Raw genomic sequence first — 56,674 nt, 5'->3', positions numbered from 1 at the left:
TTTTCTTCTTTAAAAGGATTAAAATCCCTGTCAACTTCTATTTCTGGAAGTTTTACAGGATTTTTATGTTGACGATATGAGGTTTCAAAACTTGAATCTTTTTCAAAATCAAGACTTGGCGCAATATTGAATTGACCTAAACTGTGTTTGATAGCACTTTGCAAAATCGAATAAATCGCATGCTGGTCATCAAATTTTATTTCAGTTTTAGTTGGATGAATATTGATGTCAATACGTTCTGAATCAATTTCTAAATAGAGAAAATAGGAGGGGTGCGTTTTGTCTTTCAACAAACCTTCATAAGCCATTGTAATGGCATGATTCAAATAATTATTTTTGATAAATCTATTATTGACAAAGAAGAATTGTTCACCGCGAGAGCGCTTTGCAAATTCAGGTTTACCAATAAAGCCTCTTATTTTTATGAGATCAGTATCTTCATTAACAGGAACAAGCTTTTCGTTGCTTTTGCTTCCCATAATTCCGACGATACGCTGTCTTAAATTTGATTGTGGCAAGTTGAAAAGTTCATTGCCGTTATGAATCATTTTAAAACTAATATCAGGATGCGCTAATGCAACTCTCTGAAATTCATCAATAATATGTTTGAGTTCAACACTATCAGATTTCAGGAAATTACGGCGAGCAGGAATATTAAAGAATAAATTTTTAACAGCAATTGAGGTTCCTGTTGGCGTCACCGTTGGAATTTGCTGACTTACTTCACTGCCTTCAACATTGATTTGAACACCGATGTCACTGTCATCAGTTTTTGATTTCATCTCCAAATGCGCAATCGCTGCGATAGATGCAAGCGCTTCGCCACGGAAACCTTTGGTATGAATTTTAAATAAATCTTCGGCTTTTGAAATTTTTGAAGTCGCATGTCTTTCAAGTGATAGTCGGGCATCAGTATCTGTCATGCCATCACCATCATCAATCACTTGCACAAGAGTTTTACCTGCATCTTTTACCAACAAATTGATGTGTTGTGCATTGGCATCAACAGCATTTTCTATGAGTTCCTTAACAACAGAAGCAGGACGCTGGACGACTTCACCAGCAGCGATTTGGTTCGCGACATGATCTGGCAGTAACTGAATTCTCCTTTTCATAAACTATTGACTGAATATTGACAAATCAAAATCAATGATCCATAAGAAAATAAAAACTAAAACAAGAGCGATAAGAATCACTCTTTTATTGATGGAACGATTACCTCTTGTTCTGCTATTTTTTCGTACATCAGACCAGTGAGAGCCAAAGTCGATTGAGTTGTGTGTTGATTTGAATTTGTTAAAAGTCGAATCAATTTCGTAAACGTTATCTACTTTTTTACCATCATAATAGCGAGGCGTATAGTTGTATCGCGTATTTTTTCTTAATTTAAATGATTTTACTTTAAACATAGTTCAGTTTAGAAAAATCAAATTTAATGAAATATTAGCGATCTATATAAGCAAAGCCTATAATTTAAGAAAAGTAAAAGATTTGATTTTGATTAAAACTTAGCCTCTTTTCTTAATTGTGCCATTTTGATTGCTGCAATTGCAGCTTCAGCACCTTTATTACCATGTTTTCCTCCAGATCTATCGATGGATTGTTGTTTTGTGTTATCTGTTAAAACACAGAAAATGGTTGGAATATCACTTTTGACATTGAGGTCTGTGATGCCTTGCGTAACGCCATGACAAACAAAATCGAAGTGCTTTGTTTCTCCCTGAATCACGTTTCCAATAGCGATAACAGCGTCAAGCATGTCGTAACTTTCTTGTATTTTTTTGCAGCCGTAAATCAATTCAAAACTGCCAGGGACGTCCCATCTCACGATGTTTTCTTTGAGAACACCGCAATCTGTCAAGGCGTCAAATGCGCCTTGAAATAGATTGCCTGTAATGTCATTATTCCATTCTGAAACAACAATTCCTATTCTGAAATCCTTTGCTTCAGGTAATTCTGATTTGTCGTAAAACGAAAGGTCTGTTCCTGCGGTTGCCATGATTACATTGCGTTAGCTTGTCCTATATAAACTTCCGCATCTTTAGCTTCTTGGCTATCTGCGTATTTTTCTTTTAGGTTGTTCAAATGCTTCACTGCAACATCTGCTTTCCCTAATTCAATAGCTGTAATGCCTGCTTTTAATAAATATTTAGGCGTTGTAAATGAATTTGATTTCATTTTTGCAGCCTTTTCGTAATAAGAAAGTGCTTTATCTGGCTGTCCAATTTGTTGGAATGCATCAGCAATTGTTCCTTGTGCTATAGGCATCAAAATTTGATCGTCTGCTTTGAAATTATCTAAATATTCAATCGCTTTTTTGTATTCAGCTAATTTGAAGTATGACATTCCTGCGTAGTAATTTGCAAGATTAGCAGATTTTGTTCCGCTGTATTGATCAGAAATATCGGCAAAACCAAATTTTCCATTACCACCGTTGATCGCAAGCTTGTAAAGCGAGTCTTTCATTGGTTTATTTTGTGCTTCAATAGCGTCTTTAAAGTAAACTTGCGCTTGATTGAGTTCGTTTGCAGCTTCATTTTCATTAGGCTCAACGATTAATTTTTGATAGCCTAAGAAGCCGATAACACCAACGATAATGACGATAATGACACCGAAGATTTGCTTTTGGTATTGACTGACGAAACGCTCAGTTTTATTCGCTTTTTCATCTAAAGTTTCAAAAACTTCAGCTGTTGTAGAGTCGTGATCTTCAACTTGGTTTTGATCTTTGTCTGAAGCTTTCTTTGAAGATTTATATCCTCTTTTCTTGTATGATGCCATAATATCGTTATATCAGTTTATATAGACGCGCAAAAATATAATTTTTATCACGATATAAAAATACATTTTATTTGATATTTTCGCTTCTCTTAATAATATTTGATTTTCAGAGAATTTTTCACCTATGCAAATTAACAAATTATCCTTGCTAAACTATAAGAACTTCAGTCAGTTAGATCTTAATTTTAATGCGCATATTAATTGTTTGGTGGGTCAAAATGGAATAGGAAAAACAAATATTTTAGACGCAATTTATCATTTAGCTTTCGGTAAAAGCTATTATAATCCCATTAGTAGTCAAAATATTCATCACGGAGATGACTTTTTTGTTGTTGATGGTGCTTTAGAAATTTCTGATAAAAACGAGCGTATTGTTGTGAGTTTTAAAAAAGGACAGAAAAAAGTTCTGAAAAGAAACGCTAAAATTTATGACAAAATAAGTGATCATATCGGCTTAATTCCTTTAGTTATTATTACGCCAACTGACAGAGATTTGATTTTGGAAGGGAGTGAAACGCGAAGAAAATTTATGGATGGCGTTATTGCACAAGGAGATAAACAATATCTTGAAACCATTCTGAAATATTCAAAGCTTTTATCACAACGCAATGCGCTTCTGAAGTATTTCGCTGTCAATCGGACATTTAACAGTGATTCTTTAGCGGTTTATAACGATCAAATGAATGACTTAGCTGAAGTGATTTATGAAAAAAGACAAGCTTTTGTCAAAATATTTGAACCTATTTTACAAAAGAGATACAAAGACATTAGTGGTGGTCGTGAGCAAATAAGTTTGCATTATAAAAGCCAACTGAACGATTCTGAAAACCTCAATGCTTTATTTGTCGAGGCGCAACAAAAAGACTTGCAAAGACAATATTCAACAGTTGGGACGCATAAAGATGATTTAAAATTTAAGATTAATGGTCATTCGGTAAAGAAGTTTGGCTCACAAGGTCAACAGAAATCATATTTGATTGCTTTAAAATTTGCACAATATGATTTTTTAAAAAACATTAAAGGCTTTAAACCCATTGTGCTTCTTGATGATATTTTCGATAAGTTAGATGAAAATCGCGTGGCGCAAATTATTCAAATGGTGACACATGAAGATATGGGACAACTTTTTATCAGTGACACACACGCAGAACGTACTGAAGATGTTGTGAAATCGAGTACAGAAAATTATAAAATGATTAATTTAAGCGAAAAAGAATGAAAAATATATTTTACTTTTTATCAATCGCAGTTTTATTGACAGCTTGTGAGGAATCACCTCAAGATTTTGATTTAAAAAATCTTGAAGGTTATTGGGAAATCGATAAAGCAGAAACACCTTTTGGTGATAAACAATATAAAGTTAGCACAACTGTGGATTATTTTTACGTAGAAGATTCCTCTGGCTTTCGTAAAAAAGTTCAGCCGCAACTCACCGGTAAAGACAAAGCTAGTAAAGATCAAGAGGAATTTAGCTTAAAATATGAAAATGACAGTTTGAGAATTATTTATGATAATCAATTTGATCAATGGCGAGAGACTATTATTGAGTTGACTGAAGAGAAGCTCGTTGTTAAAAACGATTCATCTTTTTATTACATTTATAAACGTTTTAAACCTATTGAAATTGAAGAATAAAAGGAATAGAGAAGAATTGAGTATGAAAGATGCTCTTGATCTATTTAAAGATAAAATGCATCTGAATAAAGGTCTTGACAAAGTTGAAATTGAAGAACTTTGGTACAGTGAACTCGGCAATGGAATTAAAAATTATACCGAAAAAGTTGATTTCAATAATGGGACTTTAAGAGTCAGCCTAAAATCTTCTGCTTTGCGAGAAGAGTTAAGCTATGGAAAGGAAAAAATAATTGCCCGGCTTAACGAGCAATTACCAAATCCTTTAATTACGAAATTAGTTTTAAACTAGCTTGTTAAGCCAGGAATATCTGGCATGCCATCTTTGGCAACAGCCGAAATTTCAGCTTCATTCACTTCTGTTGCTTTCTGAATCGCTTTGTTAAGTGTCAAGATCAAGTAATCTTCGAGTTGTTCCTTATCTTCAAACAATTCATCATCAATATCTAAAGACTTTATCTCGCGATTTGCCGTGATTGTCACTTTTAAAAGACCATCATTGCTTTGCTCTGAAAGTGTGACAGTGTCTAATCTTTTCTTAGTTTCTTCAACCTTTTGTTGGGCTTCTTTGAGTTTACTCATCATCCCCATCATATCTCCAAACATAATTTTTTTCTACAAATTTATAAAAATGAATTAAAGAGAATTGATTTTAAAGTTTTTTAAAATGAGTGAGGTATTACAAAAAGTTATCTTTGCAAAAAAATAAATAACTATGAGTATTCCAAAAGCTAAGCAGGAATCTAAAATTTTAGAAGCACATGGTGATCAACGTCATGATGAATTTTATTGGTTAAATCAGCGTGAGAATCCAGAAGTTCGCAAATATTTAGAAGAAGAGAATGCTTACTATAAAAAGGAAACACAACACTTAGAAGATTTCACTCAAGATTTATTTCAGGAAATGAAATCTCGAATTAAAGAAGATGATTCTTCAGTTCCATATTTCTTAGATGGCTATTGGTATCAAGCTAAATTTGAGAAAGGAAAAGATTACCCGATTTATACAAGACGAAAAGATCACATTGATGCGGAGGAGAAGATCTTATTTGATGTCAATCAAATGGCAGAAGGTTTCGATTACTATAAATTATCAGGTATTTCAATTAGCCCAGATAATAAATTAGCAGCTTTTGGAGTGGACAATGTCAGCCGCCGTGAATATACAATTCATATCAAAGACATTGAAACAGGTGAGATTTTAGATCAAAAAATTGAAAAAACAACTGGAAGTTCATGTTGGGCAAGTGATAATAAAACGCTTTTTTATACTAGAAAAGATCCACAAACTTTAAGATCTCATCAAATTTACAAGCATCACCTTGATCAAAACAATACCGAAGATGAACTTGTTTATCAAGAAGATGATGCTACATTTAATACTTATGTTTTTAAGTCAAAATCGCGTGATTTTATCATCATAGGTTCGTCTAGTACTTTACAAGATGAATATAGATTCATTTCAGCAAATAAGCCAAATGCTGATTTTAAAATCATTCAGAAAAGAACTCCAAACTTAGAGTACAGCGTTGCACATTATGAGGATTACTTTTATATTTTGACAAATAAAGGTGGAGCATCAAACTTCAGACTCATGCGTACACCAATCGACAAAACTGAAGTTGAGCATTGGGAAGATGTGATTTCGCATCGTGATGATGTTCTACTTGAAGACGCTGATATTTTTAAAAATTACCTTGTTTTGACAGAGCGTTTTAATGGTTTGACACGACTAAGAGTTTTATCATGGGATTTGTCAGAAGACTATTTTGTGCCGATTTCAAGTGAAACTTACACATTAGGGACGTCTTCAAATCCTGATTTCGAAACTGATACATTGCGTTATGTTTATAGTTCATTAACTACACCAACATCTGTCATTGATTTTAATATGAAAGATCAGACGGAAGTCGTGATGAAGCAATCAGAAGTTTTGGATCCAGATTTTAAAGCTTCAAATTATATTGCAGAGCGCGCTTGGGCAACAGCTGCTGATGGTGTGAAAATACCAATGTCTATTGTTTATAAAAAAGGCATTCAGCGAGATGGCAAGAATCCGCTGTTACAATATGGTTACGGAAGTTATGGGCACACAGTTGATCCTTATTTTTCATCAACACGACTGTCGCTTTTAGATCGCGGTTTTGTTTTTGTTATTGCTCATATTCGAGGGAGTGAGTATTTAGGGCGACAATGGTATGAAGATGGAAAATTATTAAAAAAGAAAAATACTTTTTCAGATTTTATCGCTGTTTCAGAATATTTGATTGAGCATTTATATACAAGTCCTGAGCATTTATACGCAATGGGTGGCTCAGCAGGAGGCTTGCTTGTTGGCGCAGTTATGAATACGCGACCAGATTTATACCATGGCATGATTGCGGCAGTTCCTTTTGTTGATGTTGTCACGACGATGCTAGATGATAGCATTCCATTAACGACTGGTGAATATGATGAATGGGGAAATCCTAATGATGCCCAATATTATCATTACATTAAATCTTACTCGCCTTACGATAATATTAAAGATTGTCAATATCCACATTTACTCGTTACAACTGGGTTTTATGATTCTCAAGTTCAGTATTGGGAGCCTGCTAAGTGGGTGGCACGCTTAAGATTACAAAAAAATAATACGAATAAAGTTTATTTAGAGACCAACATGAAAACTGGTCATGGTGGCGCATCTGGAAGATTTGAGGCACTGAAAGAATTAGCAAAAGAGTATGCTTTTATCTTTGAATTGGCTGGAATCTTAAAATAATTAAAAAAAAAGTGTAATTTTGCGGACTGTAATAAAACCTGTGAACGAATATATGCGTGGTAAAGAAAAGTGTTTTATGCATGGTGACTTGAATGTTCATGAGAATGTATTAGAAATGATAGGTTGTACTCCTCTTGTGCGCCTAAATAAAATTACAAAAAATCTTAAAGGCGATTTTTTCGTTAAATACGAAGCTCACAATCCAGGCCATTCTGCCAAAGATAGAATTGCTTTATATATTATTGATAAAGCAGAAAAAGAAGGGAAAATCAAACCTGGCGACACAATAATAGAAACAACTTCAGGTAATACTGGTTTTAGTATTGCTATGGCAAGTGCTGTTAAAGGTTACAAGTGTATTTTAGCTGTAAGTGATAAGTCTTCTGAAGATAAAATTTCATTATTAAGGACTATGGGTGCTGAGGTGCATGTTTGTCCAGCAAACGTCGCTGCTGATGATCCGCGTTCTTATTATGAAGTTGCTAAAAGAATTCATGAAGAAACTCCTGGCTCAATGTACGTTAATCAATATTTCAATGAACTTAATATTGATGCACATTACTTGTCAACTGGCCCAGAAATATGGGAGCAAACTAAAGGTAAAATTACGCACTTAGTTGCTTGTAGTGGAACTGGCGGAACTATTTCGGGAACAGCAAGATTCTTGAAAGAGAAAAATCCTGAAGTTAAAGTTTTAGGAATTGATGCTTTTGGCTCAATTCTAAAGAAATATCATGAAACTGGTGAAGTTGATAAGGATGAGATTTATCCTTACAAAATAGAAGGTTTAGGTAAAAATCTTGTTCCAGGAGCGACAGATTTCTCAATTATTGATAAATTTACAAAAGTAGCTGATGCAGAAAGTGCATTTATGGCTAGAGATATTGCAAAAACTGAAGGTCTTTTCGTAGGCTACACAAGTGGTGCGGCTCTTCAAGGTGTTATGCAATTAGCAGAACAAGGCGAGTTTAATGAAAACAGTCATGTTGTTATTATTTTCCCTGATCATGGCTCGCGTTATATGAGCAAAATCTACAGCGACGCTTGGATGAAAGAGCAAGGTTTTACGAGACCTGAAACTAAGAAAAATCAAAAAGAAGATGTTAGCACAACGCGCTAATATCATTTGTCAAAAAATTTGAATCAAAATTAAATTATGAAAGATCTATTTTCAAAAATTTATAGAGATAAAGGACCTCTTGGTAAATGGGCGGATCAAGCTGAAGGCTATTTCGTTTTTCCTAAACTTGAAGGTCAAATTAGTAATCGAATGAAGTTTCAAGGACGCGATGTCATTACTTGGAGTATCAATGATTATCTTGGACTTGCAAATCATCCTGAAGTTAGAAAAGTGGATGCAGAAGCAGCTGAGAAATATGGTAGTGCATACCCAATGGGCGCTCGTATGATGAGTGGTCACACAGATTTGCACGAAAGATTACAAAATGAACTTGCTGATTTTGTTCAAAAGGAATCAGCCTATGTTCTAAACTTTGGTTACCAAGGAATCCTTTCAACAATAGACGCTTTAGTAGGCAAAGATGATGTTATCGTTTATGATGTTGATGCGCATGCATGTATCATTGATGGTGTCAGATTACATTTAGGAAAGCGTTTTACTTATAAACACAACGACATGGACAGCATCGAGTTAAACTTAGCTCGTGCTGAAAAAATTGCTGAACAAACAGGAGGCGGTGTTCTCTTGATTTCTGAAGGTGTCTTCGGAATGCGTGGTGAGCAAGGTAAGCTTAAAGAAATTGTAGAACTTAAGAAGAAATACAACTTCAGATTATTAGTTGATGATGCTCATGGCTTTGGAACGCTAGGTAAAACTGGTGCTGGAGCAGGAGAGGAGCAAGGTGTGCAAAACGATATTGATGTTTACTTTGCAACTTTTGCAAAATCAATGGCGAGTACTGGCGCATTTATCGCTGGTGATCAAGAAGTTATTGATTACTTAAAATATAACCTTAGATCTCAAATGTTTGCTAAATCATTGCAAATGACACTCGTTGAAGGTGCTTTAAAACGTCTTGAGATGTTGAAAACTATGCCAGAGCTTAAAAATAAGCTTTGGGAAAATGTTCGTGCTCTACAAGGTGGCTTGAAGGAAAGAGGTTTCGATATCGGTACAACAACAAGTTGTGTGACGCCAGTTTACTTGAAAGGAAGTATTCCTGAAGCAATGGCTTTGGTTAAAGATTTACGCGAGAACCATGGTATTTTCTGTTCAATTGTCGTTTATCCTGTTATTCCTAAAGGCTTAATCCTGTTGAGAATGATTCCTACTGCAACACATACACAAGAAGATATTGATGAAACTTTAATTGCTTTTTCAGCTATTAGAGAGCGCTTAGAGAACGGAACTTATAAAAAGTTATCAGCTGCAATTGCTAAACAACAAGAGCAATCTTAATAAGCCTAATAGGTTTGATACAAAACAAAAGCCATCTCATTTGAGATGGCTTTTGTTATAATTAAAGGTTGTAAATAATAGAGATGAAACCCAACTAAAGTTCTTCATTTGCTTCTAAAAATTGATTAATTATTTTTTTATTGAGTTGAGAAGGTGTTCCGTACCAAACAACTTTATTTTTGCTATTGATTAAAACAGTTCTTGGCAAAATCATTACTCCGTTAAACTCAATCTTTAAGTCTTTGTGAATCTTTTTGTTTTGATCTGAGACAACACTTGTCTCAAATTTTATTTTATCTAATGTTGCCTTTATTTTCTCTGGGCTTTCATGTGTAATTGATAAAAAAATTAAATCCTTTCGGTCAGTAAATTTAGACTTTAGTTTGTTAAGATGAGGAACTGCCTTTAAGCATGGCTTACACCAACTCGCCCAAAATTCAAGAATCTTATATTTGTTTTCAAAATTTTCTTGATCAGCTACATTTAAAATATAATCTGTAAACTTCAATGCTCCAATTTTTTGACCAACCATTTTCTTTTGTTCGTCGATAGGTAATTGAGCAAGTACGTTAGAAAAATTAAGCAATAAGAAACTAAATATTAGTAAAGATCTTTTCATAAATTTACTTAAAGCTTCTCAAAAAATGAGAAGTTAGACAAACCATAACGTCTTGATTGTATAAATTGAGGATGATCTTCAAGGCTTAAAAATTTACTATGCTCAATGATAATTTGCGAATCCTCATTTTTAAGCATTTCATTTTGATTGATGATTTCTATCAATTCATTGAGTTTTTCTTTCTCTATTTCATATGGTGGATCAGCAAAAATGACATCATAACTCTTTTTGTTTTGTTCTATATATTGAAAAACATCACGTTTATTAATGTTGGCTTTTAAATTTAAGCCTTCGAAGGTTTTATTTAGATGTTTAATGCAGTTTGAATTCTTTTCAACCAAGTCAATGTCTTTGACACCTCGCGAACCAAACTCAAGAGAAATAGAGCCAATACCTGAAAATAAATCTAAAATACTGATGTCAGAAAAACTGTATTGGTTTTCAAGAATATTGAACAAAGCCTCTTTAGCTCTGTCGGTTGTTGGTCGAGTTGGAAGATTTTTTGGCGCTTGAATGCGTCTGCCTTTGTGTATGCCAGAAATAATTCTCATAAACTATTGATGAATAAATGATTGTGAAGATGTGGATTGTTATTGTAATTAGCATATTTCGAGGTAATCATGTTTTTAAACTCGAAATTTTTGATGTAATAATCAAGATAATGCGCAAAATCTTTTTCAGTATAAGAAATTTCAAAATTGATCAACTTTAAAAAAATCTCAGATCTATCAAACGCATTTACTTCCAAACAATAGAGAATTGCATAGATCGCATCTTCAACATTTTCAGCAGTAAATGTATTGAAAAGTTCTAATTTGTTTGCTGAAATGATAACAATGTCAACTTGGTTGTGATTGATGAAACAATAACAATGCGGGTGATCATAACCTGATGTTCCAAGAATTTTAAGGTACCGAGAGGTTTGATGTTCATGTTTAAATTCGCCAAAAGCTTCTAGTAATTTATTATTGATATTCGCAAAAGGAATAAACAAAGTAGAAATATCATGAAAACCTATTAGGTCTTTACTATAATTATCACCTTCATAGAGTTGAACATTATATTTAATGTAATCACTCATATTGTAATTTTTAATTAAATCTGAAGGTGTTATGGCATAATCTATATTTTGGTATATAAGGTTAATCTCGAAATTAAAATTATCAAACTTTTTAAACTCTTCGTCAATTAATTTCTCAGCTTCTAAAGGCAAAGAGTCTTCTGATCTATAACTTTGATAAACTTCATTGACCAAGTTGTTATCTTCATCTAAATATAAAAAAGAAAGTCCATCCTGAGATAACAGAATGGACAATTTCTTAAAGCTTTTAGAACTATATATATTAGTCGTTATCGCCATAGTTTTTAGGCCAGTTACCACTTGTATTAACTTCTGTCATAGAGCCTACTTTAATATATTCTCCATTAACACCATCAACGGCAACAGTTTGTTTTTCTTGAACTACTAAATCCTGATCTAAATCATTTAGGATATCAGATTTATTAACTTTAGCTTCAAAAACAGCAATTTTATTGTTGTCTTTTTGTAAGAAACCAGCTTCTAATTCAAATTTCTTATTATCGGTATGTGGAACATACATCATGTCTTTATAACGATTAGTTTTCTTAAATAAAGAATCTTTAACTGAGGTATAACCCAAAGTATCAATGACAACGTCTTCAATATATTTATCAACGTTATAAGTCTTTTTATATTCTTCATCTAAGAAAGTTGTGTCTCTTCTTTGAGTGACGACATATTGTGCTGTATCTAGAAATTTAACTAGACTATCAAAAGATCCTGTAAATTTACCAGTGATTTCTCGGTGAGCCATTTCAGCATCACGAATATCTTTTAGTTTTAAAATAACTTCTTGGTAACGCTTTTCTTTAACTTTGTTAAACTCTACAGGCCCGTAAACAGATTTGTAAGTATAGTATCCTAAAACCCCTATAATGACAGTGAGTACGATTTGAATTACAATTTTCATGCTTCAGTTTGTTATTTATTGCTTTAGCACAAATCTACAATTTTTTTTTTATCAGAAAAGTTTTGCATCTAAAAAAGCTTGTTATATTTGATTTCTTGATGAAATCATTCACATTCATGGATAAGTCTAAGTTTTATAAACATTTAGTCAGTGAGTTTGGACACCAGCCAACAATAAAACAAAATCTGGCACTCAACCTATTGGCTGACTTCATTATAGACTCTTCCAAAGAAAGTATTTTTGTTTTAAAAGGTTATGCCGGAACTGGTAAAACAACGATTATCAGCACTTTAGTGAAAAATATTTCTAAATCACGTCAGCGCATTGCATTGTGCGCACCAACGGGTCGTGCCGCAAAAGTGATTTCGAGTTATAGTAAACGTCCAGCTCATACAGTTCACAGAAAAATTTATTTTCCTAAGAAGAAATCAGGAGGCGGAATCGAATTTGTTCCTCAAGAAAATAAACACAAAAACACTATTTTCATCGTTGATGAGGCTTCTATGATTCCCGATTTTCCTCAAGGTGCTGATTTGTTAAATAGCAGTTCTGTGTTGGATGATTTAATTGAATATGTTTATTCTGGTGAAAACTGTAAACTGATTTTTATAGGAGATACAGCTCAATTACCACCAGTTAATGCTGAATTGAGTCCAGCTTTATCAGAACACACATTGTCATCACATTTTCAGATGGACGTTAAATCGATTGAGCTTGATGAGGTTTTACGTCAGCAACAGGAAAGCGAAATTTTATATAATGCCACTTATATACGTCAACTTTTGAGCGATGGCGAGTATGATCATTTTAAATTAAAAATCACTAATAAAGATGATGTGGTTCGTTTAGTGGATGGTTATGATATTATGAACGCAATCAATGAATCATTTGATAATCTCGGTCATGAAGAAACGGCAATTATCGTCAGGTCAAATAAACGCGCTAATATTTACAATCAACAAATACGATCCCGAATTCTTTTTAGAGAAGACGAAATTGCAGCTGGTGATTATTTAATGGTGGTCAAAAACAATTATTTCTGGTTGAAATCTTCATCAGAAGCGAGTTTTATTGCCAATGGAGATATTATTGAAATCCTTGAAATATACGCTATAAAGGAACTTTATGGATTTAGATTTGCTGAAGTTCGCGTTCAAATGGTTGATTACCCAGAGATGAACCCTTTTGAAACTGTCATTGTTTTAGATACTTTAGATGCAAACGGACCTGCTTTAAGCTATGAGCAATCTAATGCTTTATATGAAGCCGTTTTAGAAGATTATGCCGACGAAAAGTCAAAATATAAAAAGTATTTAAAGCTTAAGAAGAATAAATATTTTAACGCGCTTCAAGTCAAATTTAGTTACGCCATGACTTGTCATAAATCCCAAGGTGGGCAATGGCATACTGTTTTTGTTGAACAACCTTATTTAAAAGAAGGCGTGAATGAAGATTACTTGCGTTGGCTTTATACAGCTTTTACGAGAGCTAAAGAACGCTTATATTTGATTGGTTTTAAAGATGAATTTTTTGATGAAAATATTGATAATATTATAGAATGAAAACTAATTTGAAAGTTGTTGCAATGATTCCGGCACGTTTTGAAGCGAGTCGTTTCCCAGGTAAATTAATGCAAGATTTAGCTGGCAAAACCGTGATTTTAAGAACTTATGAAGCCGCTTTAAATTCTCAGCTTTTTGACGCTGTTTATGTGGTGACGGATAGTCAGCAAATTTTTGATGAAATCAAAGACAATGGAGGTCAAGTCATCATGAGTCATAAGGAACACGAATGTGGAAGTGATAGAATTGCTGAAGCTGCTGAACAAATTAAGGCTGATATTATTCTTAATGTTCAAGGTGATGAGCCTTTTATCAATGAAAAAGCTTTGTCAAAACTTTTGAAAGTTTTTGAAAATGATAAAAAAGAAAAAATTGATTTAGCTTCACTAAAAACTAAAGTGGTTGAAAGTGAAGCGATTGAAAACCCGAATAACGTTAAAGTGATAACTAACCTTGAAGGTTTAGCTTTATATTTTTCACGCTCACCAATCCCATTTCAGAGAGATAAAGAGGTAGAAGTGACTTATTATAAACATGTTGGTATTTATGCTTTTAGGAAACAAGCCTTACTCGATTTTTACAAAACGCCGATGAGTCCTCTTGAAGCTGCTGAAAAAATAGAATGTTTGCGTCACCTTGAAAACGGTAAAACAATTAAAATGGTTGAAACAGACGAAATTAGCATTGGTATTGATACGCCTGAAGATTTGATTCAAGCAAGGCGACATTTCCAATAATCAACTTGTTTTAACAGCCGATTTATAGGTTTCTAAGCATCGCTCACGCGCTTCTTTGTGGTTAACAATAGGATCGACATATTTCTTAGTATCAAATTCTGGCACCCATTTATTAATATATTTTTTTTCTTTATCAAATTTGCTTGTCTGTGATTCAGGATTGAAAATTCTGAAGTAAGGTGCTGCATCAACACCACAGCCGGCAACCCATTGCCAGCCTCCTATATTGGATGACATTTCGTAGTCCAAAAGCTTTTCTGCAAAATATGCTTCACCCCAACGCCAATCAATTAAAAGATGTTTACATAAAAAACTTCCCACAATCATTCTCACGCGGTTGTGCATCCATCCTGTTTCATTAAGTTGTCGCATCCCAGCATCAACAATTGGATAACCGGTTTCACCTTTTTTCCATTTTTCAAATTCTGATTTGTTGTTGCGCCATTTAATCCCATCGTATTTAGGTTTAAATGCACGTGTTTCAGTTTCAGGGAAATGATGTAAGATGGCTTTGTAAAATTCACGCCAGATCAATTCATTTAGAAAAGTTTCCTCAGAAGATTTCAAGGCTTTCTTTATAATATTTCTGTAGCCAACAGTGCCAAATCTAAGATGCGGACTTAACCGAGAAGTTCCTTCTATAGCTGGAATATCTCTGGTGTCGTTGTAATTTTCTATAAAATCTTGATCAAGTTGATAGTCTTTAACTTCAATGGATGATTTCTCAAAGTTAATATCCGATAAACTCAAATTTGGAAGACGTTGATTTTTGTAGCAATTATCAAGATAGTTTTCTGAGTTATAATCTTGAAAGGAATAATCTTCAAAAACTTTTTTCCATTTTTTCATGTAAGGTGTAAACACCAAATACATGCCATCGTCATTTTTGACGACATCATCTTTTTCGAAAATCACTTGATCTTTAAAGTCATGAAATTCGATGCCTTGCTTTGCTAAATTTGCTTTTATCTTGGCATCTCTTTTTAATGCATAGCTTTCATAATCACGATTGGTAAAAACTTTTTTGATGTTGTATTGTTCACATAATTCATCAAAAACCTCTTCAGGTGTTCCGTGAAACATCGCTAAAGAGGAGTCGTGTTTTTCTTGAAGTTGACTTCTTAATTTTTGGGCTGTCTCATGAATAAATGTGACACGAGCATCATTTTTTGGTAATTCGTCAAGAATATTTTTATCAAAAATAAAAATAGGTAAAACAGGATATTCATCATTAAGGGCGTGATACAATCCTACATTATCTTGAAAACGCAAATCGCGTCTAAACCAAAAAATCGAAAGCTCTTTTTTACTCATTTTATTTTAATTGATTTTTAAACTTGACATCCCGCCATCAACACCAATCACTTGTCCTGTCATCCAAGATGATTTTTCCTCTAACAGGAAACTTGCCATTTGGGCGATATCTTCAGGTTCACCAACACGTTGTAAGGGGTGACGCTGATCCATCTTTTCTTTTTGCTTTTCGCGAGACAATAATTTATCTGCTAAACCTGTGTTGACTAGTGATGGTGCAATAACATTGACACGAACTGTTGGCGCGTATTCAGCAGCTAATGAACGCGCAAAGCCTTCAATCGCGCCTTTTGCAGCAGCAACACTTGTATGAAACGGCATCCCTGTTTGAACGGCAACTGTGCTAAAATAAACAATACTTCCGTGTTTAGACTTTTTTATTTTAGGTAAAAGTGCTTGGGTTGTTTTAACTAATCCCATAAAATTAATTTGAAAGTCTTTTTCAAAAATTTCATTTTTCATCATCTTGAAAGGTTTCAAATTAATTGAGCCTGGAAGGTAAACTAATCCATCAATTGTGTCAGGCAAGTCTAAACTTTCGATGTCATTTTCCAAAACATCAAATTTTTGATAATTCACTTTGTCAGTATCAAGCTCACCTTCTGTTCGAGCTGCAACGTAAACGTCGTGATCGTTTTGTAAAAGTTTTGTAATTTCTAGGCCAATGCCTTTTGAGCCTCCAATAAGTAATATTGTCTTTTTCATTTTCTTTTATTTTAAGAGATCGTTCCAAAAAGTTCGATCATTTTTTTTCTACGTGTTTCAAAAATTTCATCAAGTCTCGGTTTGACTAAATACGGGTGTACCATCTTGCCAAGGAAACCAAGAGGCAATTTATAATGCACTAAATCTTCCATCATCACACCACCTTCAATTTTATGAATAAAATGCTCATGATGCCATAATTTATAAGGACCAAAAAGTTGAGAATCTATAAAGAAATTAAGATGATCAACTTGTTTGATTTCAGTCACCCAATTGGTTGTAAACCCCGGAAATGGATTCACTTTGTATTGAATGATTTGTCCTGGATACATGGCTTTATCTCCGCCTGATGTAATTTTAAAACCCATATCTTTGGGTGTGATTCTTTCTAAATTTCGAGGATCAGAAAGAAAATCCCAAGCCTCTTGGCGGCTGATAGGGAGTGCTTGTTTGGTATGAACTTTATATAACATACTTCAAAAATAGATTTTATTTTGTTCAATTAAAATGTTTAAAAGTTAAACAAAACTTATATTTTAAAATTCTTGTACCTTCGCCATCAAAATAAAGAAAATGCGAATTTTATATCTATTGTTTGCTTTGGTGTTGATAAGCTGTCAAAGCACAAAAAATAAGCCGATGACAGAAACGATCTGTCAAGAAAAATTTCATTGTGAGGCAGAATTTGAAAAAGGGAAAAATTTAATCGAAGTTCAGGATGGCATCGGTGCGATGTATTTAAAGACAAGAGTTGATGAAAATTATGACATTATGTATATGAGTGTCAATTCTAACGATCCGAATTTAGCTTATGCAGCGGATTTAAAATCTTATAAAATCAGTTTTTCTTATCCAGCTCAATCTGAATTAACAAGAGATAAAATGTCTATTTACGTGCAAACCTTTTGTAAATGTGACGAAGCAGGCGTCAGGAAAATAGACAGTTTTGAAGTTTCTAGAAAAAAAATTAATTCTTCTGAAGTCACTTATATCAAATCTGAAGCTTTTTCGTTTTTAAAAGATCAAACTCTTGTTCTTAAGAATTAGTTGTCATTAACGTCACCTTTAAAAGTTGGTGTTGAAAGAAACATATTTTCTTTCTTTTTTGAAGTATCAGATTCGTTTTCGATTTTGTAAAGGTTGTATGGGAAATATTTTTTTATGATTTTCTCTCTCTTCTTACAATTTAAATTTGGCCATTGTTTGTCATATTCTTGAACGGCTTTTTGATTCCAAAGATAGAGGTAAACTTCACGAACATAATTCTCAATCATCTGCATATTGTTTTTTTCACCAAAAGAAGAAATAGCGATGATTGCTGACTTAGGTGATTCAGCAGATGTTTTCTTGTTTTCAGGATTTGTGATAAAGTCTAAAATATATTCCTTAAACTTCACTTCAGACATCTGAGGGTAAGGTTTATCATTGAGGATCAAAGTGTTTTCTTGATCAATTATAATAGTCAAAATATTTCTGACATTCTCTTTTTTATAAGTTTTAAGATCAATTTTGGTTTCGATATCACATTGATCATCATACCATTCTTGAGCTTGATAAGTTTGGTGAAAAAATGCAAATAGGAGAAGGATTACTGTTTTTTTCATGATTGTGGTTTTGACAAATATATAATTATTAAAAAAGATAGAATCATAGCTGATGATTATCATTTTATGTATCTTGTAAAACTTTTAATTTTGCTGTAAATTTTATTTAATGTCTAAAGTAGAATCTTGTTATCATTGTGGAGATGCTTGTTCACAGTTCGATATTTTACACGATGATAAACATTTCTGTTGTCAGGGTTGTAAAACAGTTTATGAGATTTTTTCAGAGAACGATCTCGATTGTTATTACGATTTAGCTTCTGCGCCTGGAGTAACACCAGAAGATATAAAAGGTAAATTTGATTTTATAGATCAAGAAGAAATCAAGGTTAAATTACTTGATTTTTCTGATGGCTCAACAGAGGTTATCAGTTTATACATTCCACATATTCATTGTAGTTCATGTATTTGGATTCTTGAAAATCTAAATAAATTGAATCCACATATTCGTCAATCTCAGGTCAACTTCCCTAAAAAGACGATTAATATTACTTACAAAAATGATGGCACAAGTCTAAAGGAAGTTGTTGAACTTTTGACTTCAATAGGTTACGAGCCCTATATTAGCTTAGATAATATCGATAAAAAAGAAACGGCAACTGATAATTCTTTAATCTATAAAATTGCCGTTGCAGGTTTTGCTTTTGGAAACGTGATGTTTCTTTCATTTCCTGAGTATTTTGAAGTCTCAGAATATTGGTTAGATCAATATAAATTTCTTTTTCGCTGGTTGATGTTCGCTTTTAGTTTGCCTGTTGTTTTTTATGCAGGACGCGATTATTACATTTCGGCTTATAAAGGATTGCGTTCCAAAATGCTGAATATCGACGTGCCAATTGCACTCGGAATCACAGTGCTTTTTTTAAGGAGTTTTGTAGACGTTGCTTTTAATTTTGGTTCTGGTTTTTTCGATAGCTTAACAGGTTTGGTTTTTTTCTTGTTATTAGGAAAATTTGTTCAGCAGAAAACATACAATTATTTGTCATTTGAACGCGACTATAAATCTTATTTCCCAATAGCAATTACAAAAATCAATACAGATAAAACTGAAGAGAATATTGAAGTTTATAAAATAAAAGAAGGCGATCGTTTATTGATTAGAAACGAAGAGCTAATCCCAGTTGATTCTATTTTGATGACAGAAACCTGTGAAGTCGATTATAGTTTTGTGACAGGTGAAGCTGATCCAATTGAAAAAAAATCTGGTGATAAATTATTTGCAGGCGGAAAACTTAAAGGACAAGCTATAGAGATTGTTGCAGAGAAATCAGTAGAACAAAGTTATTTGACTCAACTTTGGAGTAATGATGTTTTTCAAAAAGATTACAATCCGCGTTTTCAAACCTTAATCGATAAAATTAGTAAAAGGTTTACTATTACCGTCTTGAGTATCGCAACAACAGCTTTGATTTTTTGGTTGTTTTATCAGCCTAACATGGCGCTTAATGTATTTACAGCAGTTTTAATTATTGCATGTCCATGTGCAATTGCGTTGGCAACTCCATTCACTTTAGGGAATTTATTAAGGATATTTGGGCAGCATGGTTTCTATATGAAAAATATTATCAGTTTAGAGCAGTTTGCTGCAATTGATACTTTTGTATTTGATAAAACGGGAACCATTAGTTCGAGCCAAAAAAGTCATATAGTTTATGAAGGTGAAGCTCTAACCGAAAAAGATTTAGGTATTTTGAAAGATTCTTTCAGGAATTCAAACCACCCGTTAAGTCGTCAATTGTATTCATTTTTGAATTCTACACCCACTGAAGAAATCGATAAATTTGATGAGCATTTAGGTCAAGGTATTACAACAAAATCGCAATCAAATGCTTATAAATTAGGTTCTGCAAGTTTTGTTGAAGCTGAAAAAGAAATGATCAACCCGACAGAGACTTCTGTTTTTGTTCAAAAGAATAATAAAGTTTTAGGAAAATTTATTTTTGATACCGTTTATAGAGAAGGTCTAGTTGAGTTGTTTGAAGAGTTAGATCAGGAGCATAAACTTGTGATTCTTTCAGGAGATAACTCTGGCGAAAAACAATACTTGTCAAAGTTATTACCTAAAACGATACAGATGAAATTTAATCAAAAACCAGATTCAAAAATGCGTTTTGTTGAAAAGTTGCAAGATGAAGGGAAACAGGTTTGTATGTTAGGAGATGGATTGAACGATGCAGGAGCGTTAAAACAAGCAGATGTTGGAATTGCAATTTCCGAAAATGTAAATGTTTTTTCACCCGCTTGTGATGCGATTATGAGTGCGGATCAATTTAAGAATTTTAATAATTTTCTTAAGGTTTCCAAAAAAGGTATCTTTATCATCAAATTAAGTTTTGTGTTTTCATTTTTTTATAACGCAATTGGGATTTATTTTGCTGTTTCAGGATTATTGAGACCCGTCATCGCAGCAATTTTAATGCCTTTAAGTTCGATTAGTATCGTTGCTTTTACGACATTTGCAACTTCTTATGTGAGTCGCAAAACATTAAAATCTAAAGATTAAAAAATATGATGAAAATCATTTTATCATGTTTTTTATCATATTATTTTTGAAAAAATTATTTAAAAATGAGTGCCATTTACGGACTTCTTGCTATCAGTATCACTATCGCAATCGTATTTTTTGTGATTTTCGTGTTATCTGTAAAAAAAGGTCAATATGATGATGCTTACACGCCTTCAGTAAGAATGCTTTTTGACGACGAGCTCGTTGACGAGGAAAAGAAATCTGAAGAAAAAGTTGAAAAAAAACAAAAATCAAGTCAATCAAATCATAAACACAAACAAGTATAACTATGGAATTAGAACAGTTTCATTACGATAATAAAATCGTAAAAAATTTCCTTTATGCTACAATATTTTGGGGTGTTGTAGGTATGGCAGTCGGCTTATTATTAGCTCTCCTGTTTTTATTCCCAAACTTAACTGATGGTATTTCATGGTTGAGTTTTGGTCGTTTAAGACCGCTTCATACAAATGCAGTTATTTTTGCATTTGTAGGGAACGCAATTTTTGCAGGAGTTTATTACTCAACTCAACGTCTTCTTAAAGCTAGAATGTATAGTGATGCTTTGAGTAAGCTTAACTTCTGGGGGTGGCAGCTAATTATTGTTGCAGCGGCGATTACGCTTCCCATGGGTTTTACTTCAACAAAAGAATACGCTGAACTAGAATGGCCTATTGATATTGCAATTACTATTGTATGGGTTGCTTTTGGTTGGAACTTAATCGGTACAATGATTAAGCGTCGCCAAAGACACTTTTACGTTGCAATTTGGTTCTATTTAGCAACTTTTGTTACTGTTGCAGTCCTCCATATTTTTAATAACTTAGAGTTGCCTGTTAGCTTGTTTAAAAGTTACTCAGTTTATGCTGGTGTTCAGGATGCTTTAGTGCAATGGTGGTACGGACATAACGCTGTGGCGTTCTTCTTAACAACACCGTTTTTAGGTTTAATGTATTACTTCGTTCCTAAAGCAGCGAATAGACCTGTTTATTCTTACAAACTATCGATTATTCACTTCTGGTCATTGATATTTATTTATATCTGGGCTGGACCTCACCACTTATTGTATTCCGCTTTACCGGATTGGGCTCAGAGTTTAGGAACAACATTCTCTATTATGCTTTTAATGCCATCTTGGGGAGGTATGATTAACGGTCTTTTGACTTTACGTGGTGCTTGGGATAAAGTACGAACTGATCCTGTTTTGAAATTTATGGTTGTTGCTATTACAGGTTATGGAATGGCAACTTTTGAAGGGCCGATGTTATCTCTGAAAAACGTTAACGCGATTGCACACTTTACAGACTGGATTATTGCTCACGTTCACGTTGGTGCGCTTGCTTGGAATGGTTTCTTAGCATTTGGTATGATTTACTGGTTAGCGCCAAGGTTATTTAAAACAAAATTACACTCTACAGGATTAGCAAATGCACACTTCTGGGTAGGGACTTTAGGTATTGTTCTTTATGCATTACCGCTTTATGTTGCTGGATTTGTACAAGCTTCAATGTGGAAGCAATTTAATCCTGATGGAACCTTGGTTTACGGCAACTTCTTAGAAACTGTGACAGAGATTATGCCAATGTATGCGATGAGAGCTATTGGTGGTTCGCTTTATATCATTGGTGTTTTCATTATGATTTATAATATTTATAGAACTGCTAAAGCTGGATCTAAAGTTGAAGATGAACTAGCTGAAGCTCCAGCATTAAAGAAAATTTCTAAAGGTCGTTTAGCAGGAGAAGGTTTCCATACTTGGTTAGAAAGAAAACCAATTCAATTAGCAATCTTAGCAACTATCGCTATTTTGATTGGTGGTATTGTACAAATTGTACCAACCTTAATGATTGACTCGAACGTCCCTACAATTACCAGTGTCAAACCATATTCTCCACTGGAACTAGAAGGACGAGATCTCTACATCCGTGAAGGATGTGTGAGCTGTCACTCTCAACAGGTCAGACCTTTTAGGTCAGAGGTTGAACGCTATGGAGAATATTCAAAAGGTGGTGAATATGTTTACGATCACCCGTTCTTGTGGGGAAGTAAGCGTACAGGACCAGATTTGCATCGTATTGGTGGGAAGTACTCTGATACGTGGCACTTCAACCACATGTATAATCCTCAAAGTACCTCATCAGGTTCAATAATGCCAAGTTATCAATGGATCATTGAAAGTGAGCTTGACAAGTCAATTACTGAAAGAAAAATGCGTGCAATGGTTAGTTTAGGTGTCCCTTATTCACTTGAAGAAATCGAAAATGCACAAGAGCAAATGACAGAACAAGGAACTGAAATTGTTGAGAACCTCTATACAGATCCTGACTTCGTTAAGAGTTATGAGGCAAGTAAAGAAAGAGCTGCTGCTAACGGAGAAGAATTTGTAGAAATGAAAGACCGTGAAATTGTCGCATTGATTGCTTATTTACAACGATTAGGAACAGATATAAAAGTTGATGATTCAGAAGAAACAGTTTCTAATTAAAAATCATAACTATGTTGAAATTTATTAAAGAAAATCTAGAAACAATAAATGGGATAGAACTCTATCCCATCATTGCTCTGCTCATCTTTTTTACATTTTTTGTAGGATTATTTTGGTGGGTAATGACATATAATAAGAAAAACATAAAGGCGCTAAGTGAGTTGCCATTAGACCTTAAAAACGAAGACGAATCATGAGAAACACAGCATCTATTTTAAGAATTATCGTTTTGGTAGGAATTGCCTTTCTAGGTGTTGAATTCTTACTAGAAACAGATCCCGGGCATTGGGCTGTTGTTGAATATCCGAAAACTTGGTTATTCTTGGGTATTGTTTTACTTTTTGCAGTCGCTATTGAAGCCTCTGTGGCAGCACTTCACTCAACTTTATACAAATCTTTGTCTGAAGAAAAGAAGGCGCGCTACCACGAATTAGAAGCACACAAAAGCACCAAATTTGAACAAAAGATTCAGTCTATTTTAAGTAAAATGACGAGATCTAAATCTATTGAGCAAGAAGGTGAAATTGAGCTAGATCACGTGTATGATGGAATTACAGAGCTTGATAATAAGCTCCCGCCATGGTGGCTATACAGTTTTTATGCAAGTATTGTTTTTGCTGCAGTTTATATGGTAAGATTTCATGTCTATAATGACTACACACAAGAAGAAGAGTACTTGATGGAAGTTGCTGAGGCTGAAGCTGCAATTGAAGAATACAAGCGAACAGCTAAAGACCTCATTAACTTTGAGACAGTCACACTTCTCGCTGAAGAAAGTGATTTAAACGAAGGGAAAACTATTTATAATGCTAACTGTGTTGCTTGTCATAAAGCTGATGGTGGTGGAGGTATTGGTCCAAATCTAACTGATGATCACTGGATTTTAGGTGGAGGCATTCAAAATGTATATAAAACAATTAGTGAAGGTGGGCGATCAGGAAAAGGGATGGTTGCCTGGAAAAATGATTTATCACCATCAGAAATGCAAAAAACTGCTAGTTATGTAATTAGCCTTTACGGAACAACTCCTGCCGAGCCTAAAGAGGCAGAAGGAGACATCATTTGGACTCCAGATGATAATTAAAATAAAGAACAATGAGTACCGATAATAATGAAGAGTTTAGAGATACGATAGGCACCTTAACCGAAGATGGAAAAAGAGAATGGGTCTATCCTAAGAAACCATCGGGTGCCTTGTATGATTACAGAAAATGGGTAAGCTACTTTTTGCTTACCTTTTTGTTTGTATCTCCATTTATCAAGATTAATGGAAACCAATTTTTACTATTTAATATTTTAGAAAGAAAGTTCAATATTTTTGGATTTCCTTTTTGGCCTCAAGATTTTTATCTTTTTGTAATTTCTATGATTATAGGCATTATTTTTATTGCCTTCTTCACAGTTGCTTTTGGTCGTGTTTTTTGTGGTTGGATATGTCCACAAACCATTTTTATGGAAATGGTTTTTAGACGTATCGAATATGTAATTGAAGGCGATAGAGGAAAGCAAATGCGACTTAGCAGAATGCCATGGAAGAAAGAAAAGATTATCAAAAAAGGGACAAAATGGACAATCTTCGCTTTCATTTCTTTTTTAATCGCTAATGTATTTTTAGCTTATTTAATTTCAAGTGATGAGTTATTTAAATACGTTCAAGAAGGACCTTTAGAAAATCTAGGAACATTTATTCCTTTACTTATTTTTACGGCAGTTTTTTATTTTGTGTTTGCATGGTTCAGAGAGCAAGTCTGTATTATTGCTTGTCCATATGGACGTTTGCAAGGTGTATTGCTTGACAAGAAAACAATTGTTGTTGCTTATGACCACAAGCGCGGAGAAGCTGAAAATGGTCGTAAAAAGTTTAGAAAAAACGAAGATCGTGAAGCTTTAGGCCACGGCGATTGTATTGATTGTAATCAATGTGTTCACGTTTGTCCAACAGGCATTGATATCCGAAATGGAACACAACTCGAGTGCGTCAATTGTACTGCTTGTATAGATGCTTGTGATGAAATTATGGACAGAGTTGACTACCCAAGAGGATTAATTCGTTTTGCAAGTGAAGAGAATATCGAAGAGAAAAAGCCTTTTGTTTTCAATACAAGAATGAAAGCTTATTCAGTTGTTTTAACTGTGTTAGTTGGTATTCTTATCGGGATGCTATTTATTAGAACAAGTGTTGAAGCGAAGCTTTTACGATTACCTGGACAGACTTATGAAACGCAGAAAAACGGAAATATTAGTAATGTTTACACGTATAAACTGATTAACAAAACAACTCATGATATTGATAAAGTTGAGTTTAAGTTGTTATCACATGAAGATGGACAGTTAAAACTTGTAAAAGGAGCAAACTTCTCCGTACCTAAACAAGGCTTATCTGAAGGAACGCTTTTTATTGAAATTCCTTCTAATTTAATAGACAGCGAACTCAATGATGTTGAAATCGGTGTTTACAGCGACGGCGAACTTATTGATAAAGCGAAAGCCAATTTTATGGGACCTCGTTTATTTAAATAATATTCAATTACTTCAAAATTCAGAGACAGCCTCAAAACTATCAAAGCTATTTTATTGTTTACTAATAAGCTTTAGTTTTGAGGCTGTTTCTTTTAGAATATCTGTCAACTACATGACAACTATCATAGAAAAAAAGACTATTTTACTAGAAATTTGTAACACTTCAAATGTATAATTATGAAATTAAATTGGGGTCAATCCATCGTTATTGCTTTTGTACTTTTTATCAGCTTTATTATGTATTTCGTTATCACGATGATGACAGATGATAAGTATAATAATGACCTTGTTGTCGAATCTTATTATGAAAAAGATTTGACGCTTCAGAATGATATTGACCAAAAGAAAAATGCACTCGCTCTTGATGAACGCGTGACAATTGAAAAAACAAATCTGGGACTCAAAGTAACTTTTCCAGATAATTTTGATCATAAAAAAATATCTGGCGAATTATTTATGTATCGCCCAATTGATAAAGAGCAAGATTTTACGATTGACTTAGATCTCTCAAGCTTACAATTTACATTACCAAATGATCTTTTAGAAGAAGGAAGATGGGATGCTACTTTGAAGTTTCAATACGAAGGTCAAGATTATATGGTTGCTGAAAAATTCTTGTTTTAATGCTTTGGTCCGCTTTCATACTAGGGTTTTTAGGAAGTTTACATTGTGTTGGTATGTGCGGGCCAATCGCATTAATGCTGCCTGTTAGCAGAACCAATCAAAGCCTAAAATTCCTACAAATATTACTTTATAATAGTGGTCGTATTTTAACGTATATGATTATTGGCTTACTTTTCGGCCTGTTAGGAGAAAGTATAGCAAGCTTCGGTTTTCAACAACATTTATCGATTGCCATTGGGGCAATCATGCTTTTATCTGTGTTGATTCCTCAAAAATTTTTAAGCAGATTTAAAGTATCACAACCTTTTTATCGTGCGATTACCAAAATTAAAGCACAACTTGGCGCTAGCTTTAAAAAGAAAAGTTTAGATACCTTTTTCTCAATCGGTTTTCTCAATGGGTTTTTACCATGCGGGCTAGTTTATATGGCAGTTTTTGGCTCAGTGGCAACCGGTGATATTGTCAATGGTGCTTTATATATGGCATTATTTGGTTTAGGAACTTTACCGATGATGACTTTTGTGATTTATTTGAAATCTTTTACACAGAATGTACTCAAGTTGAATTTAAAAAAAGTAATTCCTTATGCTGTCGGTCTAATTGGAATTCTTTTTATTTTAAGAGGAATGGGACTAGGAATTCCTTATGTTTCGCCAAAACCTGTTGAGCAAAAGGTTGAATCTAATATGGAATGTTATTAAAAAAAATAAAATATGATGAAATATATAAGTAAAGAAAAGGCTGTCTCGATTGTCAATAGTGGTGATCGCGTATTCTTCCAGGGTGCAGCAATGACGCCTTTGATGTTGATCGATGCCTTATCAGAAAGATACCAAGAACTCAATAATGTCGAAATTGTGCAGATGCATACCGACGGAAATGCGAAATATACTCAAGAGCCTTACTCGAGTGCTTTTAACCTCAATAGTTTTTTTGTAGGAGGAAACGTTAGACATGCAGTCAACTCTCAACATGGTGATTATATCCCGATTTTTTTGAGTGAAATCAGTTTACTTTTTAAACGTGATATTTTACCACTTGATGTTGCTTTTATTCAAGTTTCACCTCCTGATAAACATGGATATTGTTCATTAGGAACTTCTGTTGACATTACACTTTCAGCTATTGAAAAAGCAAAAAAAGTTGTCGCTCAAGTGAATCCAAATGTTCCGAGATCACACGGTGACGGAATTATTCATGTCAGCAAAATAACTGCTGCAGTTGAGGTTGATACATCTTTATTTGTCCACGAGTTAGCATCTCCAAGTGAAATTGAAACTAAAATTGGAGCACATGTTGCTGAACTTGTTGAAGATGGCGCAACACTTCAAATGGGAATAGGTGCTATACCAAATGCTGTATTGGCAAATTTAAATAACCATAAAGCTTTGGGTATTCATACGGAAATGTTTTCAGATGGAATTTTACCATTAGTTGAAAAAGGAATAATCACTGGTGAACATAAACGTGTGAAACAAGGAAGAATTGTAACCTGTTTTGCAATGGGATCTCAGAAGCTTTACGATTACGTGGATGAAAATCCTTATGTTCATTTTAAGGAAGCTTCTTATACAAATGACACAGCTTTAATTAGAAAAAACCCAAAAGTAACAGCGATTAATTCTGCTATTGAAATCGATTTAACAGGGCAAATATGTGCTGATACTATTGGTACACGTCAGTTTTCTGGTGTTGGAGGCCAAATGGATTTCATTCGTGGTGCATCACTTTCAGAAGGAGGGAAGCCAATTATCGCCATGCCTGCTGCAACAACAAAAGGTTTGACTAAAATAGTCCCTCACTTGCATCAAGGTGCTGGCGTAACGACAACAAGAGCTCACGTACACTACGTTGCAACAGAATACGGTGTTGTTAATCTATACGGTAAAAGTTTAAAACAACGTGCAAAAGCAATGATTTCAATTGCGCATCCAGATCATCAAGAAGATTTAAACAAAGCGATGTTTGAAAGATTTGGAAATTAATTTTAATTAAAATTCACTTTAATAGATCAATAATATGAGTCAGAAATTTAATGCTATAATACAGAGTGAAGTTCCTGTTCTTGTCGATTTTTATGCGGATTGGTGTGGGCCATGTAAAGCTTTATCGCCAATTTTAAAAGAAGTGAAAGAGCAGCTAGGGGATGATGTTAAGATTATTAAAATAGATGTTGATAAAAACCAAAGTTTAGCTCAGAAGTTTCAAGTGAAAGGTGTACCAACCTTAATCATTTATAAAGAAGGAGAGCAAAAGTGGCGTCAAAGTGGCGTTCCTCAAAAAGACGATCTCATCAAAATCATTCAATCGTTTTAGTTTATCTATTTTAGATTGATACAAAAAAAGGTCTCGTTTAATAAACGAGACCTTTTATAATTTTTGTCAAAATCTGATAGTTTTTTTAATTTTGAATTTTGAATGTCATCACTGGTAAATCAGAGTGATTAACAACATCTTCACCAATGCTGCCATTAAAGAAGTGAGCTAAACCTTTACGTCCATGTGTTGGTATTGCAATCAAATCAAATTTTTCATAGCGTGAAGCATTAAGAACTCCTTCTTGAATCGAATAATCATTATAGATCTTTACGTTTTTATTGTTTAAAGGAATTTCAACTTCATTTAAAAATTTACGCATGTGGTCTCTGATTTCATCTGAACTGTAAAACTGATTACCAGGCATATTGATATAAACAAGTTTCATCTGAGCATCAAAGCTATCTGCAAATTCTTTTGCTTTGTTGTAAGCTTTTACATTTTTAAGGTCAAAGTTAGTTGCAAATAAGACTTTTTTAAAGTCAAAATCTTTGATATCATTTTTTACAACTAGAACAGGAACTTCAGAGTGTCTGACAACTTTTTCAGTGTTTGAACCTATCATAACTTCTTCTAAGCCGCTAACACCTTGAGAACCCATCACAATAAGATCAATATTTTGTTTTTCAACAATATCATTTATAGCAAATGTCGTTGAACCAACTTCAATGTCGTGAGCGATGTCAACACCTTTTAAAAAGTCTTTATCTAAAAATTCTTCAAATTTTTTCTTTGCTAATTTCATGAAGAAAACAATTTCTTCGTTATCCACGTTAAATTGTCCACTACCAAAAAGAGATTCAGCAAGTTCAACAACGTGAAGAGATAGAATCTTAGCATTATTTTTCTTTGCTAATTTTGCAGCAACTTTAAGAGCATTTTCTGAGGGTTGAGAAAAATCGACTGGTACGAGTATATTTTTCATTTTCTTTGGGTTTTTAGTTTATATTAATTGTTTTAGATTGTCATTGAGAAAAGTTTGGTTTGCGGCTTTGCACGTTTTAACCTGAGGTCAAAAGCCATGCAAATATTACGGATAAAAACGCGACCTTTATCGTGAACTTTCACAGAGTGATCAGTATATTCTAACAAACCATCATTCTTAAATTCTTTTAATCCTTCTATGATTTGATCAAAATTAATCATTTCTTCATCTTTTTTTGACCAAGATGTTTCAAAGTTACACATTAAATTAAGAACTTGTTGACGAATAATTAAGTCTTCTTCATTTAAAAGATGTCCTTTAGCCACAGGCAGCACATTTTCTTCTAATCTAGCATAATAATCTTCAAGTTTTTTCTCATTTTGAGCAAAAGCTGTCCAGCTGTCACTTATTGCTGAAACACCAAGTCCAATCATTGTTTTTGTATTGGTAATGGTGTAACCCATAAAATTTCGATGTAAATAACCTTCTTTGTAAGCTATGCTCAAGTCATCGTCAGGTAATGCAAAGTGATCCATACCAATTTCCATATATCCGATTTCTTCTAGCATTTTTTTGCCAGTTTCGTATTGTTTTCTTTTTTCTTCTGGCGTAGGTAAATCGTCTTCACTAAATCCGCGTTGTCCATTTCCCTTTGTCCATGGCACGTGTGCGTAACTGTAAAAAGCAATACGATCTGGCATCAATTTTTTAGTGTGATTGATGGTGTTAATGACATCGTCAAGTGTTTGTAGAGGCAAACCAAAAATAATATCGTGACCTACTGATTTGTAACCTAATTTTCTGGCATTTTCAGTTGCCTTTTTGACATTTTCAAAGCTTTGAATTCTGTGAATAGCAATCTGAACTTTTGGGTTGTAATCTTGAATACCATAACTGACTCTTGTAAAACCAAGATTATTTAGAGTTGACAAGTGATCTTCAGTTGTATTGTTAGGGTGACCTTCAAAACTAAATTCAATATCATCAGTAACAATAGCAGTGTCAAGTATAGATTTTAAAAGATATTCTAAATTTTCAGGTGAGAAAAATGTAGGTGTTCCTCCACCTAAATGAATCTCTTTAATATGTGGCTTTTCATTAAGAACTTCTAAATACATTTTCCATTCTTTCAAAACAGCTTTTAAATATGGATCTTCAACCTCATGACGCTTTGTAATACGTTTGTTGCAGGCACAGAATGTGCATAAACTTTCGCAAAACGGAAGATGAATGTATAAACTTAAAGCATTGCTGTCTTGTTCTTTTAAGCTTTCAATCCAAGCTTGTGTTGTAAATAAATCGTTTTCCCAATAAGGAACCGTTGGATAACTCGTGTATCTTGGGCCTGGGACATTATATTTAGAAATCAGACTTTCCATAAAATTGTATTTATCTCAAAAATATTTAGAATTTATCACTATCGCAATGATAATTGTCAAATATCTTCCTGTTCGGTTTTATTTATAAATAATTGATTTTTAATGTTTATCATTTTTTTCAGACTTATATAAGCTTCATTTTTTATGAGAAGCTTATTTTTGCAATATGCTAGAAAAGTATTTAATAATCATTTCAGATTCATTTTCAGGTTACTACAATTATTTGGTTTCTGAAATCACCAACCCAAGTTGGGGTAATTACTTCTATTGGCTTTTAGCACTCTCGCTTCTAGTGTTGTCACTCGAAATTATTTTACCTTGGCGTCGTGGACAGAAAGTTTTTAGAAAAGGTTTTTGGCTGGATACTTTTTACATTTTTTTCAATTTTTTTATTTTTTCACTCATAGGCTACAATGCAATCTCAAATGTAGGCGTCGAGTTGTTCAATGATTTTTTGGGACTATTTGGTGTACAAAATATTGTAGCAGTTGAAGTTCAATCTTTTCCTGCTTGGCTACAGTTGCTCATCATGTTTATTATTTCTGATTTTATTCAGTGGAACGTACATATTCAATTGCACAAACAACCTTGGTTGTGGAAATTTCATAAAGTACACCATAGCGTTCAAGAAATGGGTTTTGCTGCACAGTTTCGCTTTCATTTCATGGAAACAATTTTTTATAAAAGCGCCCAGTATATTCCTTTAGCGATGATTGGTTTCGGGATTGAACAATTTATTGTTGTCCATATGTTTGCTTTATTTGTAGGTCACCTTAACCACGCAAATTTATCTTGGGATTATGGGTTTTTAGGTTACATTTTTAACAATCCTAAAATGCATATTTGGCATCATGCTAAAGCACTTCCTAAAAAACACCCTTATGGAATGAACTTCGGCTTGACACTTAGTTTATGGGATTATTTATTTAAAACAGCCTATATTCCTAAAGACGGTAAAGACATAGAACTTGGGTTTGATGGTGTCGAAAATTACCCTCAAGATTTTTTGGCTCAAACTAAAGAACCATTTAAAAGAGAAAAAATCTAAGTTTCAAATGACAGAGTCATCGATTTAGTCCTGAATTATTCATATATTATTATATTTACGACAAATTAATATGACATATTTATGGGACAAAATCTGAGAGCTAAAGTAAACGATGCTCATGATTTTGAATTTTCTGAAGCTGAAATTCAATCTCTTGACGTCCAAGAATCAAAAAACAAACTACATATTTTACAAAATAACAAATCAGTTCAATCCGAAATTCTTAAATCTGATTTTTTAAACAAAAAATACAATATTAAAATCAACGCTAACACTTACGTGGTCAGTATTAAAAATGATCTCGATTTGTTGATTAAAGAAATGGGCTTGTCACTTGCAGCTTCACAAGTTGTTAATGACATTAAAGCACCAATGCCAGGATTGATTTTAGATATCAATGTCTCTGAGGGTGATGAAGTTTCTGAGGGCGACCAGCTTTTAGTTTTAGAGGCCATGAAAATGGAAAATGCGATTACTGCTCCTCGTAATGCAGTAATTAAGTCAATCAGTATTAATAAATCAGAGACAGTGACAAAAAACCAACTCTTAATTGAGATGGAATAACCCAAAAGAAGGCACAAAATGAAAAAAATATTAGTTGCAAATCGAGGTGAAATTGCATTGAGAATCATGAAGTCAATCAGAAAAATGGGCATCAAAAGTGTTGCTGTTTACTCTGAAGTTGACAGAAGTTCACCTCACGTTAAATACGCTGATGAAGCAATTTGTTTAGGTAAAGCTGCTTCAAATGAATCATATCTATTAGGTGATAAAATTATTGATGAAGCAAAAAAACTAAATGTTGATGCCATTCATCCTGGTTATGGTTTTTTAAGTGAAAATGCTGATTTTGCTGAAAAAGTAGAAAATAGTGGTTTGATTTTTATCGGACCAAAATCTCATGCTATCAAAGTTATGGGAGATAAACTTTCTGCAAAAGAAACTGTAAAATCCTATGGCATCCCAATGGTGCCAGGTATTGATGAAGCTATTACCGATGTTAATAAAGCAAAAGAAATTGCTGATAATATTGGTTATCCTATTTTAATTAAAGCTTCTGCTGGTGGTGGTGGTAAAGGAATGCGAGTTGTTGAGTCTGAAAAAGATCTCGAAAACCAAATGAAACGCGCTATTAGTGAAGCAGAATCTGCTTTTGGAAATGGTGCTGTTTTTATAGAAAAATATGTTGGTTCTCCGCGACACATCGAAATTCAAGTTTTAGCAGATACGCATGGACATGTCATTCATCTTTTTGAAAGAGAATGCTCTGTACAGCGTCGTCATCAGAAAGTTGTTGAAGAAGCACCTTCAGCTATTTTGACGCCAGAGTTAAGAGAAAAAATGGGAAAAGCTGCTGTTGATGTCGCTAAATCTTGCGACTATGTTGGCGCTGGAACAGTAGAATTTTTGATGGACGAGCAAATGAATTTTTACTTTTTAGAAATGAATACGCGTTTGCAAGTTGAGCATCCAGTCACTGAATTAATAACAGGTATTGATTTAGTTGAACAACAAATAAAAGTCGCACGTGGTGAAAAATTAAACATCAAACAAGAGGATTTGAAAATCAAAGGACATGCTATAGAATTACGTGTTTATGCTGAAGATCCAACTGATGATTTTATGCCAAGTGTTGGTTTATTAGAAAAATATAAAGCCCCAAAAGGTGAAGGTATTCGTGTTGATGATGGATTTGAAGAAGGCATGGAAGTCCCGATTTATTATGATCCAATGATTTCAAAATTAGTCACTTATGATGATAATCGTGAGGCTGCAATCCAGAAAATGATTTCGGCTATCGACGCTTACGAAGTTGAAGGTGTTGCGACAACATTGCCATTTGGTAAATTCGTGTGTCAGCATGAAGCCTTTAGATCTGGTCACTTTGATACACATTTTGTTAAACACCATTACACACCAGAAATTCTTGAAGAAGAACAAAAAGATGAAGCAAAATTAGCAGCAATGATTGCGTTAAGAGCTTATCTGAAAGATCAAAATCAATTACGAATTCCTGAAACTAAAGCAGAATAACATGAGTCAGAAAATAGATGAATTAAATCATAAAATAGAACAAGCTAAACTCGGTGGTGGTCAAAAAAGAATTGACAAGCAGCACGAGAAGAAAAAATTGACAGCGCGAGAGCGTGTTGAATATTTCTTAGATGAAGGTTCTTTTGAAGAAATCGGTATGTTTGTGACACACCGAACGACCGATTTTAACATGCAGGATCAAGTTTATTATGGAGATGGTGTTGTCACTGGTTTCGGAACTGTTGATGGGCGTTTAGTTTATGTTTACGCGCAAGATTTCACAGTTTTTGGTGGCGCTTTGTCTGAAACTCATGCTGAGAAAATCTGTAAAGTCATGGATCATGCGGTTAAAGTTGGTGCTCCAATTATCGGTTTAAACGATTCTGGTGGTGCGCGTATCCAGGAAGGCGTTAGGTCACTTGGGGGATATGCTGATATATTTTACAGAAATGTTCAAGCTTCAGGTGTTGTGCCTCAAATTTCAGCAATTATGGGGCCTTGTGCTGGTGGAGCTGTTTATTCTCCAGCCATGACAGACTTTACAATTATGGTCGAGAACACAAGTTATATGTTTGTGACTGGACCAAATGTCGTTAAAACGGTAACGAATGAGGAGGTAACAGCCGAAGAATTGGGTGGTGCAAGTGCGCATTCAACCAAATCTGGTGTGACACATTTAACTGCGCTTAATGATGTTGAATGTTTAGAAAACATCAAGACTTTATTGAGTTATATGCCTCAAAACAACCAGGAAAAACCTGAAAAATTAGAGTATCGTATTCAAGATGAAGTCAGAGAAACTTTAGAGGATATCGTTCCTGAAAATCCTAATAAACCTTATGACATGCATGAGGTGATCAACGGAATTATCGATGAAGATTCTTTCTTTGAAATTCATAAAGATTATGCTGACAATATCATTGTTGGTTTTTCAAGAATAGGTGGTCGTTCAGTTGGTGTTGTTGCGAATCAACCGATGAGTTTGGCTGGTGTACTTGATGTTGATGCTTCTAAAAAAGCAGCACGTTTTGTCAGATTTTGCGATGCTTTTAATATTCCTTTACTCGTTTTAGTTGATGTTCCTGGATTTTTGCCAGGAACAGATCAAGAGTGGAACGGAATTATTTTAAACGGAGCTAAGTTACTTTACGCATTAAGTGAAGCGACTGTGCCGCGTATTTCTGTAATTACGCGTAAAGCATACGGTGGCGCTTATGATGTGATGAACTCAAAACATATTGGCGCAGACTTAAACTATGCTTGGCCAACTTCTGAAATTGCTGTGATGGGTGCAAAAGGTGCGAGTGAAATTATCTTTAGAAAAGAAATACAAGCTGCTGAAGATCCCGAAATTAAGCTTTCTGAAAAAGAAAAAGAATATGCTGATGCTTTTGCCAATCCTTACAAAGCTGCTCAACGTGGTTTTGTTGATGAAGTGATTATGCCAAAATCAACACGTCGTAAATTAATTAAGGCTTTTGCGATGTTAGAAAATAAGGAAGTGCTGAGGCCAAACCGCAAGCATGGAAATATCCCGCTATAAATTCTAAGACTAAAAATCTAAAAAGCCCTTTTTCAAGGGCTTTTTTTAATATGCTTTTTTGATGCGATCCAGTCTTCGTTTAGTGTCACGTTCTTTAATCGATTCTCTTTTGTCGTAAAGTTTTTTACCCTTACAAAGTGCGATTTGTAGCTTCGCAAACCCTCTATCGTTGATAAAAAGTCTTAAAGGCACTATTGTCAATCCTGTATTGGTCACTTGTTTGTGAAGCTTCTTAAGTTCCCGCTTATTTAATAAGAGTTTCCTTGAGCTTTTAGGTTGATGGTTAAAATGTGAAGCATGCGAATATTGTTGAATATCCATATTAATAATGAAAAGTTCTCCTTTATCATTAAACTCGCAAAAGCTTTCAGCGATTGTCGCTTTACCTTCTCGAATAGATTTTATTTCTGTTCCAGCAAGCACAATTCCTGACGTGAATTTATCTAAAATCTCATAGTTAAATCTTGCTTTCTTATTCTGTATATTAATTTTATTTTTTGCCATATCTCTTTTTAACCGATCTCAAAAATAGGATTATATCTTGAAATATTTCTTAAATTTTTATTTAAACCCTTTGACTTTGTTTAAATATGATTTTATTTGGGTTAATCTCAAAATACGAAATGATGATGAAACAATTTTCTGCTGTCTTAATTTTTTTAATTCTTGTATTAGCATCTTGTCAATCTGAAAAAAAAGAAGAGAAACCTTCCAAATCTAAAGAATTAACAGCGCAAACTATCGTCGATAAAGCGATTGAATTTAGCGGGACTGATGCTTATAAAAATTCAAAAATAAGTTTTGATTTTAGAGATTTCCATCTTGAAAGTGAAGCCACTTGTAATGGGTTTAAATTTTCTAGAAAGAAAAATGACACCTTAGATGTTCTTCATAATTCTGATTTTAAACGGTCAGTATCTGGTAATGACATTAAAGTTGCAGACTCAACTGCTTTTAAATTTTCAGAATCAATTAATTCTGTTTTCTATTTTATGCAATTACCAATGCGATTAAACGATGGCGCGGTGATAAAAGAATTAAAAGAATCACAAACATTTGGAGATCAATCTTATCATGTTGTTGAGGTGAAATTTAAGAAAGAAGGTGGTGGTGTTGACCATGAGGATGTTTATATGTATTGGTTTAATAAAGATAATTTCGCAATGGATTATCTTGCATATAAATTCAAAGTCAATGATGGTGGAGTTCGTTTTAGAGCGGCTAAAAACCCTCAACTTATCAATGATGTGAGGTTTTTAGATTATGATAATTATAGACCTGAATCAAAAGATACAAGTTTAGAAAGTTTGCTTAAGTTATACAGTGAAGATAAACTTATCAAAGTTTCAGAAATTTTAAAAACAAATATTGAGGTTAATCGTTTAAAACTAGATTGTTAATTCTGTTATTTTTCTGATCTAAAAAGTATTTCATCTTGAATTTTAAGATCTTTAGTAATCACAACTTTAAAGACTTTATCGTGTACACTTTTATCGATATCATCATATTTTGAATATCCGAGAATTTCGTTGACAATTCTCGGGTTTGTGTTTGAATGTCCAACAATCAAATTGACTTTCCCATAAGTTTGTAGCCAAAAATATTTTGTGTAAATGCGTTCAGCATTAGAGTCATAATCTTTGATATTCAATTGTTTAAGCGAAGCAGTTGGGATTGCAGTTTGTGTAGTGCGCTTATATTGGCTGCTGAAAATTTGTTCAATATTCTTATCCTTAAAGTAATCAGCCCAATCATTAGCTCTTTTGATGCCTTGCTCTGTTAAAAATGGATCTTCATCCTTAGGGTCAGAAGTATTCTTTTCTGCGTGTCTAATAATGTAATAGATGGTTTCTTGTTTAGTTCTGTTTTTTGGAACTTCAAAAGGGAATTGAGCAACTTCTTTTTTAGTTACTTTTTCATCAGCACTTTCTTTCTTGTCTTTTTTACATGAAAAGCTGATAAGCGTGAGCAAACAAAGGAGTAATATTTTTTTCATAGGTTTAGTTTTAATAAAATAACCTGATTGATTTGATCAGAAAAACTACTAAAATTATCGTCCGACATTAAGAGCAAACTTTGTTGACCATTTGGTAATTTTGGACCAAATGTGATACCTTCAATGTTATCGATAATCTTATCAGTCAATTTATTTTTCACTGATTTAAAATCAAATATAAGTTTTTTATCAACCAGTTGAATTTCTTTTTTATATGTTTTTAAACTTTCAATGTCAAGAACATCAGTTGCTTGGGAAATATCAATCATGAAAATTCTGACGTTGTTTCCTTTATTCGCATGGCCAGCAGAATAAGCGCGTTCTAGAAATAAAAACTGATTTTCGTTAAGTTGAAGGATATCTGTAACGCCATTAACTTTAAATGGTAGAAAAGGGATTTTCGAAATCCTTCCTAAATCAACAGCAAATTGCTTGGTTATTTTTTCTTTTTCTAAATCAAAATAATTCATTCTGATAGGTGAGTAGCTGTTAAATAAACCAGGTTCTCGGCCATCACTTTTTAGAGGTAATTCATTGACAAACCAAAATCCTTCATGACTTAAATCTGTGCTAAGACCTTCAAAAAGTCCATTATTTCTAGAGTTTTCAATTGTGAAGTGATTCAGTGAATTATAGATATTTTCAATTTTAAAATCAGCATCTAAAACCATGATAAAACCTTCTTTATCTTCGGAAATTCTCCCTTCACTTCCTATGTAATAAACATTATTTACTTGATCATATCTCATACTTTCCAAGTCAAAAGCTTTGTCTTGATGCTCTTCTGGAATTTCAATTTCAATTTTTTCTAAAATTTCAAAAGAAGAAATCTGATCTTGATTTATCTTTATTTCAGCTTTATAAATACGCGGATTAGACGGCGCATCACATACCATAATGTAAGAGTCGTCTCTTAAATATTCAATACTGGAGATTCCACCGAAATCAGGAAATTTTTCAATTTCTGATTCAAAAACAGTTGTTTCATCAATAAAACTGATGATGTCGTTGTTTTGTTCTTTAACGCGGTATGATTGACACCCGACAAGGCTTATAAAGAAAAGTAATAATAATGCTTTTGAGTAAAAATGAGTCATAAAAAAAGGCTGCAATAATTTGCAGCCAATTTAAGATATTCTGTCAGAATACAATTTAATTGTCAAGAACTTCTACCAATTTAACTTTAAAGTAAAGTGTTGCATCTGCTGGAATTGGGCCTCGTTGTCTGCCACCATAAGCTAAGTCAGAAGGAATTAATAAATGTGCTGTTTCTCCTTCCTTAAGAAGTTCAACGCCTTCATCCCAACCTTTAATGACTTGGCCAGTTCCTAAACGAAAAGAAATTGGTTGTCCACGATCAAATGAAGAGTCAAACTTAGTTCCATCAGTTAAATAACCGGCGTAGTGAACTCTCACTGTTTTGCTAGCTTCAGCTTGTTTGCCTTCTGGATTTTTTTCTTCGATGTAGTACATCAATCCACTTTCAGCAGTTTCCATTTTAGCTTTCATTTCTTCAATTGTTTTCACAACTTCTGCTTTTTCAGCTTCTTTTTCTTTTTTAATAGCTTCAAGTCCACCTTTGTAAGCTTGCGGCGCATCAAAGTTTTTAGCCTCTTTTCCAACACGAATGATTTCAACTTTGTTCATCACCACATCGTTAACAGGCTTGTCGCCAGGTTTTGTTGTCTCAACTTTTCCAATTGAATCAACAACTTTTTCTCCTTGAGCAATTTCTCCAAATATGGAGTGTCTTCCATCAAGATGTTTTGTTGGTGCAACTGTTATAAAAAACTGACTTCCATTTGTATTTGGTCCAGAATTGGCCATAGAAATCACGCCTTTATCATGCGTTAAACTTGAGTCAAACTCATCGTTAAATTTGTAGCCAGCGCTTCCTTGTCCCGTTCCTTGTGGATCACCTCCTTGGATCATAAATCCGTCGATAATTCTATGGAACTTCAAACCATCATAAAAAGGTTTTCCTTTAAATTCATCATCAGCATCTGGATGATTCCCTTCTGCTAAAGCGACAAAGTTACCTACGGTAATAGGTTTTTTGTCATGGTATAATTTTAATAAGAATTCACCATGATTAGTGTCAAATTTCGCATATAATCCGTCTTCTAAATCAGGATATTCATTGCATGATGTGAATGCAAAAACCAACATCAATAATGGAAGTAATTTCATTTTTTTAAGGTGTGTCATCTTTTGTGATTTTATTAAGTGTTACAATTGATTTTATAGGAACGTTTCTTCCGATTTTTTGCTGATCGCCGTAGTAACCATAGACTTTGTGTGATGGAAAATAAAAGGTTACAGTTTCATTTATTTTCATTAATTTAAGACCTTGTCGCAAACCAGAAAAAATATTTTCTTTATCGATAATTAAGGCGCGCTCGCCTAACTCGGCACGGCTGTAAATTGTGTCATTTTTTAAACTTAAAATGCTGTAGTTAAACTCAACTTCATCACCGATGTCTGGCGTGATACTGTCTTTAGAATTGGAGACATTATATGCGTACCAAAATCCATTTTTTGATGAAAAATATTGTTTTGTCGTATCTGCATCAATTATTTTTTTGATTAATTCTTCTTCTTTTTTAACAATGGCTTTGTTGCGTTTTATCGATTGTTGAATAAAAGAATCAGATTTGGTTGTTACAGGTTTACGAGGCTCTGGCGATGTTTTGCAAGAACTAAACATAAGACCTACAAAAACTAAACTCAAAATTGTTTTAGTTTTAAAATTCATCAGTTAAGATTTTTTCAAATTTAGTGATTGTTTCTGACATGGAAAGTTCACTTCTTCCTCCCGCTGCATTTTGGTGACCACCACCGTTAAAATACTTTCTAGCAAGTGTATTTACATCAATATCACCGATGGATCTCAGAGAAATTTTGATAATTCCTTCAGATTTATTTTCAATAAAAATAACTGCCAAATTAATTCCTTTTAGAGAAAGCGCATAATTGACAAAACCTTCAGTATCACCTTTTTTAAAATCATTTAAGTCTAATTCCTCTTGAGATAAAGTAATATAGGCTGCATTTTTTTCGGCGATAACTTTTAAATTGTTCATGGCAATTCCCATGAGTTGCAAACGACTTAAACTGTTATTATCAAAAGTGTTTTGATGGATTTTAGAATTTTCGACACCAAGATCAATTAAATCTGCAATAATACGATGCGTTTGACTACTTGTACTCGAAAATTTGAAAGATCCTGTATCTGTCATAATACCAGTATAGATGCACTCACCAACTTCTTTGGTTAGAAATTTCTCATAACCTAAATGCTGAATCGTTAAATAAATCATTTCGCAAGTTGAACCTATCGAGGTGTCACTGAAAGAAAATTTAGCATAATCATCAGGTTGTTGGTGATGATCAATCATCACGAAATCTGCTTTTGATTGCTCCAGCTCTTGAGACATTTCTCCAGTTCTCCCAAAACTATTAAAGTCTAATGTGAAAATGAGATCAGCATTATTAATCGATTTTTTTGCTTCACTATTGTTTTGATCAAAAAATAGAATTTGTTCTTGTTTTGGTAACCACTCCAAAAATTCTGGAAATCTATTCGGCAAAACGACTTGAATATTTTTATTATTAAAGACTTCTTTTAGAAGTAGGCTAAGTCCTAAAGATGAGCCAACAGCATCACCATCGGGATTTTTATGAGCAACAATAACTATGTTTTTACTCTTTTCAAGAGTTGACTTTAAGCCGTTCAGTTCAAAAATTTTCATAGTTTCAAATGTAATAAAAACATCACATAGCTTTATGATATTATTGTATTTTTACTAAAAATTATCTATCATGAAAAAAATTATATTTTTAAGTCTTTCACTCATATTTCTTTCTTGTAAAACCACACAAAAACCAAGTGAAGATGAGTCCTTTAAAATTGCTTTTGGAAGTTGTAATTTACAAGACAAAGATCAAAGTTATTGGGAGTTCATTGGTTCTGAAAATCCTGATATTTTTATTTGGGGAGGTGATAACATTTACGCTGATACAAAAGACATGGTTGAGATGGAGCGCATGTATAATCAGCAAAAAACGAATGCGTATTATCAGAAATTTATTTACCAAATTGACAATAAAGTTTATGGAACATGGGATGATCATGATTATGGGCTGAATGATGGTGGAGTCAATTGGGAATATAAAGATGAGAGTCAACAACTGCTTCTTGATTTTCTTGATGTAAAAGACTTAGAAAGAAGAAATCGTAAAGGTGTTTACAGCAGTGAAACCTTCAAAGTTAAAGATCATAAGATTAAAGTGATTATTTTAGATACGCGATATTTCAGATCAGATTTACAAAAGTCTTCGAATCAATCCAAACGTTATAAGGCTTCTCAAGATGCTGAACTGACTTTATTAGGAGAAAAACAATGGAAATGGTTGGATGAAGAGTTGAATGAAAGCAATGCAGATTATCATTTAATTGTTTCGAGTATTCAAGTGCTTTCTCATCAACATGGTTTTGAAACATGGGGAAATTTTCCTACAGAGGTTAAAAAATTAGAAAATTTATTGGTGAAGCATCAAGTAAAAAACCCTCTTATTTTAAGTGGAGATAGACATATTTCGGAATTTTCTCAAAAAGAAATTGACGGTTTAGATGTGCCTTTAACCGATTTTACATCTAGCGGTTTAACACATGCTTATACTAGCTTTTCTGGTGAAGAGAATCAGTATAGAGTGGGGAAGGTTGTTCCAAAAATAAGTTATGGATTGATCGAATTTGATTTTGAAAAGAATCAACTTTTACTGGAAATTAAATCAACAAAAAATAACAAGCAACTGCAAAAACTTGTTTTACAAATGAAATGATTTTTGAAACTTATTGAGAAGCTTTGAAATAACTTTTAAATACTTACTTTTGCAGAAAATATAACAATTATGTCAGGACATAAAACATTTACAATGTTAAAGCCAGATGCTGTTGAAAATGGACACATCGGTGCTATCTTAAATCAAATTACATCTTCAGGATTTAAAATCTCTGCAATGAAATTAACGCAGATGACTCAAGCTGATGCTGAGGAGTTTTACGCAATTCATAAAGAAAGACCATTTTTTGGAGAGCTTGTTGAGTTTATGACAAGAGGACCAATTGTGGCTGCAATCTTAGAAAAAGAAAATGCTGTTGAAGACTTTAGAGCTCTTATTGGTGCGACTAATCCAGAGGATGCTGCTGAAGGAACAATCAGAAAAAAATATGCTGCATCAGTTGGTGAAAACGCTGTACACGGCAGTGATAGCGATGAAAACGCAGAAATAGAAGCTGCTTTTCATTTTTCTGGAAGAGAGACTTTCTAAATCGACTTCAGTTGAAAACAATAAAAAAAGGCAAGATTTTAAATCTTGCCTTTTTTGTTTTGAAAATATATTTTCTTAAAGTCCGAACTCTACTCCTAAAGTAATTGAATCAAAAGAACCACCGTCTAAGCTTACTCCTTTATAAGCTAAAACAATATCAATTGCTTCAGAGATACCGTATTGAACTTTTGGTGCATAATAAAAACCACCATCATTTCCATCAGGACTTACACCGATCCCGTAACCTAAATCAGCTCCAATTGTAAATGCTTCTGAAGCATTAAAACGAGCAGATGCAGCAACTGGGATAAAACTAAAGTCATCGATATCTATAGATCCTAATCCAGGGATATCCATACTATCTCCAAAATAATGATGATAACCAACCGTAGCACCAACGTCAAATTGTTCTGATACTTCTGCTAAATAGTTTGCTTCAATATTCAAACCAAATGTAGTAAGGTCACCAGCATCACCTAAAGGTAAGGCTGCACTAGCACCGATGTTGAATTCTTGAGCGAATATCGAAGATGTGCTGACAATTAAGAAAGCACCTAAAAGTAATAATTTTTTCATGTTAAATAATTTATGATTATGTTAACAAATATAACTTCTGTATAGATTACTTTATTATGTTTAACACTTTGTTAACATCTTACTTTGCAACATTAATGGCACGTGTTTCTCTTATAACAGTAACTTTTACTTGTCCAGGATAAGTCATATCTGTTTGGATTTTCTGAGAAATTTCAAATGATAAGCTACTCGCTTTGTCATCATTTACTTTTTCGCTTTCAACAATGACACGAAGCTCACGTCCTGCTTGAATTGCATAAGCCTTTTTAACACCACCAAAGCCAAAAGCAATGTCTTCAAGGTCTTTTAATCTTTTGACGTATGAGTCTAATACTTGGCGTCTTGCTCCTGGTCTTGCACCGCTAATTGCGTCACAAACTTGAACGATAGGCGAGAGTAGTGAAGTCATTTCAATTTCATCATGGTGAGCACCAATTGCATTACAAACTTCTTCTTTTTCATTAAATTTTTCAGCCCACTGCATTCCTAATAAAGCGTGTGGTAATTCAGTTTCAGTATCTGGTACTTTTCCAATATCATGTAAAAGTCCTGCACGTTTTGCAAGCTTAGGATTCAAGCCTAATTCAGAAGCCATTATACCACAAAGCTTAGCGACTTCTCTGGAGTGTTGTAGTAAGTTTTGACCGTAAGAAGATCTATATTTCATACGTCCAACCATTCTGACAAGTTCTGGGTGCAAGCCATGAATACCTAAGTCAATAATGGTGCGTTTACCAATATCGGTAATTTCTTCGTCGATTTGTTTTTTTGTTTTCTTAACAACTTCTTCAATTCTTGCTGGGTGAATTCGGCCGTCCGTTACGAGTCTGTGTAGAGATAGTCTTGCGACTTCTCTTCTAACAGAATCAAAGCATGACAAGATGATTGCCTCAGGCGTGTCATCAACAATGATTTCTACACCAGTTGCGGATTCAATTGCACGAATGTTTCGACCTTCGCGACCGATAATTCGGCCTTTGACATCATCGCTTTCAAGATTAAATACTGAAACGCAATTATCTATCGCTTCTTCAGTTCCGACACGCTGAATGGTGTTGATGATAATTTTACGTGCTTCTTGTTGAGCCGTTAATTTCGCTTCCTCAACAGTATCTTGAATTAATGACATTGCTTCTGATTTCGCACTTTCTTTAAGCGTTTCCATCAACTGCTCTTTGGCTTCTTCTTCGCTCATGCCACTTAGCTGTTCAAGTCTTTCAATTTTTTGGTTTAAGATTTTGTCAATTTCTTCTTGTCTTTTTTCAAGATATTCGTTGCGATGATCGTAATCTTTCACCTTTGATTCGAGCTTGCCGTTTAATTTCTTGTTTTTAGAAAGTTCACTAGAAACTTGTGCTTCTTTATCTTTAGTTCTTTTTTCAGCATCTGCAATCTTCTTGTCACGAGACATGATTGTTTTTTCGTGCTCAGTTTTAAGCTCAATGAACTTCTCTTTAGCTTGAAGAATTTTATCTTTTTTAATGCTCTCGCCTTCTTTTTTTGCCTCTTTAATAATGCTGTCAGCTTCTTTTTTAGCTGAATTTAGAATACCATCAGAGCTTTTCTTTTCTAAATTTTTAGCAACAATATAGCCGACGGCAAGACCTATTAGGGTTGCTGCGACTGCGACGATGATTGTTATTGTTTCCATATGTTTGTTTATATAAATAAAAAAAGCCTGCATTAGTTGTTTTTTGTATAAAACTCCGTTTATAACAGGTTTAGGGCTGCTTAACTGATCAAGGATCCGCTTCACAAAAAGTGGCGGCTTGCTTTTACAACTAAAACTACACCCTTCTTAATGAATAAGTGTTGAGTTTATCAAAATCTAACGACTAATACAGGCAGTATTGTATTATCTTAATATGTAAAGAACGTTTATATTTTACTTCAATTGTTTATTGACTAATCTTTCTAACTCTTCAAGTTTAAAACTTGCTTTTTCTATATCCTGCGAACCACTGATTTTACTTTGTTCAGTTTCTGCAGCAAATTGGAGTGCACTCATTGCCAATACATCTTGTTTATCTCGCACTGCATAATTTTGCTCAAAACTTTTTATAGTTTCTTCAATTTTTTTTGCAGCTTTTCGTAAGCCTTCTTCTTGTTCTGGCCTTATGGACAACGGATAGACTCGATCTGCAATTGAGATTTTAATTTTGAGCTTTTCTGTTGCCATTAAACAAATTTAAATTAATCTGCGAGTTGTACGACACACTCGTCAATTTCTTTAATTAAACGATTTATTTTGAGCTTTGTTTCTCTCTTATAGTCTTTACTGCCTAACAGTGCATTCGCCGTTTTGAGATTTTTATTCTCAAGTTGAAGCTTTTCAATTTTTTGGTTTAAAGAATTGATTTGATCATCTTTATTGATAATTTTTTTTTCTAAACCTTGATTTTCTTTTTGTAAATCTTGTTGTTTTAAAACTAGCTTTTTTGTTGCTAATTCAAGCTTTTCAACTATTTGAACTAATTTTCCCATCAACTTTATTACAAATGCACATCAAGGCAAATTTAATATCATTAATTGAATATCACAATACTTTTACGGCTTAATGTTGGTTTCATTTTTTTAAGCTTGTTTAAATCTAGCTTTTGAAGTCACTTCAGTATTTAATTTTACTTTTGCTGAAACTAAAGATGATGATGACTTCAGATTTTATTTTTTATCTAATTGTTGGTCTTATTTTAGCCGACTTTCTCTTTGATTTATATGTTTCCTTGCTTAATGCAAAACATTTTAATGATCCTGTACCAGAGATTTTGTCTGATGTTTATGATGATAAAGAATATGAAAAATCACAAGCTTACAAACGTCAACAGCTTTATTTTGGCTTAATCAATTCAGGTTTTAGTCTGTTGCTAATTTTGAGTTTTATTTTTTTAAACGGTTTTGAGTGGCTTCATCATTTTTCGTCATCACAGTTTAATCACCCGATTTTAATCAGTTTAGTTTTTTTTGGTGTTCTTTTCGGTGCGTCTTTCATCATTAATTTACCTTTTAGTTATTATCAAACATTTGTTATTGAGGAAAAATTTGGTTTTAACCGAAGCACAAAAAAGGTTTTTTGGCTTGACCAGCTTAAAAGTATTGCTTTAACAATTATTGTAGGAGGTTTGGTTTTGGCGCTCATCAATTGGTTTTATCTCTTATTAGCTGATAACTTCTGGTGGCTGGCTTGGCTTTTTACTGCAGTTATCATTGTATTTATGAATTTGTTTTATTCAAAATTGATCGTTCCTATTTTCAATAAATTAAAGCCATTAGAAGAAGGTGATTTAAGGCATAAAATTGAAGTATATGCTGAAAAAGAAGATTTTAATCTCGACAAAATTAATGTCATTGATGGTTCTAAAAGAAGCTCAAAGGCCAATGCTTATTTTTCAGGTTTTGGTTCTCAAAAACAAGTGACGCTTTACGATACGTTAATTGAAAAATTGACACCTGACGAGGTTGTCGCCGTGTTAGCTCATGAAGTCGGCCATTACAAGAAAAAGCACATCATTTTTAATTTAATGATGGCATTGATTACAACAGGCTTGACTTTCTATATTCTGTCTTTTTTTATCATTTCACCTATAATCAGTCAAGCATTAGGTGTTGAAGAACCTAATTTTCACATAGGTTTGATCGCTTTTAGCTTTATTTACGCACCTGTCAATACTATTTTAGGAATTTTGAGAAATATTATTTCTCGTAAATTTGAATATCAAGCTGATAATTTTGCTAAAGAAACTTTTTCAGGAACTCATTTAATGAATGCTTTAAAAAAATTATCACGCGATAGCTTATCTAATTTGACACCCCATTCTTTAAATGTGTTTTTAAATTATTCGCATCCAAGTTTACTTCAAAGGTTTAGGAATTTACGACAGAATGTTTAAATTTAACGGCAGCTAGAGATATTGATATATGGAATTAACCGAGGAGTATTTAGAACAGGAAAAAAAAGCAATCGCACAAGAATATAAAGAACTGCTGCGAATTAGCTACAGAAGCCTAACGGATGAAGATAAAGTGATGATCAGAAAAGCTTTTGAAACTGCCGTTGAAGCACATAAAGAGCAAAGACGAAAATCTGGTGAGGCTTATATTTTTCATCCTATTGCTGTTGCCAAAATTGTAGCTTCGGAAATAGGCTTAGATGCCACTTCAATTACCGCAGCTTTATTGCATGATGTTGTTGAAGATACCGAATACACACTTTCCGATATCGAACAAATGTTTGGCGAAACGGTCGCGCGCATTGTTGATGGTTTAACTAAAATTTCAACATTAAAAAGCGATGGTGATATTTCACTTCAAGCAGAAAACTTCAGAAAGATGCTGCTGACTTTGAATGATGATATCCGTGTGATTATTATCAAAATAGCCGATCGTCTGCATAATATGCAAACCATGGATGCGATGCGTCCTGATAAACAGGTCAAAATAGCTTCAGAAACGCTTTACATTTATGCACCTCTTGCACATCGTATTGGTCTTTATAATATTAAAACAGAGCTTGAAGATCTTAGTTTAAAATACACTGAACCAGAGGTTTATCATGATATTTTAAGTAAGATAAAAGATAGCAAAGAAGATATAGAATCATACATCCAAAGCTTTTCAGGCCAAATCAAGCAAGCTTTAGATCAAGAAAATATTGCGTGTGAAATTAAAGGGAGGCATAAATCAATATTTTCTATACGTAAAAAAATTAAAGCTCAAAACATCAGCTTTGATGAAGTTTATGACAAGTTTGCAATTCGTATTATTTATGAGTCTACGCCAGAGGATGAGAAGTTTTTAGCTTGGAAAATTTATTCAATTGTCACTGATTTTTACCGACCTAATCCGACGCGTTTACGTGATTGGATTTCAGCTCCAAAGTCCACAGGTTACGAAGCTTTACATATTACTGTTATGGGCCCAGAAGGCCGCTGGATTGAAGTACAAATTAGAAGTGCTCGCATGAATGAAATTGCCGAGAAAGGTTACGCAGCACATTATAAATATAAACATGGCGATCAAGATGTTGAAGAGCAAGGTCTTGATATTTGGCTTAATAGATTACAAGATGCCTTAGAAAACAACGAACTGAATGCGGTTGATTTTGTTGAGCAATTTAAGCTGAATCTTTATGCAAAAGAAATATTTGTTTTTACACCTCAAGGTGATTTAAAATCTTTACCGAAAGGAGCGACTGCGTTAGATTTTGCCTTTACAATTCACACAGATGTTGGTATGCAAACGCGTGGAGCTAAGGTCAATGGTAAAATTGTTCCGTTAAGTAAGGTGTTAAAATCTGGGAACCAAGTTGAAATAATCACATCTTCAAATGCTAAGCCCAACAAAAACTGGCTTGACTTTACAAATACTGCCAAAGCGAGGTCTAAAATTAAATCAGCTTTAAATGCAACTAAAAAACAAGTTGCTGAAGATGGAAAAGAAATTTTAAAAAGAAAATTAAAATCTCAAAAGATTGACCTTAATGAAAAGAATGTCAATGAGATGGTTAACTTTTTTAAATTAAAAACCAGTCAAGATCTCTTTTATCGCGTAGGAATTGGAACGATTGATAATGTTGCTATTAAAGATTATGCGTCATCGAAAAGCAATGCTTTTGTTTCATTCTTTAAAAATAAAATGCGACGTCCAAGTAAAACTCAAGTGAAAGATACTTCGGATGAAATCACTGAGAAGTATGATCAGTTGGTTATTGGAGATGATGAACAAAAACTAGATTATACTTTAGCTAATTGCTGTCATCCCATTCCTGGTGATAGTGTTTTCGCGTTTACAACTGCTTCAGGAGAAATAAAAATTCACAAAAAAAATTGTCCTAATGCAATACAGCTTCAAAGTAACTATGCTTACAGAATACTAAAAGCAAGATGGATAGATTCTTCGCAAGAAGAATTTACAGCCAATATTAAATTAACTGGTATTGATGGCTTGGGCTTATTGAGTGAGATTACAGCAGAAATCTCTAAAAACATGACGATTAATATGCAAAGCATCAGTTTTAAAAGTAATGATGGTGTTTTTGAAGGTAAAATAGTTGTTAAGGTGAAAAATAATGCTGAAGTTAATAAGATCTTAAATCGCCTTAAAAAAATAGAAGGAATTGATAAGGCTTTTAGAGAATAAAAAACTTAAATTTGCAACATGGCTACAAAAAAAAATATTAATAACGATCAAGCTGTCGTCAAAAATGTTTTTACGAAGTTTTTAGAAGATAATGGTCATCGTAAAACACCTGAACGTTATGCTATACTTCAGGAAATTTATGACAATCAAGAGCATTTTGATATAGAATCCTTATATATCACAATGAAAAATAAAAACTACCGTGTTAGTCGAGCAACGCTTTACAACACGATAGATTTACTCTTGGATTGCGGATTGGTGAGAAAGCACCAGTTCGGTAAAACACAAGCTCAATACGAGAAATCTTATTTTGATAAACAACACGATCATGTGATTATGACAGACACAGGAGAGGTGATTGAGTTTTGTGATCCGCGTATTGAATCGATCAAAAAAACAATAGAAGAAGTGTTTGACATTACAATTGACAAACACTCATTATACTTTTACGGCACTAAAAATAACGATAAGACTGACTAAATATGGCAGTAGATTTACTTCTAGGTCTTCAATGGGGAGACGAAGGAAAAGGTAAAGTTGTAGATTACCTCACAAAAAACTACGACAGTATTGCAAGATTTCAAGGCGGGCCAAATGCAGGACACACACTTGAATTTGATGGCATCAAACACGTTTTACACACAATACCTTCAGGCATTTTTCATAAAGATGCTATCAATATTGTAGGTAACGGAGTTGTTATCGACCCTGTTATTTTTCAAAAAGAACTTGATGGTCTTGAGAAATTTAAAATTGATTACAAAAAATCATTATTAATTTCTCGTAAAGCACACCTGATATTACCAACACATCGTTTGCTCGATGCAGCTTCAGAAACTGCTAAAGGAAAAGCAAAAATAGGTTCTACACTCAAAGGCATTGGACCAACTTATATGGATAAAACGGGTCGTAATGGTTTGCGAATTGGTGATCTTGAGATGGATGATTGGAAGGAAAAATACCGACAATTAGCCAATAAGCACCAAAAAATGATTGAGTTTTATAATGTCGATGTTCAATATGATTTAAAAGAGCTTGAGCATGAGTTTTTTAAGGCAATTGAAAAAATCAAAGAATTGACATTTATTGATTCTGAAGAGTATATACATAGATTTCAAGCCGAAGGAAAAACAATATTGGCTGAAGGTGCACAAGGTTCATTATTAGATATTGATTTTGGAACTTATCCTTTTGTAACATCTTCTAACACAACAGCAGCAGGCGCATGCACAGGTTTAGGAATTGCTCCTACAAAAATTAAAGATGTTTTCGGGATCTTTAAAGCTTATACGACAAGAGTAGGCAGTGGTCCTTTTCCAACAGAACTTTTTGATGCTGATGGTGAAAGAATGGCAAAAGTAGGACATGAGTTTGGAGCAACTACAGGTCGCTCAAGACGTTGTGGATGGCTAGATTTAGTCGCTTTAAAATACACAACACAAATTAACGGAGTTACAGAGTTAATGATGATGAAAGCTGATGTTTTAAGCGGTTTTGACACTTTAAAAGTCTGTGTGGGTTATGAATATAAAGGAGAAAAGATAGCACATCTTCCTTTTAATATTGAATCAGAAAACGTTAAACCTATTTATAAAGAATTTGAAGGTTGGAGTGAAGACATCACGAAAGTCAAAGATTATGATGCTTTACCTAAAAACTTAAAAACTTATGTAGAATTTATCGAGAAAGAATTGAAAACACCTATCAAGCTTGTTTCCGTAGGTCCAGACAGAAAAGAGACTATTCTTATATAAAGATAATAATTTTATTATAATGAACAAAGCCTTCTCAAAACTTGAAGACTTTGTTCATTATGGATATTAATAAGTCTCTAAATTTGAAACTTTCAAAATGCTACTTTTTATTAAAAATAAATTTCCCACTTACAATTCTTGAAATAATTCCTTTTTGATTAGTGAATTCTGCTAAAAGAACACCCGATATATGAATGATAATATAAGCAACTAAGTAATAAATAGAAAGTTTATGTATTTCTTCGGTTATTTTTTCCCATGCTTTCGGCCCAAACTCAATTAATAAACCTGTAATTAAAGAAATGACAACACCTATATAAAAAAAGATATAAGTCCATTTTTGGAATTTTTCTTTGATGTTCAATTCTTTATTTAATGGATTTTGTAAGCCCATTTCATCAAATAATGGGAGTAAGAATCTTAAACCAAATAGACCAACTAATACATATCCAGTGTAAATGTGCCAATCCCACATGGGTTTTCTTATTTGCTTTGCTAAAACAATTAACTGCTCTTGAGGTAAGGATTGTCCGTTTTCGTTAAGAAAATTTCCTATAATTCCAGCCACGTGTTCTTTTTCCATCCATGTTAACCTTAGGAAAATGGTGATTAATAAAAAAGAAAATGATATGGCAATTACCCAGTGGATGATGCGATAAATTTTCGAATATGTTCTTTTCATGATGCTTTAGTTTAAAATTATTTTGTGGCAGACTTACCTTGAATTGTATAAACAACATACTGATCTCTCTCTCGCTCTTTAAAATAATTTCTATCGAAACTTTCTGTTGATAGCACAGTATATTTTTTCTCAATTTTATCTTCAAATTCCTGAGCAGCATTCTTATTGACGATTACTAGAATTTGTTCTTTGCCATTTGGGATTTTTGAAATCTTAAAAGGTTTGGATATTGTACCAGATTCCCAAATGACTTCAGGTCGGATTTCAGCGTAGTAGTATAAAGGGTTTTTTATCTGGAAAGAAGCTAAGGTTTTGAAATCTTCGTTTCCTTTCATGAATTTTATACCATAAGTACCAATAAAGCTTATAATTACAATTAAAAAGATATTCGATAAGAATAAGCTCTTTGATTGTAAAGGTCTGAAGTTGAAAAAAATTAAGCCTGAAACTCCAAACATAAAAATAACTAGTATATAATACCAAATCCAAAATTCAGTTGTTTTTAACTCAATAAAATAAGGTAGAGCAACTATAGAAATGCTAATCAAAAACAAGATCAAATAATGAAGTTTCATCATGTATTTGCTAAGCTTGTCAAGTTTTTTAGTTTTAAATTGATAAACTAGAATTTGAGCTATATTCAATGCTAAAGGAAATAAAACAGGCACTAAGTAACGCGATTTTTTTTCTGGGATAATTGATAAAAGCACCACGCCTATAATAGTCCAAAGCCAGCTGAAAAGATATAATTTTTTGTTTTTTACTTTAGTCTTGAAATAAGGGTAAATTAAACTAAGAAATGCAGGAATGGTCCAAATGCCAGATTGTATAAAAAAACTCCAGTAGTAATAAAAAGGTTTTACATTATAACTAGACCAGTTATTGGCTTCCTTATTAGCTATTTCTAAAAAAACTTTAGTGTTTTCTAATCTAACATATAGATACCAGCTTGCTCCTAGTGCTGTGCCTAAGATTAATAAGACTAATATGATTATTATATGTCTTGTTGTAGATTTATACGTTATCAAATAAGCTATAATAAAAGGAAGAAAAAGAGCGTATAAGCTTACAGGCCCTTTTGATAAAACTGAAATAGCAAAACCTAAAATCACGAGAAATGCATACAAAAATTTAAGTTTTGCAGACTGTAAAGTTTTCACCATAAATAATAATCCTCCAATCATAGCTACATGTGTATAGGTGTCTGATGGGGCTTCAAACCTTATGGCTATATAATAAAATGAAGAGCCTAGGACTAACCCCGCTATTAAAGCTAGTTTTTTGCTGTTACTCAATGCTTTAAACAGATAATAACTTAGTAAAACACCAAGCGTTGCCGTTATGCTTGTTGGTAGTCTATTTAAAACGATGGAGTTAATATCAAATTGAATAAGTGGAGTGCTAAACCAGGAAGGAAAAGGAGGCTTTTCATAACGAGGAACATCATTCATGGTCGTTAACAACCAATTGCCTTCAGTCAGCATTTCTCTGGCAACAATAAAATTTCTAGCTTCCATAATTGAAACTTGCAATGAACTTAAATGAAAGCTATATGCTAAAATACAGAATATGATTAATGTTAGAGTAGGATGTTTTTCAATAAATGTTAACATGGTTTTAAGGATAATAAATATATGTTTCTTGAATAAATAAAAATTCCAAAAATATGGCCTAAAATCAGAACAGGATCAATTCTTAGCAAACCATAAATTAAGATTAAGATTGATCCAGACAAGCTGATAATCCAAAAAACAAGAGGTAAACTAGATGTTCTTTTCTTTTCAGAATACAACCACTGATAAATAAAACGGGATGTGAATAAAACTTGACTAATAATGCCTAATGCAAATAAAATATCTGACATGTCATTATTAAATATTAATTTATTGAGATCAAGTGTGTTATTATTATAGTAATAGAGCACGATCAAAAAGGGAAATATGACTAAAAACCATCGGAGGAATACAGGAAATTTTTTCCATTGTTGCGCCAGTTGAATATTGCGGATATAGATGAAATAAGTTAAACTCTGACCAAGCATAATTGCAAAGTCGTTCCTGAGATAACCATAAATAAACAATAGAAATGAAGCCAACAAACTGAGTTGCCAAAAGAAGCGTGGCGCCACAACTTTCTTTTGTTTTTCAGATGAAAGCCATTGGTATAGAGTTCGACTTGAAAACAAAATCTGTGCTGTAAAACCTATCACATAACTTAAAGTTTCAGTTATCATGCTATGATTTTGTTTTGTAATTGATGTATTTTTTTTTCATCCACATATAGGCAAAACAATCGATTAATGGACCAAAAAGTCTATTAAATAATCCAAATTTGGCCTTACCAGCAACTCTAGGAAAGTGTCTAACTTCAATTTGTTTAATCAATCCGTTTTGTAATAAAATCATTGCCGGTAAAAAACGATGTAAACCTTTAAACATTGGTATTCTTTGAGCGTAACTTGTTTTAATTATTTTGAGAGGACAGCTTGTGTCATCCATTCCATCATTTGTAAACCAGCGTCTAATAGTATTAGCAATTTTTGAACTCATATTTTTAACGAAACTGTCTTTTCTGTTATTTGACCGATTACCTGTTACCAAATCATATTCACCTATATGCTCTATGAGTAAATCAAAATCTTTAGGGTGTGTTTGAAGGTCAGCGTCTATATAACCCGTCAATTCTGTTTTAACATGGTCAAAACCTGCTTTAATAGCAGTACTTAATCCATAGTTTCTATCAAAATTTATATATTGAAAACGCTCATTTTCTTTACAAATTGATTTGATAATTTTTAAGCTATCGTCAGTCGAGCCATCGTTAATAAACAAAGCTTTACTTTGAAGTTTAGAACTTTTAAAATAATCTAAAAATTCCCTTTCTACTCTCTTTAAGTTTTCTGACTCATTAAAAACTGGGATGATAATCGTTAATTTATATTTTTCCATGTTTTAAAATCATATTATTATACCATTTTATTTGTTTTTTTATACCCTCATTTAAATGTGTTTTTGGTATATAGCCTAACAACTGTCTTGCTTTACTAATATCAGCGACTGTTTCTTGTTGGTCAGATTTTCTCGGAGATTTAGTCTCTATAGAGATGTGTTTTTTTAAGTTTTTTTCAACAAATAGAATACCGTTTTCGGTTGTCTCTTGTTGGAAATTACCAATATTAATGATTTCTAAATTTGTTTTTTTATAATTTTTTATGACTAAATAAATTCCATTGACAATATCATCTACATATGTAAAGCTACGTTTATGTGATTTACTGCCTTCAAAAAGTGGGAATTTTTGATTATTAATGCCAGCAGAAATAAGTTTTGTATAAAGTTTATCTGGTCGTTCTCTAGGTCCATAAACTGAGTATAATCGCAAGGAACAAGCCTTAAAATGATGTTTTCTAGCTTCGGCTAAAACCAATTGTTCGGCAGCTAACTTTGTGACGCCGTAATAAGACGTCGGCTCCACTTTTGCTTCTTCATTTTTAGTAGCAAACTTGCCGTAAACTGATGAGGTGCTGATATTGATAAACTGTACCAATTGTTTTTGGAGTTTGGCGAACTCAACTAATTTTTGGGTCGCAATAAGGTTATTGTTCAAGTAACTTTCAAAAGAACTTGTCTCTGATATGCCGGGTTGCGCAGCAAAATGAATGATAAAATGATAATCTTGATCAAGCATTTTGTAGGTGTTTTCATCACAGAGATTTCCTTCAATGATTTTTATGTCTTGAGCATTTAAAACCTCTGCATTAAAGCGCTTTAATTTTGTATCATAATAATCATTAAAACTATCAACACCTTCAACCACAAAATTTTTCTGGTGAAGGTATTCAGCCATATGGCTTCCTATAAATCCTGCAATACCGGTGATGAGTACTTTCATTTAAATTGTTTGTTTTTTGTATTCGATTCTAAAAAAAACTATTTAATGCGCTATAAAACTAAAACCAACTGAGGTGATATGAGCAGAGAAATTCTGAGTAGTTCGTTCATAATAGTTATATTCTATGTCTATACTTTTTAATCCAAAACCACCAATATTAAGCTTGTTGAGTGGATCATAAAACTTAAAACCTAATCCGTATTGATGTGCATCATAATCATCCAAATCATAATCTGAAGTATAAAATTCTTGTGTTGATAAAATGTTATTATACTTGCCAAAATAATCAGCTTTGCTTTGTGTGTAATATCTATACATTGGATACAAAGTATAATTTATACCAATCTTGGCCATACATTGAAATATTCAGAGTGAATATTAAAATAACAAAAATGTTTTTCATAACGTTATAGGTTTATTACAAAATAACGGTATAAGTAATTTTAATGTATAAAAATAGACATTTCTTAAGCAAATCTTAAGTTTGCGACCTTAAAGGTATTTCGATACTGAAAGTAGTAGTTTTAGCTGAAGATAAATCAAGTTTGATATCTAATAAATGTGCTGCCTTAGTGATAATTGCTAAGCCTAATCCATCACCTTTAATTGTGTTTGTGTGTTCTATATTTCGATAAAATGGGTTGAAGATTAGTTTTTTTTCTTTATCAGAAATTTTAGGGCCGATATTGCTGATTGAAATTTTTAAATTTAACTTGCTTAAGAAAAACTTAATGTCAATTGTTGTATTTGGATTTGCATATTTTACAGCATTAGAAATTAAATTGTCTAAAATTAAAC

62 protein-coding genes and 1 other RNA gene (2 of these 63 only partly in view) are annotated in these 56,674 nt (G+C 33.2%); 30 read left to right on the top strand and 33 right to left on the bottom strand.

From position 1 onward, the window contains the following. The 4 genes from mutL to BLV84_RS04920 form a co-directional block, all read right to left on the bottom strand. Positions 1-1,115: the 5' portion of a DNA mismatch repair endonuclease MutL gene (gene mutL, locus BLV84_RS04935; protein ID WP_093240706.1), read on the bottom strand. Its footprint begins 718 nt before the window's first position; 1,115 of the gene's 1,833 nt are visible here — the first part of the coding sequence; the start codon lies at positions 1,113-1,115; the stop codon falls past the left edge of the window. Between the two features lie 3 nt (positions 1,116-1,118). Then, positions 1,119-1,409 (bottom strand): hypothetical protein, encoded by a 291-nt coding sequence (locus BLV84_RS04930; protein WP_093240702.1) that lies wholly within the window; start codon positions 1,407-1,409, stop codon positions 1,119-1,121. Between the two features lie 92 nt (positions 1,410-1,501). Beyond that, positions 1,502-1,999: a 6,7-dimethyl-8-ribityllumazine synthase gene (gene ribH / locus BLV84_RS04925; protein ID WP_093240700.1), complete on the bottom strand. Its 498-nt coding sequence runs from the start codon at positions 1,997-1,999 to the stop codon at positions 1,502-1,504. Positions 2,000-2,001: 2 nt separating this feature from the next. Further along, positions 2,002-2,781: a tetratricopeptide repeat protein gene (locus BLV84_RS04920; protein WP_093240698.1), complete on the bottom strand. Its 780-nt coding sequence runs from the start codon at positions 2,779-2,781 to the stop codon at positions 2,002-2,004. A gap of 124 nt (positions 2,782-2,905) precedes the next feature. Here BLV84_RS04920 and recF point away from each other — a divergent pair, with 124 nt between their 5' ends. From recF to BLV84_RS04905, 3 genes are read left to right on the top strand one after another with little or no spacing between them, the layout of a single operon-like run. Beyond that, positions 2,906-4,000 (top strand): DNA replication/repair protein RecF, encoded by a 1,095-nt coding sequence (recF, locus tag BLV84_RS04915; protein ID WP_093240695.1) that lies wholly within the window; start codon positions 2,906-2,908, stop codon positions 3,998-4,000. Next, positions 3,997-4,416: a lipocalin-like domain-containing protein gene (locus tag BLV84_RS04910; protein ID WP_093240692.1), complete on the top strand. Its 420-nt coding sequence runs from the start codon at positions 3,997-3,999 to the stop codon at positions 4,414-4,416. The genes recF and BLV84_RS04910 overlap by 4 nt, the downstream gene beginning before the upstream one ends. Continuing rightward, positions 4,406-4,705, top strand: a complete 300-nt coding sequence (locus BLV84_RS04905; protein ID WP_234953094.1) for a DciA family protein — start codon at positions 4,406-4,408, stop codon at positions 4,703-4,705. Before BLV84_RS04910 ends, BLV84_RS04905 begins: the two co-directional genes overlap by 11 nt. Here BLV84_RS04905 and BLV84_RS04900 read toward each other — a convergent pair. Further along, complete coding sequence (locus BLV84_RS04900; protein WP_093240689.1) at positions 4,702-5,019, bottom strand: YbaB/EbfC family nucleoid-associated protein; 318 nt, start codon at positions 5,017-5,019, stop codon at positions 4,702-4,704. The two genes, BLV84_RS04905 and BLV84_RS04900, sit on opposite strands and share 4 nt — an antisense overlap. A 109-nt stretch (positions 5,020-5,128) precedes the next feature. On the opposite strand from BLV84_RS04900, the gene BLV84_RS04895 reads away from it, so the two are divergent. The 3 genes from BLV84_RS04895 to BLV84_RS04885 all read left to right on the top strand — a co-directional run bounded on the left by BLV84_RS04895 (position 5,129) and on the right by BLV84_RS04885 (position 9,596). Beyond that, entirely contained in the window at positions 5,129-7,177 is a 2,049-nt protein-coding gene (locus BLV84_RS04895; protein WP_093240684.1) for a S9 family peptidase, read from the top strand. A gap of 76 nt (positions 7,178-7,253) precedes the next feature. Further along, positions 7,254-8,297 (top strand): cysteate synthase, encoded by a 1,044-nt coding sequence (locus BLV84_RS04890; protein ID WP_093241116.1) that lies wholly within the window; start codon positions 7,254-7,256, stop codon positions 8,295-8,297. Between the two features lie 36 nt (positions 8,298-8,333). Then, complete coding sequence (locus BLV84_RS04885; RefSeq protein ID WP_093240681.1) at positions 8,334-9,596, top strand: cysteate-C-fatty acyltransferase; 1,263 nt, start codon at positions 8,334-8,336, stop codon at positions 9,594-9,596. Between the two features lie 94 nt (positions 9,597-9,690). Here BLV84_RS04885 and BLV84_RS04880 read toward each other — a convergent pair whose 3' ends face one another. The 4 genes from BLV84_RS04880 to BLV84_RS04865 are packed head-to-tail and all read right to left on the bottom strand — an operon-like array spanning position 9,691 to position 12,206. Next, positions 9,691-10,215, bottom strand: coding sequence for a TlpA family protein disulfide reductase (locus BLV84_RS04880; protein ID WP_093240677.1), 525 nt, complete (start codon positions 10,213-10,215; stop codon positions 9,691-9,693). Between the two features lie 8 nt (positions 10,216-10,223). Next, a complete protein-coding gene (gene rsmD / locus BLV84_RS04875) occupies positions 10,224-10,766 on the bottom strand; it encodes a 16S rRNA (guanine(966)-N(2))-methyltransferase RsmD (protein ID WP_093240673.1) in 543 nt (180 codons plus the stop codon). Then, the gene (locus BLV84_RS04870; RefSeq protein ID WP_093240668.1) at positions 10,763-11,575 is read right to left on the bottom strand and encodes a DUF3822 family protein; all 813 of its coding nucleotides are present in this window, start codon (positions 11,573-11,575) and stop codon (positions 10,763-10,765) included. Before BLV84_RS04870 ends, rsmD begins: the two co-directional genes overlap by 4 nt. Next, complete coding sequence (locus BLV84_RS04865) at positions 11,559-12,206, bottom strand: hypothetical protein (RefSeq protein WP_093240663.1); 648 nt, start codon at positions 12,204-12,206, stop codon at positions 11,559-11,561. Before BLV84_RS04865 ends, BLV84_RS04870 begins: the two co-directional genes overlap by 17 nt. A gap of 116 nt (positions 12,207-12,322) precedes the next feature. On the opposite strand from BLV84_RS04865, the gene BLV84_RS04860 reads away from it, so the two are divergent. Together BLV84_RS04860 and kdsB are read left to right on the top strand one after the other, a co-directional pair. Next, on the top strand, positions 12,323-13,768 hold the full coding sequence (locus BLV84_RS04860; RefSeq protein WP_093241113.1) for an ATP-dependent DNA helicase: 1,446 nt from the start codon (positions 12,323-12,325) through the stop codon (positions 13,766-13,768). Continuing rightward, a complete protein-coding gene (gene kdsB / locus BLV84_RS04855) occupies positions 13,765-14,505 on the top strand; it encodes a 3-deoxy-manno-octulosonate cytidylyltransferase (RefSeq protein ID WP_200796257.1) in 741 nt (246 codons plus the stop codon). Before BLV84_RS04860 ends, kdsB begins: the two co-directional genes overlap by 4 nt. Here kdsB and BLV84_RS04850 read toward each other — a convergent pair whose 3' ends face one another. The 3 genes from BLV84_RS04850 to BLV84_RS04840 are packed head-to-tail and all read right to left on the bottom strand — an operon-like array spanning position 14,506 to position 16,997. Beyond that, positions 14,506-15,819 (bottom strand): cryptochrome/photolyase family protein, encoded by a 1,314-nt coding sequence (locus tag BLV84_RS04850; RefSeq protein ID WP_093240659.1) that lies wholly within the window; start codon positions 15,817-15,819, stop codon positions 14,506-14,508. Between the two features lie 6 nt (positions 15,820-15,825). Continuing rightward, positions 15,826-16,524 carry an SDR family NAD(P)-dependent oxidoreductase gene (locus BLV84_RS04845; protein ID WP_093240655.1) on the bottom strand — a complete coding sequence of 233 codons (699 nt, stop codon included), beginning with the start codon at positions 16,522-16,524 and terminating at the stop codon, positions 15,826-15,828. Between the two features lie 11 nt (positions 16,525-16,535). After that, on the bottom strand, positions 16,536-16,997 hold the full coding sequence (locus BLV84_RS04840; RefSeq protein WP_093240652.1) for an SRPBCC family protein: 462 nt from the start codon (positions 16,995-16,997) through the stop codon (positions 16,536-16,538). A 166-nt stretch (positions 16,998-17,163) separates the two neighbouring features. Between BLV84_RS04840 and BLV84_RS04835 the strand changes: the two genes are divergently transcribed. Then, entirely contained in the window at positions 17,164-17,571 is a 408-nt protein-coding gene (locus BLV84_RS04835) for a hypothetical protein (protein WP_143521327.1), read from the top strand. On the opposite strand, the gene BLV84_RS04830 is transcribed toward BLV84_RS04835, so the two are convergent. Then, positions 17,568-18,128 (bottom strand): hypothetical protein, encoded by a 561-nt coding sequence (locus tag BLV84_RS04830; RefSeq protein ID WP_143521326.1) that lies wholly within the window; start codon positions 18,126-18,128, stop codon positions 17,568-17,570. The two genes, BLV84_RS04835 and BLV84_RS04830, sit on opposite strands and share 4 nt — an antisense overlap. Before the next feature lie 109 nt (positions 18,129-18,237). Between BLV84_RS04830 and BLV84_RS04825 the strand changes: the two genes are divergently transcribed. The 10 genes from BLV84_RS04825 (at position 18,238) to trxA (ending at position 28,579) form a co-directional block, all read left to right on the top strand. Continuing rightward, a complete protein-coding gene (locus BLV84_RS04825; protein WP_093240638.1) occupies positions 18,238-20,631 on the top strand; it encodes a heavy metal translocating P-type ATPase in 2,394 nt (797 codons plus the stop codon). Between the two features lie 65 nt (positions 20,632-20,696). Continuing rightward, a complete protein-coding gene (gene ccoS, locus BLV84_RS04820; protein WP_093240635.1) occupies positions 20,697-20,921 on the top strand; it encodes a cbb3-type cytochrome oxidase assembly protein CcoS in 225 nt (74 codons plus the stop codon). A 2-nt stretch (positions 20,922-20,923) separates the two neighbouring features. After that, on the top strand, positions 20,924-23,119 hold the full coding sequence (ccoN, locus tag BLV84_RS04815; protein ID WP_093240632.1) for a cytochrome-c oxidase, cbb3-type subunit I: 2,196 nt from the start codon (positions 20,924-20,926) through the stop codon (positions 23,117-23,119). Positions 23,120-23,130: 11 nt separating this feature from the next. Then, positions 23,131-23,316, top strand: coding sequence for a CcoQ/FixQ family Cbb3-type cytochrome c oxidase assembly chaperone (locus BLV84_RS12580; RefSeq protein ID WP_093240628.1), 186 nt, complete (start codon positions 23,131-23,133; stop codon positions 23,314-23,316). Beyond that, positions 23,313-24,203 carry a cbb3-type cytochrome c oxidase N-terminal domain-containing protein gene (locus BLV84_RS04805; RefSeq protein ID WP_093240626.1) on the top strand — a complete coding sequence of 297 codons (891 nt, stop codon included), beginning with the start codon at positions 23,313-23,315 and terminating at the stop codon, positions 24,201-24,203. Before BLV84_RS12580 ends, BLV84_RS04805 begins: the two co-directional genes overlap by 4 nt. A gap of 11 nt (positions 24,204-24,214) precedes the next feature. Continuing rightward, positions 24,215-25,639 carry a cytochrome c oxidase accessory protein CcoG gene (ccoG, locus tag BLV84_RS04800; protein ID WP_093240623.1) on the top strand — a complete coding sequence of 475 codons (1,425 nt, stop codon included), beginning with the start codon at positions 24,215-24,217 and terminating at the stop codon, positions 25,637-25,639. Positions 25,640-25,816: 177 nt separating this feature from the next. Then, complete coding sequence (locus BLV84_RS04795; protein WP_093240620.1) at positions 25,817-26,263, top strand: FixH family protein; 447 nt, start codon at positions 25,817-25,819, stop codon at positions 26,261-26,263. Beyond that, the gene (locus BLV84_RS04790; protein WP_093240616.1) at positions 26,263-26,964 is read left to right on the top strand and encodes a sulfite exporter TauE/SafE family protein; all 702 of its coding nucleotides are present in this window, start codon (positions 26,263-26,265) and stop codon (positions 26,962-26,964) included. Before BLV84_RS04795 ends, BLV84_RS04790 begins: the two co-directional genes overlap by 1 nt. 15 nt (positions 26,965-26,979) lie before the next feature. Further along, positions 26,980-28,248: an acetyl-CoA hydrolase/transferase family protein gene (locus BLV84_RS04785; protein WP_093241107.1), complete on the top strand. Its 1,269-nt coding sequence runs from the start codon at positions 26,980-26,982 to the stop codon at positions 28,246-28,248. A 34-nt stretch (positions 28,249-28,282) separates the two neighbouring features. Further along, positions 28,283-28,579 (top strand): thioredoxin, encoded by a 297-nt coding sequence (gene trxA, locus BLV84_RS04780; RefSeq protein ID WP_093240611.1) that lies wholly within the window; start codon positions 28,283-28,285, stop codon positions 28,577-28,579. Positions 28,580-28,664: 85 nt separating this feature from the next. Here the strand turns inward: trxA and BLV84_RS04775 are convergent, their stop codons facing one another. After that, complete coding sequence (locus tag BLV84_RS04775; protein WP_093240607.1) at positions 28,665-29,504, bottom strand: universal stress protein; 840 nt, start codon at positions 29,502-29,504, stop codon at positions 28,665-28,667. A gap of 32 nt (positions 29,505-29,536) precedes the next feature. Next, a complete protein-coding gene (gene hemN / locus BLV84_RS04770; RefSeq protein WP_093240604.1) occupies positions 29,537-30,883 on the bottom strand; it encodes an oxygen-independent coproporphyrinogen III oxidase in 1,347 nt (448 codons plus the stop codon). Between the two features lie 166 nt (positions 30,884-31,049). Between hemN and BLV84_RS04765 the strand changes: the two genes are divergently transcribed. The 4 genes from BLV84_RS04765 (at position 31,050) to BLV84_RS04750 (ending at position 35,508) form a co-directional block, all read left to right on the top strand. After that, positions 31,050-31,931, top strand: coding sequence for a sterol desaturase family protein (locus BLV84_RS04765; RefSeq protein ID WP_093240600.1), 882 nt, complete (start codon positions 31,050-31,052; stop codon positions 31,929-31,931). Between the two features lie 81 nt (positions 31,932-32,012). Next, the gene (locus tag BLV84_RS04760) at positions 32,013-32,495 is read left to right on the top strand and encodes an acyl-CoA carboxylase biotin carboxyl carrier protein subunit (protein WP_093240597.1); all 483 of its coding nucleotides are present in this window, start codon (positions 32,013-32,015) and stop codon (positions 32,493-32,495) included. Between the two features lie 18 nt (positions 32,496-32,513). After that, complete coding sequence (gene accC / locus BLV84_RS04755; protein WP_093240591.1) at positions 32,514-33,965, top strand: acetyl-CoA carboxylase biotin carboxylase subunit; 1,452 nt, start codon at positions 32,514-32,516, stop codon at positions 33,963-33,965. Between the two features lies 1 nt (position 33,966). Beyond that, positions 33,967-35,508: an acyl-CoA carboxylase subunit beta gene (locus tag BLV84_RS04750; protein ID WP_093240589.1), complete on the top strand. Its 1,542-nt coding sequence runs from the start codon at positions 33,967-33,969 to the stop codon at positions 35,506-35,508. Positions 35,509-35,553: 45 nt separating this feature from the next. Here BLV84_RS04750 and smpB read toward each other — a convergent pair whose 3' ends face one another. Continuing rightward, positions 35,554-36,012, bottom strand: coding sequence for an SsrA-binding protein SmpB (smpB, locus tag BLV84_RS04745; RefSeq protein WP_093240586.1), 459 nt, complete (start codon positions 36,010-36,012; stop codon positions 35,554-35,556). Positions 36,013-36,134: 122 nt separating this feature from the next. Between smpB and BLV84_RS04740 the strand changes: the two genes are divergently transcribed. Further along, a complete protein-coding gene (locus BLV84_RS04740; RefSeq protein WP_159429391.1) occupies positions 36,135-36,908 on the top strand; it encodes a DUF6503 family protein in 774 nt (257 codons plus the stop codon). A gap of 5 nt (positions 36,909-36,913) precedes the next feature. Here the strand turns inward: BLV84_RS04740 and BLV84_RS04735 are convergent, their stop codons facing one another. Genes BLV84_RS04735 through BLV84_RS04715 form a run of 5 tightly spaced genes read right to left on the bottom strand, consistent with a single transcriptional unit; the run spans position 36,914 to position 41,256 of the window. After that, positions 36,914-37,504 (bottom strand): SixA phosphatase family protein, encoded by a 591-nt coding sequence (locus tag BLV84_RS04735; protein WP_093240579.1) that lies wholly within the window; start codon positions 37,502-37,504, stop codon positions 36,914-36,916. Beyond that, complete coding sequence (locus BLV84_RS04730) at positions 37,501-38,601, bottom strand: esterase-like activity of phytase family protein (protein WP_093240575.1); 1,101 nt, start codon at positions 38,599-38,601, stop codon at positions 37,501-37,503. Before BLV84_RS04730 ends, BLV84_RS04735 begins: the two co-directional genes overlap by 4 nt. A gap of 55 nt (positions 38,602-38,656) precedes the next feature. Further along, positions 38,657-39,712, bottom strand: coding sequence for a peptidylprolyl isomerase (locus tag BLV84_RS04725; protein WP_093240570.1), 1,056 nt, complete (start codon positions 39,710-39,712; stop codon positions 38,657-38,659). Further along, the gene (gene gldI / locus BLV84_RS04720; protein ID WP_093240566.1) at positions 39,699-40,259 is read right to left on the bottom strand and encodes a gliding motility-associated peptidyl-prolyl isomerase GldI; all 561 of its coding nucleotides are present in this window, start codon (positions 40,257-40,259) and stop codon (positions 39,699-39,701) included. Before gldI ends, BLV84_RS04725 begins: the two co-directional genes overlap by 14 nt. After that, positions 40,249-41,256: a DHH family phosphoesterase gene (locus tag BLV84_RS04715; protein ID WP_093240562.1), complete on the bottom strand. Its 1,008-nt coding sequence runs from the start codon at positions 41,254-41,256 to the stop codon at positions 40,249-40,251. The genes gldI and BLV84_RS04715 overlap by 11 nt, the downstream gene beginning before the upstream one ends. A 70-nt stretch (positions 41,257-41,326) precedes the next feature. Here BLV84_RS04715 and BLV84_RS04710 point away from each other — a divergent pair, with 70 nt between their 5' ends. Together BLV84_RS04710 and BLV84_RS04705 are read left to right on the top strand one after the other, a co-directional pair. Further along, positions 41,327-42,349 (top strand): alkaline phosphatase D family protein, encoded by a 1,023-nt coding sequence (locus tag BLV84_RS04710; RefSeq protein WP_093240557.1) that lies wholly within the window; start codon positions 41,327-41,329, stop codon positions 42,347-42,349. Positions 42,350-42,418: 69 nt separating this feature from the next. After that, positions 42,419-42,838: a nucleoside-diphosphate kinase gene (locus BLV84_RS04705; RefSeq protein ID WP_093240553.1), complete on the top strand. Its 420-nt coding sequence runs from the start codon at positions 42,419-42,421 to the stop codon at positions 42,836-42,838. 75 nt (positions 42,839-42,913) lie between these two features. On the opposite strand, the gene BLV84_RS04700 is transcribed toward BLV84_RS04705, so the two are convergent. The 5 genes from BLV84_RS04700 to BLV84_RS04680 all read right to left on the bottom strand — a co-directional run bounded on the left by BLV84_RS04700 (position 42,914) and on the right by BLV84_RS04680 (position 45,898). After that, positions 42,914-43,414, bottom strand: a complete 501-nt coding sequence (locus tag BLV84_RS04700) for an outer membrane beta-barrel protein (protein ID WP_093240549.1) — start codon at positions 43,412-43,414, stop codon at positions 42,914-42,916. A gap of 79 nt (positions 43,415-43,493) precedes the next feature. After that, complete coding sequence (rny, locus tag BLV84_RS04695) at positions 43,494-45,065, bottom strand: ribonuclease Y (RefSeq protein ID WP_093240546.1); 1,572 nt, start codon at positions 45,063-45,065, stop codon at positions 43,494-43,496. 50 nt (positions 45,066-45,115) lie between these two features. Beyond that, a non-coding RNA gene (gene ssrS / locus BLV84_RS04690) (6S RNA) lies at positions 45,116-45,232 on the bottom strand. A 67-nt stretch (positions 45,233-45,299) separates the two neighbouring features. Beyond that, positions 45,300-45,593: a cell division protein ZapA gene (locus tag BLV84_RS04685; RefSeq protein ID WP_093240543.1), complete on the bottom strand. Its 294-nt coding sequence runs from the start codon at positions 45,591-45,593 to the stop codon at positions 45,300-45,302. A gap of 14 nt (positions 45,594-45,607) precedes the next feature. Next, a complete protein-coding gene (locus BLV84_RS04680; RefSeq protein ID WP_093240540.1) occupies positions 45,608-45,898 on the bottom strand; it encodes a hypothetical protein in 291 nt (96 codons plus the stop codon). A 161-nt stretch (positions 45,899-46,059) separates the two neighbouring features. Between BLV84_RS04680 and BLV84_RS04675 the strand changes: the two genes are divergently transcribed. The 4 genes from BLV84_RS04675 to BLV84_RS04660 are packed head-to-tail and all read left to right on the top strand — an operon-like array spanning position 46,060 to position 51,303. Beyond that, positions 46,060-47,301 carry a M48 family metallopeptidase gene (locus BLV84_RS04675; protein WP_317041005.1) on the top strand — a complete coding sequence of 414 codons (1,242 nt, stop codon included), beginning with the start codon at positions 46,060-46,062 and terminating at the stop codon, positions 47,299-47,301. A gap of 28 nt (positions 47,302-47,329) precedes the next feature. Next, entirely contained in the window at positions 47,330-49,549 is a 2,220-nt protein-coding gene (locus tag BLV84_RS04670; RefSeq protein ID WP_093240536.1) for a RelA/SpoT family protein, read from the top strand. Between the two features lie 18 nt (positions 49,550-49,567). Continuing rightward, positions 49,568-50,029 carry a Fur family transcriptional regulator gene (locus BLV84_RS04665; RefSeq protein ID WP_093240531.1) on the top strand — a complete coding sequence of 154 codons (462 nt, stop codon included), beginning with the start codon at positions 49,568-49,570 and terminating at the stop codon, positions 50,027-50,029. 2 nt (positions 50,030-50,031) lie between these two features. Then, the gene (locus BLV84_RS04660; protein ID WP_093240528.1) at positions 50,032-51,303 is read left to right on the top strand and encodes an adenylosuccinate synthase; all 1,272 of its coding nucleotides are present in this window, start codon (positions 50,032-50,034) and stop codon (positions 51,301-51,303) included. A gap of 100 nt (positions 51,304-51,403) precedes the next feature. On the opposite strand, the gene BLV84_RS04655 is transcribed toward BLV84_RS04660, so the two are convergent. The 7 genes from BLV84_RS04655 to BLV84_RS04625 all read right to left on the bottom strand — a co-directional run. Beyond that, complete coding sequence (locus BLV84_RS04655; protein ID WP_093240523.1) at positions 51,404-51,985, bottom strand: cytochrome b/b6 domain-containing protein; 582 nt, start codon at positions 51,983-51,985, stop codon at positions 51,404-51,406. Between the two features lie 17 nt (positions 51,986-52,002). Further along, positions 52,003-53,598 carry an ArnT family glycosyltransferase gene (locus BLV84_RS04650; RefSeq protein ID WP_093240519.1) on the bottom strand — a complete coding sequence of 532 codons (1,596 nt, stop codon included), beginning with the start codon at positions 53,596-53,598 and terminating at the stop codon, positions 52,003-52,005. After that, complete coding sequence (locus BLV84_RS04645; RefSeq protein WP_394330494.1) at positions 53,592-54,218, bottom strand: lipid-A-disaccharide synthase N-terminal domain-containing protein; 627 nt, start codon at positions 54,216-54,218, stop codon at positions 53,592-53,594. Before BLV84_RS04645 ends, BLV84_RS04650 begins: the two co-directional genes overlap by 7 nt. A 1-nt stretch (position 54,219) precedes the next feature. Further along, the gene (locus BLV84_RS04640; RefSeq protein ID WP_093240514.1) at positions 54,220-54,933 is read right to left on the bottom strand and encodes a glycosyltransferase family 2 protein; all 714 of its coding nucleotides are present in this window, start codon (positions 54,931-54,933) and stop codon (positions 54,220-54,222) included. Then, entirely contained in the window at positions 54,920-55,876 is a 957-nt protein-coding gene (locus tag BLV84_RS04635) for an NAD-dependent epimerase/dehydratase family protein (protein ID WP_093240509.1), read from the bottom strand. Before BLV84_RS04635 ends, BLV84_RS04640 begins: the two co-directional genes overlap by 14 nt. Before the next feature lie 42 nt (positions 55,877-55,918). Continuing rightward, complete coding sequence (locus BLV84_RS04630; protein ID WP_143521324.1) at positions 55,919-56,230, bottom strand: DUF3570 domain-containing protein; 312 nt, start codon at positions 56,228-56,230, stop codon at positions 55,919-55,921. Between the two features lie 124 nt (positions 56,231-56,354). Further along, on the bottom strand, positions 56,355-56,674 hold the 3' portion of the coding sequence (locus BLV84_RS04625) for a sensor histidine kinase (protein ID WP_093241098.1). Its footprint extends 1,066 nt past the window's final position; 320 of the gene's 1,386 nt are visible here — the last part of the coding sequence; its start codon lies beyond the right edge, outside the window; its stop codon occupies positions 56,355-56,357.

Source organism: Psychroflexus halocasei, from assembly GCF_900107595.1.
In the GTDB taxonomy this organism is placed as follows: domain Bacteria; phylum Bacteroidota; class Bacteroidia; order Flavobacteriales; family Flavobacteriaceae; genus Psychroflexus; species Psychroflexus halocasei.
The sequence above is the reverse complement of the archived record's forward strand: the minus strand, read 5'-3'. Positions and strand labels throughout refer to the sequence as shown.

Bases quoted from the DNA above. Each gene is read 5' to 3' on its own strand.
- BLV84_RS04735 (WP_093240579.1), bottom strand. From the start codon at position 37,504: ATGAAAAAAATATTACTCCTTTGTTTGCTCACGCTTATCAGCTTTTCA.
- BLV84_RS04895 (WP_093240684.1), top strand. From the start codon at position 5,129: ATGAGTATTCCAAAAGCTAAGCAGGAATCTAAAATTTTAGAAGCACAT.
- BLV84_RS04645 (WP_394330494.1), bottom strand. From the start codon at position 54,218: ATGATAACTGAAACTTTAAGTTATGTGATAGGTTTTACAGCACAGATT.
- BLV84_RS04775 (WP_093240607.1), bottom strand. From the start codon at position 29,504: ATGAAAAATATACTCGTACCAGTCGATTTTTCTCAACCCTCAGAAAAT.
- ribH (WP_093240700.1), bottom strand. From the start codon at position 1,999: ATGGCAACCGCAGGAACAGACCTTTCGTTTTACGACAAATCAGAATTA.
- ccoG (WP_093240623.1), top strand. From the start codon at position 24,215: ATGAGTACCGATAATAATGAAGAGTTTAGAGATACGATAGGCACCTTA.
- BLV84_RS04910 (WP_093240692.1), top strand. From the start codon at position 3,997: ATGAAAAATATATTTTACTTTTTATCAATCGCAGTTTTATTGACAGCT.
- BLV84_RS04845 (WP_093240655.1), bottom strand. From the start codon at position 16,524: ATGAAAAAGACAATATTACTTATTGGAGGCTCAAAAGGCATTGGCCTA.
- BLV84_RS04805 (WP_093240626.1), top strand. From the start codon at position 23,313: ATGAGAAACACAGCATCTATTTTAAGAATTATCGTTTTGGTAGGAATT.
- BLV84_RS04685 (WP_093240543.1), bottom strand. From the start codon at position 45,593: ATGGCAACAGAAAAGCTCAAAATTAAAATCTCAATTGCAGATCGAGTC.
- BLV84_RS04835 (WP_143521327.1), top strand. From the start codon at position 17,164: ATGACAGAAACGATCTGTCAAGAAAAATTTCATTGTGAGGCAGAATTT.
- BLV84_RS04730 (WP_093240575.1), bottom strand. From the start codon at position 38,601: ATGACTCATTTTTACTCAAAAGCATTATTATTACTTTTCTTTATAAGC.
- accC (WP_093240591.1), top strand. From the start codon at position 32,514: ATGAAAAAAATATTAGTTGCAAATCGAGGTGAAATTGCATTGAGAATC.
- BLV84_RS04640 (WP_093240514.1), bottom strand. From the start codon at position 54,933: ATGGAAAAATATAAATTAACGATTATCATCCCAGTTTTTAATGAGTCA.
- BLV84_RS04630 (WP_143521324.1), bottom strand. From the start codon at position 56,230: ATGGCCAAGATTGGTATAAATTATACTTTGTATCCAATGTATAGATAT.
- rny (WP_093240546.1), bottom strand. From the start codon at position 45,065: ATGGAAACAATAACAATCATCGTCGCAGTCGCAGCAACCCTAATAGGT.
- BLV84_RS04660 (WP_093240528.1), top strand. From the start codon at position 50,032: ATGGCAGTAGATTTACTTCTAGGTCTTCAATGGGGAGACGAAGGAAAA.
- BLV84_RS04655 (WP_093240523.1), bottom strand. From the start codon at position 51,985: ATGAAAAGAACATATTCGAAAATTTATCGCATCATCCACTGGGTAATT.
- BLV84_RS04880 (WP_093240677.1), bottom strand. From the start codon at position 10,215: ATGAAAAGATCTTTACTAATATTTAGTTTCTTATTGCTTAATTTTTCT.
- BLV84_RS04665 (WP_093240531.1), top strand. From the start codon at position 49,568: ATGGCTACAAAAAAAAATATTAATAACGATCAAGCTGTCGTCAAAAAT.
- BLV84_RS04825 (WP_093240638.1), top strand. From the start codon at position 18,238: ATGTCTAAAGTAGAATCTTGTTATCATTGTGGAGATGCTTGTTCACAG.
- BLV84_RS04860 (WP_093241113.1), top strand. From the start codon at position 12,323: ATGGATAAGTCTAAGTTTTATAAACATTTAGTCAGTGAGTTTGGACAC.
- recF (WP_093240695.1), top strand. From the start codon at position 2,906: ATGCAAATTAACAAATTATCCTTGCTAAACTATAAGAACTTCAGTCAG.
- BLV84_RS04765 (WP_093240600.1), top strand. From the start codon at position 31,050: ATGCTAGAAAAGTATTTAATAATCATTTCAGATTCATTTTCAGGTTAC.
- ccoN (WP_093240632.1), top strand. From the start codon at position 20,924: ATGGAATTAGAACAGTTTCATTACGATAATAAAATCGTAAAAAATTTC.
- gldI (WP_093240566.1), bottom strand. From the start codon at position 40,259: ATGAATTTTAAAACTAAAACAATTTTGAGTTTAGTTTTTGTAGGTCTT.
- BLV84_RS04725 (WP_093240570.1), bottom strand. From the start codon at position 39,712: ATGACACACCTTAAAAAAATGAAATTACTTCCATTATTGATGTTGGTT.
- BLV84_RS04675 (WP_317041005.1), top strand. From the start codon at position 46,060: ATGATGACTTCAGATTTTATTTTTTATCTAATTGTTGGTCTTATTTTA.
- BLV84_RS04900 (WP_093240689.1), bottom strand. From the start codon at position 5,019: ATGTTTGGAGATATGATGGGGATGATGAGTAAACTCAAAGAAGCCCAA.
- BLV84_RS04785 (WP_093241107.1), top strand. From the start codon at position 26,980: ATGAAATATATAAGTAAAGAAAAGGCTGTCTCGATTGTCAATAGTGGT.
- BLV84_RS04635 (WP_093240509.1), bottom strand. From the start codon at position 55,876: ATGAAAGTACTCATCACCGGTATTGCAGGATTTATAGGAAGCCATATG.
- BLV84_RS04760 (WP_093240597.1), top strand. From the start codon at position 32,013: ATGGGACAAAATCTGAGAGCTAAAGTAAACGATGCTCATGATTTTGAA.
- BLV84_RS12580 (WP_093240628.1), top strand. From the start codon at position 23,131: ATGTTGAAATTTATTAAAGAAAATCTAGAAACAATAAATGGGATAGAA.
- BLV84_RS04830 (WP_143521326.1), bottom strand. From the start codon at position 18,128: ATGAAAAAAACAGTAATCCTTCTCCTATTTGCATTTTTTCACCAAACT.
- BLV84_RS04700 (WP_093240549.1), bottom strand. From the start codon at position 43,414: ATGAAAAAATTATTACTTTTAGGTGCTTTCTTAATTGTCAGCACATCT.
- BLV84_RS04750 (WP_093240589.1), top strand. From the start codon at position 33,967: ATGAGTCAGAAAATAGATGAATTAAATCATAAAATAGAACAAGCTAAA.
- BLV84_RS04865 (WP_093240663.1), bottom strand. From the start codon at position 12,206: ATGAAAATTGTAATTCAAATCGTACTCACTGTCATTATAGGGGTTTTA.
- rsmD (WP_093240673.1), bottom strand. From the start codon at position 10,766: ATGAGAATTATTTCTGGCATACACAAAGGCAGACGCATTCAAGCGCCA.
- smpB (WP_093240586.1), bottom strand. From the start codon at position 36,012: ATGGCAAAAAATAAAATTAATATACAGAATAAGAAAGCAAGATTTAAC.
- BLV84_RS04870 (WP_093240668.1), bottom strand. From the start codon at position 11,575: ATGGCGATAACGACTAATATATATAGTTCTAAAAGCTTTAAGAAATTG.
- BLV84_RS04795 (WP_093240620.1), top strand. From the start codon at position 25,817: ATGAAATTAAATTGGGGTCAATCCATCGTTATTGCTTTTGTACTTTTT.
- BLV84_RS04710 (WP_093240557.1), top strand. From the start codon at position 41,327: ATGAAAAAAATTATATTTTTAAGTCTTTCACTCATATTTCTTTCTTGT.
- BLV84_RS04850 (WP_093240659.1), bottom strand. From the start codon at position 15,819: ATGAGTAAAAAAGAGCTTTCGATTTTTTGGTTTAGACGCGATTTGCGT.
- BLV84_RS04680 (WP_093240540.1), bottom strand. From the start codon at position 45,898: ATGGGAAAATTAGTTCAAATAGTTGAAAAGCTTGAATTAGCAACAAAA.
- ccoS (WP_093240635.1), top strand. From the start codon at position 20,697: ATGAGTGCCATTTACGGACTTCTTGCTATCAGTATCACTATCGCAATC.
- kdsB (WP_200796257.1), top strand. From the start codon at position 13,765: ATGAAAACTAATTTGAAAGTTGTTGCAATGATTCCGGCACGTTTTGAA.
- BLV84_RS04885 (WP_093240681.1), top strand. From the start codon at position 8,334: ATGAAAGATCTATTTTCAAAAATTTATAGAGATAAAGGACCTCTTGGT.
- BLV84_RS04670 (WP_093240536.1), top strand. From the start codon at position 47,330: ATGGAATTAACCGAGGAGTATTTAGAACAGGAAAAAAAAGCAATCGCA.
- BLV84_RS04650 (WP_093240519.1), bottom strand. From the start codon at position 53,598: ATGTTAACATTTATTGAAAAACATCCTACTCTAACATTAATCATATTC.
- BLV84_RS04740 (WP_159429391.1), top strand. From the start codon at position 36,135: ATGATGAAACAATTTTCTGCTGTCTTAATTTTTTTAATTCTTGTATTA.
- BLV84_RS04705 (WP_093240553.1), top strand. From the start codon at position 42,419: ATGTCAGGACATAAAACATTTACAATGTTAAAGCCAGATGCTGTTGAA.
- hemN (WP_093240604.1), bottom strand. From the start codon at position 30,883: ATGGAAAGTCTGATTTCTAAATATAATGTCCCAGGCCCAAGATACACG.
- BLV84_RS04930 (WP_093240702.1), bottom strand. From the start codon at position 1,409: ATGTTTAAAGTAAAATCATTTAAATTAAGAAAAAATACGCGATACAAC.
- BLV84_RS04790 (WP_093240616.1), top strand. From the start codon at position 26,263: ATGCTTTGGTCCGCTTTCATACTAGGGTTTTTAGGAAGTTTACATTGT.
- BLV84_RS04920 (WP_093240698.1), bottom strand. From the start codon at position 2,781: ATGGCATCATACAAGAAAAGAGGATATAAATCTTCAAAGAAAGCTTCA.
- trxA (WP_093240611.1), top strand. From the start codon at position 28,283: ATGAGTCAGAAATTTAATGCTATAATACAGAGTGAAGTTCCTGTTCTT.
- BLV84_RS04715 (WP_093240562.1), bottom strand. From the start codon at position 41,256: ATGAAAATTTTTGAACTGAACGGCTTAAAGTCAACTCTTGAAAAGAGT.
- BLV84_RS04890 (WP_093241116.1), top strand. From the start codon at position 7,254: ATGCATGGTGACTTGAATGTTCATGAGAATGTATTAGAAATGATAGGT.
- BLV84_RS04840 (WP_093240652.1), bottom strand. From the start codon at position 16,997: ATGTTATATAAAGTTCATACCAAACAAGCACTCCCTATCAGCCGCCAA.